The following is a 56,607-nucleotide window of genomic DNA, read 5'->3' on the forward strand; positions in this document are numbered from 1 at the left end:
GGTTCAAGCCGTTCATCGGCAAGGCCTGGGTCGAGAGCGACGGCAACAGCTACAGCGGCGAGAACGGCTACATGGCCGGCTGGGTGCTAGGCTACGACTTCGAGGCCTTCGGCGAGGCCTTCAGTCTGACCAACTGGCACGAGCAGACCTTCGAGCGCGACGACGAGTACCTGCGCAGGAACTACGTCAACGGCCCGGCCAGCGAAGTGGGCACCAACGGCGCCGTGGCGCTGTGGTGGCACCCCATCGAGGAGATCACCACCGGCGTGCAGTACCGCTACGCGAACAACAAGCTGGGCACCGCCGGCGACTATCAGAACGCGATGATCTATACCGTCAAGGTCAACTTCCTGTAACCTCCCGCGCCTCGTGACCCATCGCCGGCCCCGAGGCGCGACCCGCGCGCCTCGGCCATCAACCACAAGGACATCCCCATGACCTTGCTCATGAGCCTGATCGGCATGCTGACGCTGATCGCCATCGCCGTGCTCTTCTCCAGCAATCGCCGCGCGATCCGCCTGCGCACCGTGGGCGGCGCATTCGCCATCCAGGCCGGCATCGGCGCCTTCGTGCTCTACGTCCCGGCCGGTCAGGCGGTGCTCGCCACCGTCTCGGATGCCGTCAGCCAGGTGGTACTCTACGCCAACGACGGCATCGACTTCGTGTTCGGTGGCCTGGCCAACGCCGAGGCCTCCGGCTTCATCTTCGCGGTCAAGGTGCTGCCGGTCATCATCTTCTTCTCCTCGCTGACCGCGGTGCTTTACTACCTGGGCATCATGCAGTGGATCATCCGCCTGCTCGGCGGCGCCCTGCAGAAGGCGCTCGGCACCTCGCGCACCGAATCGCTCTCGGCCACCGCCAATATCTTCGTCGGCCAGACCGAAGCGCCGCTGGTGGTGCGCCCCTTCATCGCCAGGATGACCCAGTCGCAGCTGTTCGCGGTGATGTGCGGCGGCCTGGCCTCGGTGGCCGGCTCGGTGCTGGCCGGCTATGCCGCCCTGGGCATTCCCATGGAATACCTGGTCGCCGCCTCCTTCATGGCCGCCCCCGGCGGGCTGCTGTTCGCCAAGCTGCTGCTGCCCGAGACCGAGACCCCGGAGGACAGCGTCTCCGCCGCCGAGGAACGCCTCGACGAGGAAGAGAACCATCCCACCAACGTGCTGGATGCCGCCGCCTCGGGCGCCAGCTCCGGCCTGATGCTGGCGGCCAACGTCGGCGCCATGCTGCTCGCCTTCATCGGCCTGATCGCACTGGTCAACGGCATCCTGGGCGGCATCGGCGGCTGGTTCGGCATGGAGTCGCTGAGTCTCGAGCTGCTGCTCGGCTGGCTGTTCTCGCCGCTGGCCTTCCTGCTCGGCGTGCCCTGGTCCGAAGCCACCCTGGCCGGCTCCTTCATCGGCCAGAAGCTGGTGGTCAACGAGTTCGTCGCCTACATCAACCTCGCCCCCTACCTGGACGGCGAGCAGATGGTCGCCGCCACCGGCGAGGCGCTCTCCGACCATTCCGCGGCGATCCTGTCCTTCGCCCTGTGTGGCTTCGCCAACCTGTCATCGATCGCCATCCTGCTCGGCGGCCTCGGCAGCATCGCCCCCAGCCGGCGCCACGACATCGCGCGCCTGGGCATCAAGGCCGTCCTGGCGGGTACCCTTTCCAACCTGATGTCCGCTACCCTTGCCGGCTTCTTCATCGCCCTCGGGGCATGAACCGGCGACACCGCGGCCTGTCGGGCGCGGTGTCATTCTTCTCAACAGGCCCCTTTGCTACAGGACCACGACATGACCGATCTGCAACGCGTTGCCCGCCAGGCCCTGCCGCTGCTCGACCTCACCAGCCTCAACGACGACGACACCGATGCCAGCGTCGAAGGCCTGTGCCAGCGCGCCAAGACGCCGATGGGCAACCCGGCGGCGATCTGCATCTACCCGCAGTTCATCGTCCCGGCGCGCCGCGCGCTGACCGCCCACCGCCTGAACGACAGCGTCAAGATCGCCACCGTCACCAACTTCCCCGACGGCGGCGACGACGTCATGCGCGCCGCCCGCGCCACCCGCGAGGCCGTGGCCTCCGGCGCCGACGAGGTCGATGTGGTCTTCCCCTACCGCGCGCTGATGGCCGGCGACGAAGGCGTCTGCCAGGACCTGGTCGAGATGAGCAAGGCCGCCTGCGGCGACGCCACCCTCAAGGTGATCCTCGAGACCGGCGAACTGAAGGACCCGGCACTGATCCGCCGCGCCGCCGAACTGGCCATCGAGGGCGGCGCCGACTTCCTCAAGACTTCCACCGGCAAGGTCGACGTCAACGCCACCCTGGAAGCCGCCGAGATCCTGCTCGAGGCGATCCGCGACAGCGGCCGCGACATCGGCTTCAAGGCCGCCGGCGGCGTGCGCACCACCGAGGATGCCGCGGCCTACCTGGAGCTCGCCGAGCGCATCATGGGCGCCGGCTGGATCTCCCCGGCCCACTTCCGCTTCGGCGCCTCCGGCCTGCTCGACGACCTGCTGATGAACCTCGGCGCCTTCGACGCCCCGGCCGCCGACGGCGACGAGGACGACTACTGATGCTTCCCCAGGAAGCCATCCGCGCCAAGCGCGACGGGCGGCCGCTGCCGCCCGACGCCATCCGCGAGCTGGTTTCCGGCATCGCCGACGGCCGCCTGTCGGATGCCCAGGTCGGCGCCCTGGCCATGGCCATCACTCTGCAGGGCATGGACGACGCCGAGACGGTGGCGCTCACCGAGGCCACCCGCGACTCCGGCGAGGTGCTCGACTGGACCGGGCTCGACCTGCCCGGCCCGGTGCTCGACAAGCACTCCACCGGCGGCGTCGGCGATCTGGTCTCGCTGGTGCTCGGCCCCTGGGTCGCCGCCTGCGGCGGCCACGTGCCGATGATCTCCGGCCGCGGCCTCGGCCACACCGGCGGCACCCTCGACAAGCTCGAGGCCATCCCCGGCTACTCGGTCACCCCGGACACCGCCACCTTCCGCCGCCTGGTGAAGGATGCGGGCGTTGCGATCATCGGCCAGACCGGCAGCCTGGCACCGGCCGACAAGCGCCTCTACGCGGTGCGCGACGTCACCGCCACCGTGGAATCGCTGCCGCTGATCGTGGCCTCGATCCTGGGCAAGAAGCTCGCCTGCGGCCTCGACGCCCTGGTGATGGACGTCAAGGTCGGCAGCGGCGCCTTCATGCCGACGCCGGCCGCCTCCCGCGAGCTGGCCGAAGCCATCGCCACGGTGGCCAGCCGCGCCGGCACGCCGACCACCGCGCTGCTGACCGACATGAGCCAGCCGCTGGCGCCCTGCGCCGGCAACGCCGTGGAGGTGCGCGAGGCGCTGGCGGTGCTGACCGGCGAGCGCCGGGGCGGCCGCCTGCTCGAGGTCACCCGCACCCTGGCCGCAGAGATGCTGCTGGCCGGTGGCCTGGCCGCCGACCGCGACGCGACGCTGGCCCGGCTCGACGAGCGACTGGCCTCCGGCGCCGCCGCCGAGCGCTTCGCGCGCATGGTGGCCGGCCTCGGCGGCCCGAGCGACCTGCTCGATCGCGCCGACGCTCACCTGCCCGCCGCGCCGGTGGTGCGCGAGGTCCGCGCCGCACGCGCGGGCCATCTCGGCGCCATCGACACCCGGGCCGTGGGCATGGCGGTGGTCGAGCTCGGCGGCGGGCGCCGTCATCCGGCGGACGCCATCGACCCGGCCGTCGGCCTGACCGACATCGCCGAACTGGGCGCGGCCGTCGCCGCCGGCCAGCCGCTGGCGCGCATCCACGCCCGCCGCGAGACCGACGCCGAGCGCGCCGAGGCCCGGCTGCACGACGCCCTCACGCTGAGCGACGCGCCCTGCCCCGCGCCACCACTGATTCAGGACACCATCCGTCGGGAGGCCCCATGACCCGCGCCATCGTGCTCGTTCTCGATTCCTTCGGCCTCGGCGCCACACCGGACGCCGAGACCTTCGGCGACGCCGGCGCCGACACCTTGGGCCATATCGCCCGGGAATGCGCCGACGCGACCTCCCGCGGCCCGCTCGCGCTGCCGAACCTCGGCCGGCTGGGGCTGTTCCACGCCCACCGCGAGAGCACCGGCGCCTGGGCCGCCGGCATCACCCCGCCGCAGAGCGTCGACGGCGCCTACGGCGCGGCCAGGGAAATCTCCTCCGGCAAGGACACGCCCTCCGGCCACTGGGAGATCGCCGGCGTGCCGGTGCGCTTCGAGTGGGGCTACTTCAGCGAGCGCGAGCACAGCTTCCCGCCCGAGCTGCTCGAGGCGCTGGTACGCGAGGCCGGCCTGCCCGGCGTGATCGGCGACTGCCACGCCTCCGGCACCGAGATCATCGCCCGGCTCGGCGAGGAGCACGTCGCCAGCGGCAGGCCGATCGTCTACACCTCGGCCGACTCAGTATTCCAGATCGCCGCCCACGAGGACGCCTTCGGCCTCGAGCGCCTCTATGCGCTGTGCGAGATCGCCCGCCGGCTGCTCGAGCCCTACAACATCGGCCGGGTCATCGCGCGCCCCTTCACGGGCGAGAGCGCCGACGACTTCGCCCGCACCGCCAACCGCCGCGACTACAGCGTCGAGCCGCCCGCGCCCACGGTGCTGCAGAAGCTGCACGACGACGGCGGCCAGGTGGTGGCGATCGGCAAGATCGCCGACATCTACGCCCACTGCGGCATCTCGCGCACCATCAAGGCCAGCGGGCACGACGCCCTGTTCGACGCCACCCTGGACGCGATGGCCGAGGCCGGCGACCGCTCGCTGATCATGACCAACTTCGTCGACTTCGACATGGTCTACGGCCACCGCCGCGACGTGGCCGGCTACGCCGCCGCCCTGGAGGCCTTCGACGCCCGCCTGCCCGAGCTGCTGGCGCGCCTCGAGGACGACGACCTGCTGATCCTCACCGCCGACCACGGCTGCGACCCGACCTGGCCCGGCAGCGATCACACCCGCGAGCACATCCCGGTGCTGGCCAGCGGCGCCGGCCTCGCGCCCGGCTCGCTGGGCATCCGCGAGAGCTTTGCCGACATCGGCCAGAGCCTGGCCGCACACCTCGGCCTGGCACCCATGGACGACGGCACGAGCTTTCTTCCGGCTCACTGACGCCCGGACCGACAAGACCAAGGAGACCGAACATGGCCACCCCGCATATCAAGGCCGAACGCGGCGACTTCGCCGATACCGTGCTGATGCCCGGCGACCCGCTGCGCGCCAGGTACATCGCCGAGAACTTCCTCAAGAACGCCCGCCAGGTGAACGACGTGCGCAACATGTACGGCTACACCGGCACCTACAAGGGCCGCGAGATCTCGGTGATGGGCCACGGCATGGGCATCCCCTCGGTGTCGATCTACGCCAAGGAGCTGATCACCGAGTTCGGCGTGAAGAGCCTGATCCGCGTCGGCTCCTGCGGCGCGGTGCGCGACGACGTGAAGGTGCGCGACGTGGTCATCGGCCAGGGCGCCTGCACCGACTCCGGCGTCAACCGCACCCGTTTCCTCGGCAACGACTTCGCCGCCATCGCCGACTTCGAGCTGACCCGCCACGCGGTGGACGCCGCCGCGGCCCAGGGCGTGCCGGTCAAGGTCGGCAACATCTTCTCGGCGGACCTGTTCTACGATCCGCGCCCCGAGATGATCGACCTGATGCGCCGCTACGGCATCGTCGGTGTGGAGATGGAGGCCGCCGGCCTCTACGGCGTGGCCGCCGAGTTCGGCGCCCGGGCCGCCACCATCTGCACGGTGTCCGACCACATCGTGCGCGGCGACTCGCTCTCCAGCGACGAGCGCGCCACCACCTTCGACGAGATGATGACCGTCGCCCTGGAGAGCGTGCTGCGCGACGACGCCGCCCGGGAGGCACAGGCATGAGCGAGGTCCAGCCCGATATCGTCGAGGCGATGATCGGCGTGCGCGACCACGCCTACGCGCCCTACTCGAACCATCCGGTGGGCGCGCTGATCGTCAGCGAGAGCGGCACCCGCTACGTCGGCGCCAACGTCGAGGTCGCCCACTACAAGGGCCTCTGCGCCGAGGCCTCGGCCATCGCCAGCATGGTCAGCGCCGGCGAGCGCGAGCTGCGCGAGGTCTACGTGATCGGCCCCGGCGAGCACCTGTGCACGCCCTGCGGCGACTGCCGCCAGCGCATCCGGGAGTTCGCCACGCCCGAGACCCTGATCCGCGTGGTCGACGCCCAGGGCACGCTGCTGCGCCGCTACACCATGGACCAGCTGCTGCCCGACTCCTTCGGCCCCGAGAACCTGGGCCGCGACTCGGCGATGGACTGAGCCACGCTCTACCGTTGCCGCTCGCCCTCGACGCCCCGCCATCGTGCGGGGCGTTTTGGTAAACTGGGGAGCCGCTAGACCGCGGAAAGGACCGCCCCTATGCACAGCCCCGCCATCGCCATCGCGCGCACGCCGCTGGTCGCCGTCTACGGCACCCTCAAACGCGGCCTGCGCAATCACCACTGGCTGAACGGCGCCGACTTCGTGGGCACGGACGTACTCACCGGCGTCACCCTCTTCGACCTCGGCCCCTACCCCGGCGCCCGGCTCGAACGCTCGATGGGCGTGGAGATCGAGGTGTTCCGCGTCGATACCGCGGGGCTCAAGGAGCTCGACGTGCTCGAGGACTACCGTGTACGACGGCCGGCGAGCGGCACCTACGACCGGGTCGTGCATGCGACCGCCTTCGGCCCGGCCTGGCTGTACCTTTACAATCGCGACGTCGCGGGCTGCCCCGTGATTCGCGAGGGCGGCTGGCAGCCCCGCCAGTCCGTCATCTGACACCCACTTCACACAAGGAACCCGCCATGGGCCGTCTCTTTTCTCTGATCGTGATCGCCGGGCTGGCGTACGGCGGGCTCTACCTCGCCTACGGCATGGCCCTGAAGCAGGACGTGGCGCAGGCACTGGACGACATGGGGCTCACCACCGTGGACGTCGACGGCGTCGGCTTCGACCTGCTGGCCCCGCTCGGCACCGAGGCGAACGTCACCGCCGACGTGCACTACCGCGGCGCGGCCGCCAGCATCGACCTGACGGCGCACGGCCATCCGCTGTTCTCCGAAGAGGTCCGGCTCGAGCTCGGCGGGCTCCAGGCCCTGCGGCTGAGCATCGGCGGCGGGCAGTAACGACCTCGCCAGCGGCCACCGTCAGCGGTTACATTCAGCGTTGACGATATTCTTCTTCTCATCGAGCCCCGGAGTGACCATGTCCCGCGCCATCGATATCCCCGCCGCCGACGGCACCATCGACGCCCATGTCTTCACGCCCGAGAACGCCGACGGCCCGCTGCCGGCCGTGGTGCTGCTTACCGATATCGGCGCCCTGCGCCCCTGCTATCACGAGAAGGCCCAGCGCATCGCCGACGCCGGCTACGCCGTACTGATGCCCAACATCTACTACCGTGACGCGGCCGGCGAGATCGTGCCGGCGGGCCAGTCGTTCCGCGACCCGGACGTGCGGCCCACCCTGGTCGAATACGCCGGCCACCTGACGCCCGACGCCCAGTCCCGCGACTTCGTCGCCTGGCTCGAGGGCATCGACGCCGCGCCGGAATTCGCCGAGGGCAAGGTCGCCGTGGTGGGTTACTGCCTCACCGGCGCCTTCGCACTTCGCATGGCGGCGGAACACCCCGAGCGCATCGCCGCCGCAGCCGGCTTCCACTCCGCCAACCTGGCGCAGGCCGACGACGCGCACAGTCCGGTGAAGGTGGTGAACCACATCGCAGGCCGCGTCTACTTCGGCCACGCCGACCGTGACGAGCTGCTGCCGCCGGAGCAGATCGCCCGCATGGACGAGGCCCTGGCCGCCGCGGGCGTGCACTTCACCACCGAGCTCTACCGGGGCGCTCCCCACGGCTACACCGCCAAGGACGCCACCGGCTCCTACCATGCCGAGGCCGACGAGCTGCACTACAAGCGGCTGCTGACGCTGCTGGAAGAGACGCTGTAAGACGCGTTACGTCCAACGAATAGGGCCCCGGTAACAAAACCGGGGCCGCATGTGTCACCGCTCATCCGTCACGGGCAAGAAGCACGTCGGCGTTCGATCACAAATGCTTGAGCATGTCCGACGTACTCGCGATCTCAGCATATTCGCCATGCAGATTGGCCAGCGACATGGCATGCACCTCTTCCGCCGACCTTGAAATTCCCGAGTAATCTTCCTTAGCAAACGTGAAGGTAGCGTCACTGACCACGCTCACCTCGAACCCGAGGTTGCCTGCCGTGCGCACGGTGGATTCGACCGAGTTGCTGGTGCTCACCCCGACCACCACCAACCGGCGAAGATCGCGCACATGCAGCCACCGCTCGAGACCGCTGTGAATGAAGGCATCGGGCACGTGCTTCTCGACCACATGCTCATCTGCCAGCGGCGCCAGTTCGGGCTGGAATTCGGCCCCGGACTGGCCCGGCCAGAACGGTGACCCCGGCGTTCGCGAGATATGACGAACGTGCACGACCGGCCATCCCTTCTGGCGCCAGGCGGAAAGAAGCGCCTGGATATTCCGCTCGGCCTCTGGATTGTTGCGCTCGCCAGCGGTGGACTCCCCCATTCCACGCTGCATGTCGATAATGATCAGCGCTTCTCGTTGCTCCATCTCGCCCTCCTGCTTTGTCCCCATCACATTGCCCGACGGGGCGAGGCCAAACAACGAGACGGCATCTTCCGCCCGCTCTCGGCACCACGAAACCCGTGAGATGCGCCAGCGTTCATCTGCCCCCAAGCACGGCAACGTGGGGCGGTCGCCTGGCACGATTACTCAGCTTTTCTCGGCGAGATACTTTTGGGCGCACCGCCCGACGAAACTACGCCCGGGATTTGACCCGCCAATCCATTCATCCAACGAGAACAAGTCGAAAAGCCCCACTTTGACCAGAGTCGGCACGGCAGCTTCCAGCTCTTTCTCCACTTCGCCGCGCTCGCAACCATTATACAGGGCGACGTTACGCAGCATCGTTGCCACCGTGCCTGTCTGTACTCTGCTGCCATCCTTGAGCGTCACCGCCGGGAGCTCTTCCCCTGAGGCAACGATCTTTTTATTGATCGCACCGAGCTGCTCGGTATTTTCTGGTGAATGCTCAGACATATCTAACTCCTCAAGAAATTATAAAGTTAACGCAGAGCTTAGCGGCGACCTTGTAATGGAGGCGAAGCCGCAATGAAAAGGGCGTCCGGCGGCCGCAGGCCGCGAACTACAACGCCTGGTTATGTGCTACCCGAAGAAACAGCCATTCTCATCGCCATTCACGATAGCAAAGAATTCCTCGATGGATCGTGACTCAGGTTCTGGCGTGTACAAATGCCACTTCAGATCGCTACGCATCCAGTAGATTTTCCAGCGCTGCGCTTTCTTCACGTAGGTAGCTTTTGCTACCGGTGATTCAATGATTGTGGACGGCTCCCGAAAATGAGGGCGGATCTCGACAATTTGCACGCTTTGGCCAGACACCCGAACGTCTATATCTAACTTGGGTCGGATATCGACTGGCGGCCTCCGATTTTCCAGAAACTCTGAAGCGGCCCGCTCAATTTTCTTCAATTCAAACTCACTGAATGCCATATGGATTCTCTATGGGAATGCCCACATAACGCCCAATTAAGGTGTGAAGCACGCCACCACAAAACCCAAATTTAACGCCGCAATCAATAAACTTGATTCAAAATAAAAATGCCAAGCGTGCTGAATCACTCTTAAATTGTTTGTTATGTTTTAGCAGCCTCGATCTCATTGCCAGCAATAGTACACAAAACCAAACCACTTTCTTTTTCTCTAGAGCTAACAACGAGCTTCCCAAACGAATTCCAAACTGAACTTTTACCACAAGTTTCCCAACCGCCTGTTTCTGATATATGGTTGCTTAGAAGTACAGGGATTTGGTGTTCTAAAGCAATTTCGGATAGGGTTTTAGAATCAGGGGCAAAGCCATTACCAGAAATTAGAGCACTTACAACATAAGCATCTGAACCAAGCTTTTTAACCCGCTGAGAATGTTCCGGTGTTGTGAAGTCGGCACAAATAGCCAGTGCGATTTGATGCCCATTAACAGTGAAAAAGTAATCGGTCGTCCCAAAAGAACAATACTCGTCTTCGCCTTCATGTAGATATTGCTTTGAATAAAATTGGACTGAGCCATCGGGAAAACAAACTACCGCACCTATTGTTGGCTTTGTGGAATTGTTAGCTTTTAGCGGACAACCTGCAATAACTATAATCTCATTTTCAACTGACGCTTGAGATAGTTCTTTAAAACTCAACGGCTCAGGCGAAAAAGCCAGCTCAGCAACCAAGTCTAGCTCATAGCCCGTCAATGACAATTCCGGAAAAACGACAACATCAGCTTTGTAAGAAGATGATTTCTCGATCATTTTAATGTGATTTTCAATATTCCCACATAAATCGCCTCTCACGATCGGGATTTGAGCCAAGCTTATAGTTACATCAGTTTTCAAGTTTCCTCCTTAAAACATAACGCCCTGAATAGGGCTATTTCACAATGATCCGTTCTTCACTTGCATGGGATAAAAATGCAAGCGTAGTGTTGTTTGCGGCGGGCTTGAAGCTTGTACCATATGAGGCTTTCAGCCTAAACAATGAAGCGATGCCGCCGGCAACCGCTCCGACCGGCATGGTGAATGCAGTGGTAAAAAAGTCGAATGCGGCACCACTGGCAACTGCTTGAGCGAATCTCCCACCATCAAGGTTGAACTCTGCTGCAAAATCAAATTTTGATGTTCGTTCCCAGCGCTCATTTGCTACAGCATCAAGGCTTTCGATGCTTTTCTTTAACTCTCGAATGGCGATAGCATGTCCGAGGTCCTGGTCCGGACTTCTAAGCGCTTCCAGATACGCTAGTTCAATCGCTTGGTGCAACTCCCCTAATTCCGCGGCTCGACGCTCCTTGAACTCCAATATATCTGGGATAGGAATATCGCCACTCGGAACTGGTAACAAATTAACCAATTCAAATCGTAGTGAATGTTTCTGCTCAATGTAAGCATTCGGGATGTTCAACCTATTACCGATCTGATGGAGAACCCAGTCGATTGATTTGTCTTCTTCTATAAGCTTCTCTGCCACCATGGATTGGGCCGTGGCGAAAGCATGGCCAACCTCGGCTCCCCCAAAAGCGCCTTGAAACCCAACGCGAGGTCTCTCAATAACACCGCTTTCTATCAATAGTTCTTCATCAGGCAGGCCAATATAGACGAGATTGTTTCCAGGTATTACGACCCTATCCCAATACAAGGCGTAATAGCGTATTTCCTGTGGTGAAAGGGCTCGCTCCATCGTGAAGCCCTCGCCTTGAATGTTAATTATTGCGGGCGCTGCAATCACTCCACGGCTCATTGTCTTCTCCTCAGCATGGGACCCTATAACAGATATTAGGCAGCTGGCTCGTTTATTGACTTGAACGTGCCGGCACGTTCATCCATGTTATACGGCCCACCTGATGCGCCCAACCCACTGATTTTCATGCATATTAATGACAATTAGGCGCGATAACACCGATCATCGTGCCTTCCACCTTTTACGTCCTTTCCTTCAGCCTGCCACTAAATTAGCTGAGGATCTAGCGTGGCATGAGCACCATTGACGGGGGACAGGCGTGGTGGGGAGGGCCGCTGAGCGTATCGAGAAAGGATGCCGCCCTACTCCCCGAAGTGCCGTTGCAGATAGTCGATGATGCGCTGGGCGCCATAGAGCCAGCGCTCCTCGCCGGAGGCCTCACGAATGTAGAGGCACGGCACCTGGAGCTTGCCGCCCTGCTCCTTCAGCGTCTGGCCGTGCTCGGGGTCGAGGCGGGCGTCGCGGGTCTCGATGGAGAGCCCCAGGCGGGTGATCGCGCGGCGCACGCGAATGCACTCGGGCTCGCTCCAGAACTGGTAGAGCGCCAGGGCCTCGCAGGCGGCGTCCACCTCGGCCTGGTGCGCGTCGTTCCGGGCGACCTCGCGGCGGGTGCCGAGCTTGTCGGCCACCCACACCACCGGCGCCAGCAATGTCTGGATCAGTGATCGCATGATGTTCTCCTCCCGGCATCAAGATCGGGCGCAAGCCGCCGATGTCAAAGGGTTGCCTCCCGCGTCGGCGCGCCTGCCGTGGCCGATGCTTCCGGCATTACGCTAGCACATCGCCGCGCCGGGCTTGCCAAGGCCAGGCCCCGGCACGAACATGATCGATGCCTGATCTGCCCACCGACGGGGCCCTTCAACAAGATATCCAACCAGAGTCAGGGAATGACCGCTGCGCGCTTCTCCACCTTCGAACTGCTGCTGCTCCAGAGTCGCGACCAGGCCGACAGCGCCGCGCTGCTGCTGCTGGCCTGGGTGCTGGCCCAGCAGGGGCCGGTCGGGGAAGCCGAGCGCGCCCAGCTGGTCTCGCTGACCGGCGCCTTCCGCCACGGCCACGAGCTGGCCCCGCTGCTGGAAATCGCCGCCAGCCAGGACCTGGGCGCCATCCAGCTCGCCGCCGAGGTGCTGCAGAAGGAGCTGCATGGCGACACCGCCCGCGCCTTCCTGCGCCTGGCGGTCACCCTGGCCGCCGAGCACGGCGAGCCGACCCTGGCCAACCACCATATCCTGCGCTTCCTGGCCGACCTGCTGGGCGTGCCGCCGCTGGAGTTCGCCGAGCTCTATGCCTCCCAGGCCGGCCGGGCGCTGCGCGAGCCGGGCGACCCGAGCCGGCGCGACTACTGGCAGCAGCGCGAACGGGGCACGCGAGACCGTCGTCGTGAAACGGCCGGTGAGGAGAACGACGAGCGCCCCGGACAGGAACAGGCCGCCGAGAGCGAGCGAACCGAGCAGGAAAGCGCTCGCGAAGCGCGGGCCGAGGCGCGCCGCCAGGCCCGCGAGGACAAGGCGGAAGCGCGGCGCCAGCGACAGGAGGAAAAGGCACAGGCCAAGGCCCGGCAGAAAGCCGAACGCGACGCCGAGAAACGCCGCCAGCAGGCTCGGCGCGAGGCCGAGAAGCAGCGCCAACGGGCCGAGCGCGAACAGGCGCGACGACACCGAGAGGAAGAGCGGGAACGCCGCCGCGGCGGCCATCGTGAACGGCAACAGCACTCACGCTCTGGTGACCGGGGCTCTGACCATGGCCACCAGCGTGCCCACGATGACGGCGCGCATCGTGCCCACGAGCGGCCCGCGGCGCCCGACCCGCGCATCCGCAGCGCCCTGACCGTGCTGGGCCTGGAGCCCGGCGCCAGCCGCGGCGAGATCCGCAAGGCCTACCGGCGCCTCGCCCAGGCCCATCATCCGGACCGCTTCCACCAGGAGGGCGACGCCATCGTCGCCAGCGCCTCGCGGCGCTTCCAGCGGATTCGCCGGGCCTATGACTTCCTGATGAAGGTGAGCTGAGATGCGCGACCTCTACCAGCGACTGCACCTCTCCGCCGATGCCGACGAGTCGGCCGTGGCCGAGGCCATCGCGCGCTGCGAGCACAGCGCCCTCAAGGCCGACGCCGCCACCGTGCTGCAGGCCGACTCGCGCCGCGCCGAATACGACGCCCTGCACGACACCCTCTCCGACATCGGCCGGCTGCGCGCGCGGCTGGGCCTGACCCACGCGCCCTACTGGCGCGCCGGGCCGGCGGACGACTTCTCGCTGCCGCCGGGCCCGCCGGGCTCGCGTTTCGAGGAATGGATGCAGCGCCTGAACGTGGCCGCCCGGGCGCATAACCGCCGGCCCAGGCGCCGCGGCACACTGCTCGTGCTGTGGCTGGCGACGCTGGCCGGCGGCGTGGCCCTGGGCCGCTATCTGCTCTGACGCTTTCCGCTGCGATCCCTGCGCCAGCCTGGGCCCTAGCCCGGGTCGGGCGAGCCGCCGCTGGCGCTGGTCTGGCGATGAGGGTCCGCCACGCCGGCCTCGCCGGGCTCGCGCCCGGCGGCATCGTGGTCCTGCCCCCACTCGGCGCTGCCGTCCAGCCGGCCGCCGCCATGGCCTTCCATGCTGACGCTCAGGCGCGGCACGCCCAGATCGACGCCCTGCTCCTCCATGCGACGCTTGAGCAGCAGATTGAAGGCACGCGCCACGTCCCACTGCATCTCCGGCGCGGTGCGGAAACGCATGCGCAGGATCGGGCAGCCGTCCTCGAAGGCATGGATGCCCTGCATCTCCAGCGGCGACCAGATGTAGTGGCGCATCATCGGGTCCTGGCGCAGCGCCTGGGCGGTCTCCTGCATCAGGGTGATGGCGTCGTCGATCTTCATGCTGTAGGGGATACGGATCTTCATCAGCGCGATGCCGAACTGGCGCGACATGTTATGGATCGAGTCGATGCGGCTGAAGGTGATGATATGCACGATGCCGTCCAGGTCGCGCAGCTTCACGGTGCGCAGCGTCAGCCCCTCGACGGTGCCCATGTGGCCGTTGATCTGCACGAAGTCTTCCACCGCCAGCGAATCCTCGATCAGGATGAAGATGCCGGTGATCAGGTCCTGCACCAGGGTCTGGGCGCCGAAGCCGATCGCCAGGCCGATCACACCGGCACCGGCCAGCAGCGGCGTGACGTTCACCCCCAGGTTGGCCAGCCCGACGATGGAGGCGATGATCACGATGGTGGCGAAGATGATGTTGCGGATCATCGGCGTGATGGTCTGGGCCCGGGCCTGGTTGACGCGCCGGCCGCGGGCACGCGCCGAGGAAGCCAGCGCCCGCTGGATGGCGGTGTCGGCGAAGATCCAGGCCAGCCAGGCCAGCAGCACGGTGAAGCCGATACCGAGCAGCGCCTGGCCGATGCGCACGCTGGCCACGCCCTCGCGGCCGATGCCGATCAGCGAGCCGCCCCACACCTGCAGGAAAAGCTCGGCGAAGGCGATCCAGGCCACCACGTGGGCCAGGGTGTAGCCGAAGCGTTCCAGCCGGCGGCGATACTCGCGGCGAAAGCGGCGCTTGGTGCGGCGCTCGGAATGACGGCGGATCAGCCCGGCCACCACCAGGGTCAGCACCAGCAGCGAGGCCGAGACGATGGAGCGCGCCAGGGCGGTGGCCACGTCGCCGCCGGTGACGAAGATCGCCACCAGCGAGCCCCCCACCAGCAGCAGCGCCGGGATGTGCCACAGCCCGCCCACCGCACGCGCCATGTCGGCGGCGTTGCTGCTGTCGCGACGATGCTTGTACGAGCGATTGCGAATCAGGTGCGTGATCGGCCGCTTGAAACGGATCACGAAGCGCCCGCTGAGCAGCGCGGCCAGCACGTTGGCGATCACCGACAGCAGGTTGGCCAGGTCGTCGCCGATCGAGTCGGTGATCCGCGTGGAATTGAGGGCATCGCCCAGGGCGATCAGCGCGCCGATCACGAACAGCGGCCGCAGCGCCCGCTGCTGGAGGATCTGCACGGCGACGAAGCGATGACCGCGGGTGAACACCGAGATCACCGTCTCCACCACCACCGACAGGGTACGCCCGCACAGCGAGATATAGGCCACCACCAGCGCCCCGGTGCGCCCGGGGCTCTCGGGCACCAGCTGGGCCACGCCCAGCGCCAGCACGAAGGCCAGCGCCCAGGGCAACAGGCGGCGCAGGAAGTGAATCGCCAGCAACAGCCCCTTGGGCTCGCGGGGCAGGTCCAGCGGCCAGCCGCGCCGCTGCGCCAGCCGCCGTCCCAGCGCGATCAGGATCACCAGCAGCCCGGCCCAGATGCCGACCAGCACCGTCATCTCGACCACGAAGTTGAGCAGCGTGCCGTCGCCGGTGCGAAGCGTCAGCTCGGTGAAGTCCGTCCAGCCCTCGCGGAACTGCCGCTGCCAGTCGTTGAACGGCGAGCTACCGGACTCGGCCTGCTCGCCAAGCTCGTTGAGGGTATCGGCCAGCGCCCCCAGCAGCCCCTGCTGCCCGGCGATGCCCTCCCCCTGCGTGACCTCGCTGTTGGCGGTGCGCAGCGATTCCAGGCTTTGCAAGAGCTGGTCGCGCCGGTTCTCGTCTTCCAGCGTGGTGATGATGCGGTCGAGCGCCTGCTGCAGGGCCTCGGGATCGGGCGGCTGCTCGCCGCTCTGTTCCTGACCGCCGCCCAGGGAGGAGATGGGCAGCGACTGAGCGGCCGCCATCGGCGACAGAAGCAGCAGCGAGAGCAGTAGCAGGCCCCGCAGGGCGAACGAGAAGTGGCGATGCGCGCGTGGCAACGTGAGTCTCCGTACGTTGGTGACCGCAATATCAGAATCCATGGCAGCGATGTTAGGCTGCCGATACCGTCACACAGGATGCCGTCATGACGCCGCAACCGCCACCCGTACCCGACAATGCCGAAGGAAGGCCCCGCCGGGTCGGAGTCGAGATCGAGTTCGCCGGCCTGCCGCCGCGAGACACCGCCAATCTGGTACAGGAGCTGTTCGGCGGCGAGGTCGAGGTGCTGAGCCCCCATCGCCTGAAGGTCACCGACACCCGCTGGGGCGAGTTTGGCATCGAGCTGGACACCCAGTACGCCCATCCGGACGCCGAGCGGGTCGATCCCGACGCCTGCCAGGACAGCGAATGGGAGCGCATGCGCCAGGAGTTCCACCAGCGCACCCGCGAGCTGATCGGCGACGTGGTCACCGGCCTGGTGCCCACCGAGATCGTCTGCCCGCCGGTGCCCTGGGACGAGCTCGGGGAGCTCGATGCCCTGTTCGAGGCGCTGCGTCAGCGCGGCGCCAAGGGCACCGACGCCAGCCTGCTCTACGGCTTCGGCCTGCACCTCAACCCAGAGGCGCCGAGCCTGGACGTCGAGAGCCTGCTGGCCCACCTGCGCGCCTATCTGCTCAGCGCTCGCTGGCTGCGCGAACAGATCCAGGTCGACATCACCCGGGAGGTGCTGCCCCACGCCAACCCCTTCCCGCGGGCCTACGCGCTCAAGGTGCTCGATCCGGACTACGCGCCGGACCTCGAGACGCTGATCGACGACTATCTCGAGGACAACCCGACCCGCAACCGCGAGCTCGACCTGCTGCCGCTGTTCGCCCACCTGCATCCCGAGCATCCCCACGAGCTGCTCGACGATCACCTGGTCAAGCCGCGGCCGACCTACCACTACCGGCTGCCCAACGCCCAGCTCTCCGAATCCGGCTGGGGTGCCGTCCAGGAGTGGAATCGCTGGCTCGAAGTGGAAGTGCTGGCCGCCTCGCCGGAAACGCTGGCCGAGCGCGGCGCCCAATATCTGGCCCGCCATCGTCCGGTCTGGCCGGTGCGGCTGTGGCAATCGCTGCGCCGGAGGTTAGGGCAGTCATGAGGCAGCACCCGCGCCCGCTGATCGGTATCACGACCTCCGACCGCAAGAGCCGCATCGCCTGGTGGTTCGACTGGTTCGCCGTGTGGCGTCACGGCGGCCGCCCACTGCGGCTGTCGCCCGCGCGCCCGCGGCCCACCGGACTCGACGGCCTGATCATCGGTGGCGGCGATGACATCGAGGCCCACCACTACGGCGGCGAGATCCAGCTCGACGTGCGCGTCGATCCCGAACGCGACCAGCTCGAGATGGCACTGCTCGAGCGCTTCATTCCCGCCGGCACGCCGGTGCTCGGCATCTGCCGCGGCGCCCAGCTGATCAACGTGCACCAGGGCGGCACCCTGGACCCGGACATCTACACCACCAACGAGGGGCTCAAGCGGCGGCGCACCGTGCTGCCGCGCAAGACGGTGGACATCGTCGGCGACAGCCGGCTCTACCGCATCCTGCGCGTGACCTGGTGTCGCATCAACAGCCTGCACCACCAGGCGGTGCAGGAAACCGGCCAGGGCATCGAGATCGTCGCCCGCGACCGCGACGGCCTGGTGCAGGCCATCGAGTCCCGCGAGCACGACTTCCTGATCGGCGTGCAGTGGCACCCGGAGTGGCTGATCTTCAATCGTCCCCAGCAGCGGCTGATCCGCGCCCTGGTGAAGGCCGCCGACCGGGCACGCGACACCTCCCCCTGAACGCCACGAGGCCACCCGAAGGTGGCCTCGCTGACTGACGTGTGTGGTCGGGTGGATCGCGCCTGGCGCCTCAGTCCAGCCTGGCGTCCAGGGTGATCTCGGCATTGAACAGCTTCGACACCGGGCAGCCGGCCTTGGCCTTCTCCGCCGCGTCCTGGAAGGCCGCCTCGTCGGCCCCCGGCACGCTGGCGCGGGTCTCCAGGTGGATGGCGCTGATGCTGAAGCCGCTGTCGTCCGGCGCCAGGGTGACGCTGGCCCGACTGGCAATGCGCTCCGGCGTGTAGCCCGCCTCGCCGAGGATCATCGACAGCGCCATGGAATAACAGCTCGCATGGGCGGCGCCGATCAGCTCCTCGGGGTTGGCGCCGGCCTCGTCCTCGAAGCGCTTGGCGAAGCTGTAAGGCGCCTCGCTCAGCGTGCCGCTCTGGGTGGATACCGTGCCTTTTCCGTCCTTGAGGCCGCCTTGCCAGACGGCGCTGCCGTTCTTCTGGATGCTCATGTCGACTCCTTGCGCTTGAGTGGTCGAATTCTCGCCTCTTCACGATAGACCATGGGGATGATCTCACCGTGGAACAAGGGCGGATTGCGCCACCGGGCCGCCATCTCCAGACTGGAGGCAAGACCTCGACAACAACAGACAGGAAGCGCCATGACACAACCCGCTCGCGTCACCCTGCCGGCCACGGCCCACGAGCCGGCCGTGGCAGTGCCCGCCATCGGCCAGGGTACCTGGTACATGGGCGAAGGCCCCGCTTCCCGCGCCGACGAGATCCGCGCCCTCCAGCTGGGCATGGACCTGGGCATGACGCTGATCGACACCGCCGAGATGTACGCCGACGGCGGCGCCGAGAAGGTCGTCGGCCAGGCGCTCGCCGGGCGCCGCGACGAGGCTTTCCTGGTGTCCAAGGTCTACCCCTGGAACGCCGGCCGCGACTCGGCCATCGCCGCCTGCGAGGCGACCCTCGAGCGCCTGGGCACCGACCACCTGGACCTCTACCTGCTGCACTGGCCGGGCGGCATCCCCCTGGACGAGACCCTGGAAGCCTTCGAACGACTGCGCGAGGCCGGCAAGATCCGCCGCTTCGGCGTCTCCAACTTCGACGTCGACGACATGGAAGGCCTGTATGGACGACCCGGCGGCGACAGCTGCGCGATCAATCAGGTGCTCTACCATCTGGGCTCGCGGGGCATCGAGCACGCCCTGCGCCCCTGGCATCGCCAGCACGGCATGCCGCTGATGGGCTACTGCCCGCTGGCGCGCGCCGGCCGACTGCAGCAGGACCCGCTCACCAACGAGGTGGTCAACACCCTGGCCGCCGAGCAGGGCCTGACGCCTGCCCAGCTGATGCTGGCCTGGGCGATCCGCCCGGTCGACGGGCTGCGCGACCTGATCGCCCTGCCCAAGGCCGTGCACCTCGAGCACGTCCGCGACAACGCCGCCGTGCTCCAGGCCACCCTGGACGATCAGGCCGTGGATCGTCTGGAAGCGGAATTCCCGGCTCCCTTCGCCAAGGAACCGCTGGACGTGGTGTGAGACGCGACTGGAGCGACGGGCGTCGGGGCTAGCCCTGCCCCGATGCCCCGCGCAGCGCCGCCAGCGAGGCGGCCAGCGCCTGGTGCCCCTTGGCCTCCATCAGCGCCGCGTTGCGCTCGGGGATGGCCTCGGGGTCCGGGTAGTGAGCCAGCGCTCGCTCCAGCCCGGCCTCGCGGATCAGGTGCCACATCGGCCAGGGCGAGCGGTTGGTGAAGTTGCGCGGCGAATCCCCGGCCTCGCCCTCGAACTCATAGTCCGGGTGGAAGCTCGCGAGCTGATAAATGCCCTCGTAGCCCTGCTCCTCCAGCAGCGCCTCGGCCATGCCCAGCGCGTCCAGGTAGTCGTCGAAGTCCGCCAGCCCCTCGCTCAGCACCATCAGCGTGGTCTCGGTCTCGGCGTGCTCGTCGAGATGCCAGCACTCCTCCATCAGCTTCATCAGCGCCGCCGCGGGATCGGAGGCGTCCACCTCCACGTAGCGGATGCTGTCGCGGGTGACCTCGCGGCCGGCGAAGGGACACACCTCGAGGCCGACCACGAAGGTCTCGACCCAGGCGCGGGTGGCCTCGAGCGGGGAAGGAACAGAAGCGGTCATGGCGGGCATCTCGATGGTGATGGTGAAAGAAGGGGCGCCATGGTCGGCCGCCCGGCCCTGAATGGCAAGCAAGGTGGAAAAAGATCGGCTCAGCGCCGCTTCTGATCCCGTCTCGACGCCAGCCGATCGGCCAGCCGCGTGGGCTCCGGCAGCTTGGTCCGCCCCAGGCAGGCCAGCGTCCACTCCAGCGCCGTGGCCAGCGACAGCCGATGCCCCGGCGACACGAACACCGGCTTCACGCCCTGCCGCGAGCGCAGCACCGCGCCGATCGTCTCCTCACCGTCGGAGCCTGTGTCGACCAGCGGCGCCCAGTCGCCCCGTTCCGCCCCCGGCTCGCCGTGGCGGCCGCACAGCCGCGTCTTGGCCACGCCGATGGTCGGCAGGTCGAGCCACAGCCCCAGGTGGCTGGCCACCCCCAGCCGGCGCGGATGGGCGATGCCCTGGCCGTCGACCATGACCAGCTGCGGGCGGGTCGCGAGCTTGTCGAAGGCCGCCAGTGCCGCCGGCACCTCGCGAAACGACAGCAACCCCGGCACATAGGGCATGCGCGTCGGCTCGCGGTGCACCGCCTGCTCCACCACCTCGAAGACGCCCCCGCCCGTCGATGGCCAGGCCAGCACCACCACCGCGGCCCGGGTGATCTCGCCTCCCTGCTCGAAACCGATATCCACCCCGGCGATGCGGCGCACCGTGTCCAGCCGATCCTCGCGCTCGACCCGCCCCGCCAGGCGCTTCTGCAGCGCGATGGCCTCGGCGGGGGAAAGGTTCCAATCGTGCAAGGGAACGGACGGCATGCGGGCTCCTGATGTGTCGGCGGCGCTCGGGTTAGACTAGGCCTTTTTGACCGTGTGACGGAACACCGGGGACGCCATGCTGAGACTGATCCACACCGCCGACTGGCACCTGGGCCAGAGCTTCCACGGCCAGGAGCGCCATGAGGAGCACCGCGCTTTCCTGAGATGGCTGCTCGATACCCTGGTCGAACGCGACGCCGACGCCCTGCTGGTGGCCGGCGATATCTTCGACGTGGTCAATCCCTCGCTGCGCGCCCAGGAACTGCTCTTCGACTTCATCGTCGGCGCCCACGAGCGCTTGCCCCGGCTCGACATCGTGCTGATCGCCGGCAACCACGACAGCGGCAACCGCATCGAGCTGCCCGCCCCGCTGATGCAGCGCCTGCGCACCCACGCCCGGGGCCGGGTACGCTGGCTCGACGACGGCCGCCTCGACGCCGAGCGCCTGCTGGTGCCGCTGACCGACGCCGCCGGCGAAACCCGCGCCTGGTGCCTGGCGCTGCCCTTCCTGCGCCCCGCCGAGGTCACCGGCCAGATGACCGCCAACGAGACCGGTAACACAGAGGAAGCGCCCAATGACTACGTCGCCGGCATCAACCGCGTCCATCGTGAACTGATCGACGCCGCCCGCGAGCGCCACGGCGACGGCCAGGCGCTGGTCGCCATGAGCCACGCCCACCTGCACGGCGCCGCCGTCTCCGAGGCCAGCGAGCGGCCGATCGTGATCGGCGGCGAGGAGTCGATCTCCGCCGCCCTGTTCCCCGACGACATCGCCTACGTGGCCCTCGGCCACCTGCACCGCGCCCAGCAGGTCGGCGACGAGCGCATCCGCTACAGCGGCAGCCCCTTGCCGCTGGACTTCAGCGAGCTCAACTACGCCCACCAGGTGGTCGAGGCGATCCTCGACGGCGAGCGGCTGGCCGGGGTCGAATCCCTGCCCGTGCCGCGCCCGGTGGCCATGCACCGGCTCGGCCCCGCGCCGCTCGACGCCGTGCTGGCCGAGCTGGAGGCGCTGGAACTCGATGCCGATCTGCCGAGAGAACGCTGGCCCTGGCTGGAGCTGCGCGTCGAGCTCGAGGCGCCGATGCCCGACCTGCGCGCCCGGGTCGACGCCGCCCTCGAGGGCAAGCCACTGCGCCTGCTGCGCCTCGAGCGGCGCCTGCCGCAAGTCGCGGCCGAGCACGCTCCCGAGCGCGTCGATCTCGAGACGCTCGGCCCCCGCCGGCTGTTCGAGCGCACCTGGCAGGGCCGTTGGGGCAAGCCGCCGGACGACGACATCCTGGCCGACTTCGACCGCCTGCGTCAGGACGTGCTGGACGCCGGCGAGGAGGACTCCGCATGAAGATCCTCGCCCTGCGCCTGGCCAACCTGGCCTCGATTCCCGGGCCGCTCGAGCTCGATTTCACCGAGCCGCCGCTCAGCGATGCCGGGCTGTTCGCCATCACCGGCCCCACCGGCGCCGGCAAGAGCACCCTGCTCGATGCCCTGTGCCTGGCACTCTACGGCGGCACGCCCCGGCTGCGCCAGGCCCCCGGCCGCGAGGCGCCGCTGCCCGACGTCGGCGACGCCACCCTCAACACCGCCGACCCGCGCACCCTGCTGCGTCGGGGCACGGCCAGCGGCTACGCCGAGGTCGATTTTCTCGGCCGCGACGGCCGCCGCTACCAGGCCCGCTGGGCCGTGCGCCGCGCCCGCGAGAAGGCCAGCGGCCGCCTGCAGGCGGTCGACCAGTCGCTGCGCGACCTCGACGACGAGCGACTGCTCACCAACCAGAAACGCGAGTTCGACCGCCTGCTGCCGGAGTGCCTGGGCCTGACCTTCGAGCAGTTCACCCGCGCCGTGCTGCTGGCACAGAGCGAGTTCGCCGCCTTCCTCAAGGCCGACGACAACGAGCGCAGCGACCTGCTGGAGCGGCTGACCGGCACCACCGAATACTCCGCCATCTCCATCGCCGCCTATCGCCGCGCCAGCGAGGCCAGGAAGGCAGTGGACAGGATCGAGGCCCGGCTCACCGACGACCTGCCCGCCGAGCCCGAGGCCCGCGCCGAGCTCGAACGCGCCGCCGAGACCACCCAGCGAGCGCTCACCGACCTGCAGGCGCACTCGGCATCGCTTCAGGCCAGGCAGCACTGGCATGAAAAAGATGATCAACTGAAAGCCACCTTCCAGCGCGGTCAGAGCGACCTGGACACGGCCGAGGACGCCTGGAGTTCACTCGCCCCCGCCCGGCGGGATCAGGCCTGGCGACGGGTGATCCTGCCCCGGCGCCACAAACTGACGCGCCAGGCCGCGCTGCCCGGCGAACTCGAGGCCCTGGCGGCGACGCACGCCGAGACGCAGCGAGCGCTTACCGACGCCGAGAGCGCCGAGCAGAGCGCCCGCGAGACCAGCGAGGCCGCCGAACGCTCGCTGGCGGCAGCCTCCGGGGCACGCCAGCAGGCCGAGCCCGCCCTGCGCGAGGTCCGCGAACGGGCCCAGCGCCTCGCGACCCAGGACCAGCAGCTGGCAGAGCTCGAGCACACTCACCAGGAGCGCCGCCGACGCACCGACGCCCTCGCCGAGCAGCGACGCCAGGCCGACGCGGCCCATGGCCAGCGGCGCGAACAGCGCGACCGCTGGCACGCCGCCCTCGAACGCCTGATCGGCGACCATGACGATCTGGACGCTGCCCGTCAGGCCGCCCAGCGGGCCCACGACGCAGCCGCCCAGCGCCGGCTCGAACTGGGTGAGCTGCACGGCCGCTGGCAGGAAGCCTGCCGCGCCGAGCAGGCCCATCAGGCGCTGAAGACACGCCTGGCGGAGAGCGAACAACGCCTCGAGGCGCTGCTCGGCCGGGGCCAGGCCGCCCGCCAGCGCCTCGACGACGCCAAACGCCATCTCAGGAGCGTTCAGGCGTTCGTCGAGCGCAACCGCGCCGTGCGCAGCGAGAGCGTCATCCGCCTGCGCGAGGGCCTCGCGGACGGCGAGCCCTGCCCGGTCTGTGGCGGCCTCGAGCATCCCTGGCGTCACCGGCCACCCGCCTCGCCGGAGGCGGCCCAGCTCGCCGCCCAGCAGGCAGAAGAGGATCGCCAGCTGGCACAGGCGCAGGATCAGCGCGATCGGGCCTACCAGCAGCGCCATGACATCGAAGGCGAATACCGCGCCCTGAAGGCTTCGGTGGCCCAGCAGCGCGAGGACCTCGGCACCGCCGATCGGCAGCGCGCCGAGGCGCAGCGGACGCTGGACGCGCATCCGCTGCAGCCGGAGCTGGCCACCATCGCCGCCGAGGAGCGCGAGGCCTGGCTGGACCATCAGCGGCAGGCCAGCGAGGCACGGAAATCCGAGCATCGGCGCGTCCTCGACGAGCTGTCCCGGGCCGAGACCGAGCTCGCGCCGCTGAACCAGGCGCTGCATCAGGACGAGATCGAGCTCGCCCGGCTCGGCTCCCAGCAGAACGAGCTCGAGCAGGAACTCGACGGGCTGGCCGAACGGCTGCCGCCGCTTCGCCAGGCCCGCGAGGCCCTGGCCGCCGACCTGCGCGACCGCCTCGGCGAGCACGCCTCGCCGGACGCCTGGCAGCAGCACCTCGACGCCCGTCAGCAGGCCGCCGCCAGCGCGCGCGACGCGGCCCTGGCTCGCCATCATGAGGCGCAGACTCGCCACCAACGCCTCGCCCAGCAGGCGGCCCACGAGGCCGAACGGCTCGAGACACTGCGCCGGGAGCGCGATACCCTCGCCGCCGAGCTGGCCGAATGGCGACGGGCTCATCCCGAGCTGGACGACGCTACCCTCGCCCGGCTGCTGGCCCAGTCCGACGACGAGGCCGAGCGCCAGCGTCGGCAGCTGGAAGACGCCGACCAGGCCCGCCAGCAGGCCGCCGCCGCTCTCAAGGAACGCCGCCAGGCGCTGATCGATCATCGTCGCGAGCAGGGCCTGGTCGACGCCAACGATGAGGCGGCACTGCTGGAAGCGAGTGCCGAGGCCGAGATCGCCCGTCGCCGCGAGGCACTCGCCGAAGAGCGCGAGAGCCTCACCCCGCGGCTGGAAAGCGCCCAACAGCAGCGCGACGAGGCCACTCACGCCCTGCACGACGACGACCGGCGGCGCCAGCGCCAGCAGGAGGCCCAGGCCGAGCTCGAGGCGGCGCGGGCCGAGCATCGCCGCTGGGGCCGGATCAGCGAGCTGATCGGCTCCGCCGACGGCAAGGCGTTCCGGCGCATCGCCCAGGCCTACAACCTGGAACAGCTGCTGGAGCACGCCAACGCGCACCTCGGCGGGCTGTCGCGGCGCTACCGGCTGGTGCGCGGCGGCAGCGAGCTCGGGCTGCTGGTGGTCGACCACGACATGGGCGACGAGCGCCGCTCGGTGCACTCGCTGTCCGGTGGCGAGACCTTCCTGGTCTCGCTGGCCCTGGCGCTGGGGCTGGCCTCCATGGCCTCCGGCGAGCTGGTCATCGAGTCGCTGTTCATCGACGAAGGCTTCGGCAGCCTCGATCCGCAGTCGCTGGCGCTGGCCATGGAGGCCCTCGACGGCCTGCAGGCGCTGGGCCGCCGCGTCGGGGTGATCTCCCACGTCCAGGAGATGCACGAGCGCATCCCGGTGCAGATCCGCGTCGAACCGCTGGGCAACGGCACCAGCCAGGCACGGCTGGTCAGCGGGTGAGACCGAACGCCATTGTCGCGACATTACCTGCACGCTATCCTGTACAGGACAATATCCTGTACAGGAGAGTACTCATGGAAGCCATCAGCTATACGGCGGCGCGCAGTCACCTGGCGAAGACCATGCAGCAAGTGTGCGACGATCACATGCCCATCACCATCACCCGCAGCAAGGCGCCGTCGGTGGTGATGATATCGCTGGAAGACTACGAGGCTCTGCAGGAGACCGCCTACCTGCTGCGCTCGCCGAAGAACGCCCGCCGCCTGCTCGAATCCATCGCCCAGTTGGAGGAAGGCGACGGGCAGGAGCGGGAGCTCATCGAGGAATGAAGCTCACCTTCTCCGAGCATGCCTGGGAGGAATACCTCTACTGGCAGAAGACCGACAAGAAGGTGCTACGCCGGATCAACCAGCTGATCAAGGAGATCCAGCGCACGCCCTTCGAGGGCATCGGCAAGCCGGAGCCCCTGAAGCATGGCCTCGCGGGTTACTGGTCGCGACGCATCAACGATGAACATCGCCTCGTCTACAAGGTGACGGAAGATGCCTTGCTGATTGCTCAGCTGCGTTATCACTACTAGTCCATATCGGACACACGGAAAGGAAGATGAGATGCCAAAACGCCGCGACTCGACGCGCAGCCTGCTGATCACCGGCTGTTCCAGCGGGATCGGCCATGCCGCGGCCCACGCCATGGCCAAGCGCGGCTGGCGGGTCTTCGCTACCGCACGAGCCGAGGCGGATGTTGCTCAGCTCGAGGCGGAAGGCCTGGAAGCGCTGCGGCTGGACCTGGCCGACAGCGCCTCGATCGCGGCCGCGGTGGAAACGGTGCGCGAGCGCACCGGCGGGCGGCTGACGGCGCTGTTCAACAACGGTGCCTACGGCCAGCCCGGCGCGGTGGAGGACCTGAGCCGGGACGTGCTGCGCGAACAGCTCGAGACCAACCTGCTCGGCACCCACGAGCTCACCATCAAGGTGCTGCCGATGATGCGCGCCCAGGGCCACGGGCGCATCGTGCACAACAGCTCGGTGCTGGGCTTCGCCGCCCTGCCCTATCGCGGCGCCTACGTGTGCTCCAAGTTCGCCCTCGAAGGCCTGAGCGATACCCTGCGTCAGGAGCTCACCGGCAGCGGCATCCACGTCAGCCTGATCCAGCCCGGTCCCATCACCAGCCGCTTTCGCGAGAACGCCTATCGCGCCTATCGGGCCAACATCGACGCCGCCCACAGCGCCCACGCCGACACCTACGTGAAGGTCGAGGCACGCCTTGCCAGCGAGGACGGAAAGGGCGCCTTCACCCTCGGCCCCGAGGCGGTCGTCGACAAGCTGATCCACGCCCTCGAGCACCGTCGCCCCAGGCCCCGCTACGCCGTGACCGTCCCCACCCACCTGTTCGCCGCGCTCAAGCGGATGCTGAGCACGCGCGGCATGGACCGGGTGCTGCTGCGCGCGACGAAGAGCGAGCGGGAGTAAGAAGGCGGCTTGCCGCCCTAGACTCCTGGCATCACCGCCGTACACACGTTCGCCAGGTTCTTCACGACGCCTGATAGGGTGTTATCTCATTGCTATCCTCGGTCATCAGCCTGACCAGCTTGGGATGCACGAAGAGCTTTTCGCGCCCGGCGCGAATTTCCTCGAGCACGCCGATCTCACACAGCTGCTGCAGGTAACTCGATGCCGTCTGTCGCCTGGCGATGTCGCGCTCCACCAGGTTATTGATGCGACAGTAGGGCTGCTCGAAGATCACCTGCACAAGCTCGTGGCTGTAGACCCGGGGCAGCGCTTTCTGGATGTAGGCCGTGGTTTCCTCGATCAAGGCACGGGTCGCCGCAATCTTGTCGGTGGTCCAACGAGCCGTGTATTCCACGGCCTTGAGCATGTACAGCAGCCACTCCTGCCACTGCCCTTCACGCGTCACCGCCAGCAGCAGGTGATAGTAGTCGGACTTGTGGAGCATGATGTAGCGACTGAGGTAGAGAATCGGCAGCGACAGCAACCGTTGCTCGATCAGGTAAAGGATGTTCAGCACCCTGCCGGCACGTCCGTTGCCGTCGGTGAAGGGATGAATCGCCTCGAACTGGTAGTGCGCCACGGCCATCTTGATCAGCGGGTCGACGTCATCGTCTGCATGCAGATAGCGTTCCCAGTTGCCCAGCAGCTCTCGCAGGGTGCTCTCTCCCATCGGCGGGGTATAGATCACCTCGCCGGAGACCTGGTGGGCCAGGGTGGTGCCCGGCACCCGGCGAATCTCCATGTCGACGCCCTTGATGGTGCTGCAGATCTCCACCGCGGTGTTGGTGCAGAGCGGCCGCCGGGCCAATTCACGATAGCCCCGGCTCAGCGCGGTACGATATCGCAGCGCCTCCTTGGTGGCCGGGTCGGCATGGGTGTCTTCCTGGGCGAACTGGAAGAGCCGATCGGCGGTGGTCACGATATTCTCGATCTCGGAGCTGTCGCGGGCTTCCAGCAGGGGCAGCAAGTTGATCAGCAGCCCCTGATTTGGCAGCAGTTCCCCTGCCTGTTTGAGCTCCGCCAGCGCCGCACGGGCCGGAATACAGGCCTTCAGCACCGCCGGCGTCTCGAGTTCTGCGGCCGGAGGCAGCGGCGGCAAGTCATTGTGAGGTTGGTCGGGGCACCAGTTCATGTTCATTTTTCCCTGAAAGATCGACACGTCGCCAGCTTATGTCGATGGCATCGACATATCCAGGCAACGTGTCGATAAAAGTGGGATATTTAAACATGTCATGGAGACATGTTGATGCCATCGACAAATTCCCAAAACGTGTCGAAAGGACATCGTTTCTTGAACATGTCACGCCGGCGTATCGATCTACGGCTCGGGAAAAGCCTCTTTCAACCACTTGATGAAGTTGCGCTTGGGCTTGAACTCGGTTCGCAGCTGGATCAACGCGTCCTGGAACGTCTCGCGCTGTGATGCGGAGTCGAGCCGGCCATCCAGCTCCTGCAACAGGGCGATACCATCCCGGTAGGCCTGGTTGTTGGTCTTTTGCACCTCGTGGCGAACCAGGCGCAGGTACAGCGGCAGGCTCTCGTCGAGCTCCTTCGTTGCCTGTGCCAGCTGGTGCAGCAGCGCGGGCATGACCGCCCGCTCGGCACAAAGCGCCCGGGCCTCATCCAGGCGCCCTTCGAACAGATAGACTTCCAGCAGGCTGTCGACCATCCGCGGGCCCCAGCCGAAAGGACGTTGAGACTCCTCGTCGAGCCCCTCCACCAGCCAGTCGTGGGCACACCGGCGGTAATCGGTCGCCAGCTGCCGATCGTCGGCCAGGGTCACCAGCCGACGATAATCCTCCAGCTGCCGCGTATGCCGATAGATGTCCCATAGCAGCGCCGCGGCGGCCTCCCCCTCTCCACGCTGCAGGTACAGGCGCACCTCAAGCCGCTGACGTTCCACCTGCTGGTGGGGATTCTGCTGGGAAGTCGCCCGCTTCGCCCGTGCCAGCCAGGTCTCCAGCTGATCCCAGGCCTCATGGGCAATGCATGCTTTCGCGGCGTCCAGGCAGTCCTTCTCATCGCTAGCAGTTTTCTCGTACAACGCCAGCATGGCCGGCAGGTCGCCGTCGGCCTCGGCAAGCTTGAGCAAGGGGGCGCGCAGGCGAATATAGCGATACTTCACCATCCATCCGGACTCTTTCGGCAAGGCCGGCAGATCGTCCCAGGCCCGCTGCAGGCAGGCGTGATAGGCCGCCATACCCGCCTCGCCCAGCGCCTCGGCGTAGGCATCGGGAATCGGCGGATAGCTGTCCTCGCTGCCGCCGAAGGCCTTGTCGTAGAGGTACGCGGCCAGCTGCCCGGGCGACCAGTCGAGGCGCCGGACGGTCCTGACATGCAGGTCATGCAGGATATGCTCACAGTGGAAGCGAAAGCCGCCCGAGTCGTCTACGGTTTCCAGCGCCCGGGCCATGCGCGACAGCGCGTAGTCCACCAGCGTCAGGCACTGATCCGCCGGCAGTTGTGGCGCCTGTTCGGCGAGCTGTTCGACGACAGCCTCCGCCCGGGCAAAATAGGCATTCACCTGCTCGTAACGGTACAGGTCACGGTTGACGGGAAATGCCGCCGTGATGCGTTTCTTCAACGTCTTGATATCCAGCACGCCGAGCACCGCATCGGCCCGCAGCGACCACTGCTGGCGCAATATCGGGTCATGCTCGATCAACGACAGCAGCGCCTCCACCAGTGACGGCTTGTCCATCTGCTCCAGATAGTCCCGGATTCGCTCCGTCGCATCGCCTTCCGTCAGCCGCGCCTGCTCGGCTTCATTCGCCCGGTACGACAGCGCTACTGCCACGCAATGCTTGCAGAAGTCGATGCCCTGGGACGCCGGGCAGTCGCAGCTGCCATCCAGGCCCTGGGCACTCAACTCCAGCACCACGCGATAGCGCTCGCCGCCCTCCACGTCGGCGGTGATAGTGGTGCCACTTTGGTGCCAGCCGACCACCATGCCCTCGTGGTAATACGCTACGCCACGGCCGAAGGCGGCCTCGCCGGCGAGCCGGATCAATTGCCGATCGGAAAGGAGTGCCGAATCAACCCGCGTTGTTGACATCGATGAACGCCCTGCTGAACTGCCCGATAATTCGTGCCATCGATGCTAAGCCATGCCGCTTCGGGTAGCCATCGTCCTGGCGGCTGCCATGACCGCCGCGACAGGCATGGCTCCGACGCAATCATCGAGCTCGGAGCGTCGTCCGAAGCGAGCGGGAGTGAACGGCACCAGCATGGTGCAAATTCTCTAGCCGCCCCCTTTTATCGCCCCAAAATAGACCATCATGCTGGCAACGAGCTCAAAACCCACATGATCTGTCCATTTCATCCGGAATGGCATATGATTCTCCCGGCAGCGGATGTACCCGATCCGCCGTTTCTTCGGCGGCCCTTACCCGGGCCAACGAGTTCATCAGGAGAACCACCATGTCCTCTGATCCCGTCACTCTGATGGTGGCGCGCCGCGTGGCCAGTGGCCGCTATCGCGACTTCATGCGCTGGCTCGAGGAGGGCCGCGAGCTGGCCTCCGACTTCGGCGGCTACCTCGGTTCCGGCGTGCTGGCACCGCCGCCCGGCGACGACGAGTACCAGATCATCTTCCGCTTCCGCGACGCCGAGACCCTGGCGATCTGGGAGCATTCCGCCTCGCGCCGGGCCTGGCTGGCCCGTGGCCAGGGGCTCTTCGACGCGCCCCACGAGCACCGCGCCACCGGCCTGGACCGCTGGTTCCAGCAAACCGGCAGCCCCGCGCCGCCGCGCTGGAAACAGGCCATCGCCATCTGGCTGGCGTTCTTTCCGGTCTCGCTGGCCTTCCAGATCCTGTTCGGCGACGCCCTGGCCACGCTGCCGCTGGTGCCGAAGGTGCTGGCCAGCACCCTGATGCTGACCCCGGTGATGGTGTTCCTGTTCATCCCGCTGTCGACGCGGCTGCTGGGCCCCTGGCTGCGCGGCGAGCCGCTGCGTGTGCCCCGGCTGCGCCGCCGCTCGACCTGAACGACGCAGCGCCTCTTTCCTGCCTTCACTCATGCCGCCGGGCCCATCCCTCCGGGCCGGGCGGCATGATAGGCTAGGCGGCGACGTCACCCTGCTTCGGAGCCGACCATGACCGCCGCCCAGTTCCTCGAGAGACTGGTGGGCTTTCCCACCGTGTCCCGCGACTCCAACCTGGACCTGATCGCCTTCATCGAGGCCTGGCTCAACGACCACGGCGTCGAGCACTGGCGCGTCGACAGCGACGACGGCACCAAGGCCAATCTGCTGGCCCGCATCGGCCCGGCGGTCGAGGGCGGCGTGGTGCTCTCCGGCCATACCGACGTGGTGCCGGTGGACGGCCAGCCCTGGTCGACCGATCCCTTCACCCTGACCGACAAGGGCGACGGCCGCCTCTACGGCCGCGGCACCTGCGACATGAAGGCCTTCATCGCCTGCGCCCTGGCCGAGGTGCCGCGCTGGGTCGAGCTCGAGCTGGATGCTCCCATCTATCTGGCCTTCTCCTACGACGAGGAGATCGGCTGCGTCGGCGCCCCGAGGATGATCGAGCGGCTGATGGCCGATCATCCGCGCCCGGCGGCGGTGTTCGTCGGCGAGCCGACGCTGATGGAGCCGGTGGTCGCCCACAAGGGCGCCACCAACCTGCGCACCACCGTGACCGGACGCGCCTCGCACTCCAGCCAGGTCAACCAGGGCGTCTCGGCGATCCACGTCGCCGCCCGGCTGGTGACCTACATCGAGGACGTGATGAGTGAGCTGCGCGCCGAGGGTCGCGTCGACGAGGCCTTCAACGTGGTCCACTCCAGCCTGCACGTGGGCAAGATCCAGGGCGGCACCGCCATCAACATCATGGCCCGGGAGTGCAGCTTCGAGTGGGAGATCCGCCACCTGCCGTCGGACCGCTTCGAGGACCTGTTCGGCCGCATCGAGGCCTGTGCCGAGCGGCTGCAGGCCGAGATGCGCGAGCGCGCCCCGGACGCCGGCATCCACACCGAGCGGCTCAACGTCACGGTGCCGGCGCTGGCCGACGACAACAACGCCGAGGTGCTCTCCCTGTGCCGGGACCTGGTCGGCGAAGCGCCCGCCGGGGCCGTGGCCTACGCCACCGAGGCCGGCCAGTTCCAGCGCGCCGGCCTGCCCACGGTGATCTGCGGCCCGGGCAGCATCAGCCAGGCCCACCAGCCCGACGAGTACCTGGAGATCGCGCAGCTGGAGGCCGGCTCGGCCTTCATGCGCGCCCTGGGCGAGCGACTCGAGAAGAAGGAAGCCTGAACATGCCGCGACTGCTGATCGTCAAGACCGGCGACGCCTTCGACGACGTGGTCCGCGACCATGGCGACTTCGAGGCGCTGTTCCGGGACCGGCTGGCCCCGGCCTGCGGCGAGTTCACCCTCGAGGTGTACGACGCCCGCCATGACGGCACGCCGCCGACGCTGATCGCGAACGACGCCCTGGTGATCACCGGCTCCCACGCCATGGTCAGCGACGCCGAGCCCTGGAGCGAGGCGCTCAAGCCCTGGCTGCGCGAGGCCCGCGAGCTCGGCGTCGCCATGTTCGGCGTCTGCTACGGCCACCAGCTGATGGCCGCGGCCTTCGGCGGCGACAGCGGCTATCATCCCGCGGGCCGCGAGACCGGCACCCATCAGGTGCGACTGACCGAGGCCGGCCGGCGCGACGGCCTGCTGGGCGCCCTGCCCGAGGCCTTTCCCGCCCAGCTGACCCACGCCCAGTCGGTACTCCAGGCACCGCCGGGCGCCGAGGTGCTGGCCGTGAACGACCACGATCCCTTCCAGGCGCTGCGCTACGGGGCGAACCAGTGGAGCGTGCAGTTCCATCCCGAGTTCACCCCGGCGGTGATGCGTGCCTATCTCCGCCACCAGTACGCCGGGCTGGCCGAACAGGGGCGCGATCCCGAGTCGCTGCTGGCGGCGGTGTCGCCGACCCCCGAGGCCACCTCGCTGCTGGCCCGCTTCTGCACGCGGCTGTCGAATCTCGACGGGCCGGCCTGACACCAAGGTCATATTGACGAAATGTGCAACATAAAACACGATATGTTGAAACTTCAGCGGACGCGGGACTCGTGAAAGACAAGCAGCGCAAGACAGCCTCCCGGCCCAGCGTGGCCGACTTCCTGGCCGAGGCCATCTTCTCCGGTCGCTACCAGCCGGGGGACTTCGTGCCCAAGGAGGTCGATCTCTGCGAGCAGTTCGCCATCAACCGCTCGGCGGTGCGCAGCGACCTGCGCCAGCTGGTGGACGTGGGTATCATCGAACGCATCTCGGGCCACGGCTCCAAGGTGCGCGAATACGCCGAGTGGAACATCCTCGACCCCCAGGTCACCGACTGGATGACCCGCTACGCCGCCCCCAATCCGCGCGTCCAGCAGGAGATCCTGTCGTTCCGCCTCGACGTCGAGCCGTACGTGGCGATGACCGCCGCCAAGCGCGCCACCGCCCGCGACCTGGTCGCCATCGAGGAGGCCCTCGATGGCATGGGTCAGAACCTGCACGGTCCCGACGGCCAGGATGGCCGCCTGCACAGCGACTACGACGTCGCCTTCCACGTCGCCATCTTCAAGGCCACCCACAACATCGTCTGGGCCCAGCTCTCGCACATCCTGCGACCCTCGATCTACATGCTGATCGAGACGTCCAACGTCAGCGCCAGCGATCCCGAAGAGAGCCTGGAGCGCCATCGCCGGCTGATGGAATGCATCCGCGCCCGCCGCCCCGAGGACGCCTTCCTTGCCGCCCAGGCGGTACTCGCCGGCACCGCCGAGGCGCTCGGCATCGAGCCCGGCGACAGCGCCCTGGGCCGCCAGCTGACCCTCGGCCGGGACACCCCATGACGACGACGGCCGGCGCCCTCCCGAGCGCCGGCCGTCGTACCTTCCTTCTTTCTGCTTCCCTCTTCCTTCTTCTTTTGTCAGTGATTGTCCCGCGGCGGGCTGAGCCGGGCCACGTCGCGATACTTCGTCGCCGGCGCCAGGGTCATGCCGCGGTCCAGCGGCTCGACCATCGAGCGCTGAATCTCCTGCCAGGGCGTCTGATGCCCCGGGTAGCGATAGCCGCCGTCGGCCTCCAGGCGTTCGCGGCGCGCGGCCAGCTCGGCGTCGTCGACCCTCAGCGTCACCTCGCAGCGGCCCAGGTCCACGCGCAGCCGGTCGCCGCTCTCGAGCAGCGCCAGCGGCCCGCCGGTGGCGGCCTCCGGCGAGGCGTTGAGGATCGACGGCGAACCCGAGGTGCCGGACTGGCGGCCGTCGCCCAGGCACGGCAGGGATTCGATCCCCGCACGAATGAGGGCTTCGGGCGGCTGCATGTTGACCACCTCGGCGCCGCCGGGATGGCCCACCGGGCCGGCGCCACGCATCACCAGGATGGTGCGCGCGTCGATCTCCAGCGCGGGGTCGTCGATGCGGGCGTGATAGTCCTCGGAGCCGTCGAACACCACCACCCTGCCCTCGAAGGCGTTGGGGTCCTCGGGGTCGCTGAGGAAGCGCTCACGGAAGTCCGCGGCGATCACGCTGGTCTTCATCAGCGCCGAATCGAACAGGTTGCCCTTGAGGTTGAGGAAGCCGGCGTACTCGACCAGCGGGTTGGCGTAGCGGCGGATCACCTCGTCGTCGGTGGTCTCGCGGCCGGCCAGGTTCTCGGCCAGGGTGCGGCCGTTGACGGTCGCCACCTCGCCGTGGAGTCGCCCGGCCTCGAGCAGCTCAAACATCACCGCCGGCACGCCGCCGGCGCGATGGAACTCCTCGCCGAGATAGGCCCCGGCCGGCATCACGTTGGCCAGCAGCGGCACCTCGTGGCCCAGCCGCTGCCAGTCGTCGTTGTCGAACGCGACGCCGGCATGGCGGGCGATGGCGTTGATGTGGATCGGCGCGTTGGACGAGCCGCCCAGCGCCGAGCAGGTGACCACGGCGTTCTCGAACGCCTCGCGGGTCAGGATGTCGCTTGGCCGCAGGTCGTCCCACACCATGTCGACGATGCGCTCGCCGGTCTGGTAGGCCACCGCGCCGCGCTCCTTGTAGGGCCCGGGGATCATCGCCGAGCCGGGCAGGCTCATGCCCAGCGCCTCGGCCAGCGAGTTCATGGTCGAGGCGGTGCCCATGGTGTTGCAGTGGCCCACCGAGGGCGCCGAATCGGCGATCCGCGAGAGGAACTCGGGATAGTCGATGTCGCCGGCGGCCAGGCGCTTGCGCATCTCCCACACCACGGTGCCGGAGCCGACGCGCTCGGCGCCGCGCCAGCCGTTGAGCATCGGCCCGCCGGACAGCACGATGGCCGGGATGTTGACCGTGGCCGCGGCCATCAGACTGGCCGGCGTGGTCTTGTCGCAGCCGGTGGTCAGCACCACGCCGTCCAGCGGATAGCCGTGCAGCACCTCGACCAGGCCCAGGTAGGCCAGGTTGCGATCCAGCGCCGCGGTGGGGCGGCGCACGTTCTCGTGGATCGGATGCAGCGGGAACTCGAAGGGCACCCCACCGGCGGCGCGAATGCCGTCCTTGACCCGTTTCACCAGCTCGATGTGGTGGCGGTTGCAGGGCGTGAGGTCCGATCCCGACTGGCAGATGCCGATGATCGGCCGGCCGCTGGTCAGCTCCTCCAGGGTGATGCCCTGGTTCATGTAGCGCTCCAGGCACAGCGCGGTGGTGCCGGGATGGTGCGGGTTGTCGAACCAGTCGCGCGAGCGCAGCTGGTCGGGCGTCATGCGGGGTCGCTGGGTCGTCATGGCCGCTTCACCCTTCAGTGCGAGTGGCGCGGCACATCGGCGCCCCGCGAACCGACCAGGAAGTCGAAGTCGCAGCCCTCGTCGGCCTGCAGCACGTGCTCGATGTAGAGCTGGCGGTAGCCGCCGCTGCGGGCGATCTCCCTGGATGCCGCGGTGGGATCGCTCTCGGCCAGGCGCGCCTCGAGTTCGGCCTCGTCGACCTCCAGATGCAGCCGGCCGCTATCGCAGTCGAGCTCGATCCAGTCGCCGTTGCGCACCGCGGCCAGCGGGCCGCCGGCGGCCGCTTCCGGGGCCACGTGCAGCACCACGGTGCCGTAGGCGGTGCCGCTCATGCGGGCATCCGAGATGCGCACCATGTCGGTGATGCCCTGCTCCAGCAGCTTGGACGGCAGGCCCATGTTGCCGACCTCGGCCATGCCGTGATAACCGCGCGGCCCGCAGTTCTTCATCACCAGGATGCTGTCGGCATCGACGTCCAGGTCCGGGTCGTTGATGCGCGCCTTGTAGTCGTCGAAGTTCTCGAACACCACCGCGCGGCCGCGATGCTGCATCAGCTCGGGGCTCGCCGCCGAGGGCTTGAGCACCGCGCCGCCCGGGGCCAGGTTGCCACGCAGCACGCACATGCCGCCGTCCTCGCGCAACGGGTTGTCCAGCGGGCGAATCACCTCGTCGTTGTACTGCGGCGCGTCCTGCACGTTCTCCCACAGGGTCTTGCCGTTGACGGTCAGGGCGTCCTTGTGGGGCAGCCGGTCGGCCTCGCCGAGACGCCTGAGCACCGCGGGCAGGCCGCCGGCGTAGTAGAACTCTTCCATCAGGAAGCGCCCGGAGGGCTGCAGGTCGACGATGGTCGGGGTGCCGCGGCCGATGCGCGTCCAGTCATCCATCTCCAGATCGACGCCCATGCGCCCGGCGATGGCCTTGAGGTGAATCACGGCGTTGGTGGAGCCGCCGATGGCCGCGTTGGTGCGGATGGCGTTCTCGAAGGCGTCCTTGGTCAGTACCTTCGACAGCTTCAGGTCCTCGTCGACCATCTCGACGATGCGATTGCCGGAGAGATGCGCCAGCACGTAGCGGCGCGAATCCACCGCCGGGATCGCCGCGTTGTGCGGCAGCGAGGTGCCGAGCGACTCCGCCATGCAGGCCATGGTGGAAGCGGTGCCCATGGTGTTGCAGGTGCCCGCCGAGCGCGACATGCCGGCCTCGGCGGCCATGAAGTCGTGAATCGAGATCTTGCCCGCCTTGACCTCCTCGGAGAGCTTCCACACCACGGTGCCGGAGCCGATGTCCTGGCCCTCGTGCTTGCCGTTGAGCATCGGCCCGCCGGTCACCACGATGGTCGGCAGGTCACAGCTGGCCGCGCCCATCAGCAGCGCCGGGGTGGTCTTGTCGCAGCCGACCAGCAGCACCACGGCGTCCATCGGGTTGCCGCGGATGGCCTCCTCGACGTCCATGCTCGCCAGGTTACGGGTGAACATCGCCGTGGGGCGCAGGTTGGACTCGCCGTTGGAGAACACCGGGAATTCCACCGGGTAGCCACCGGCCTCGAGGATGCCCTTCTTGACGTGTTCGGCGATCTTGCGGAAGTGGGCGTTGCAGGGCGTCAGCTCCGACCAGGTGTTGCAGATGCCGATGATCGGCTTGCCCTGGAACTCGTGGTCGGGAATACCCTGATTCTTCATCCAGCTGCGGTACATGAAGCCGTTCTTGTCGGCGCTGCCGAACCATTCGGCGCTGCGCAGCCGGCGCTTGTTATCGGTCATGGAAGCCTCTCCTCGTCGCGTCTCGCGGCCTGTTCTCGTGTCGAGCGCTGCTCCGAGGCATGTCCCTCGGATGGCGCGGCCATGGCATGACGGTAGCCGCCTGGCGGCTCATAGTCGACACATACGAAAGTATATGTTGAACAAATTAAGACTATGTACAACATTTGTCGTCGCGACGGCACGCCACACATAGCGCCGCGACACAACAACAGCTTCGATGGAGAGTTCCGATGCCTAACCTCAAGACGTCCGGCCTGCTGCTCACGGGCACCGCGCTGATGCTCGGCCTGTCCTCCGCCCAGGCGGCGGAGTACGAGTGGAAGTTCCAGGCCTCCGAGACCGCCGGCGAGCCCAGCTTCCAGATCAAGCAGGAATGGGCCGAGCGAATCGAGACCATGACCGATGGCCGCGTGAGCATCGAGGTGCTGCCGATCAACGCCGTGGTCGGCCCCACCGAGACCCTGCAGGCGGTCTCCTCGGGCATCCTCCAGGGCCACATGACCGATCCCAGCTACTTCTCCGGCCAGGATCCGGCCTTCGGCATGATCGGCAACCTGGTCGGCGCCTGGAGCAACCCCTACGACTTCCTGGAGTTCATGAAACAGGGCGGCGGCGAGGCGCTCTACAACGAGCTGGCCGAGCCCTATGGCACTCACCTGATCGGTGCGGCCACCTTCCCGCTGGAGTCGATTCCCTCCACCGTCGAGGTCGATTCCATCGACGACTTCCAGGGCCTCAAGATCCGCGCTCCCCAGGGCATGGTCTACAACATCTTCGAGCGCATCGGCGCCACCCCGGTCAACCTGCCGGGCTCCGAGGTCTACACCGGCCTGGAGAAGGGCGTGATCGACGCCGCCGACTCCACGGTGCTGTCCAACAACGACGCCATGGGCATCCACGCCTTCGCGCCCTATCCGCTGTATCCGGGCTTCCACTCCATGCCGATGATCGCCGTGTCGATCAACAAGGACATCTGGGACGGCCTGCCCGAGGACATTCAGACCACCCTCGAGACCGCCTTCGACGGCATGGCCTATGACCTGATCGCGCGGCTCAAGGCGCAGGACATCGAGACCCTGCAGGCGCTCAACGAGGATCCGGACGTGCATCCGATCGACCTGTCCGCCGAGGAGCGCAAGGCGTTCCGCCAGGCCGCCAAGGAAGAATGGAGCGAGTGGGCCGGCCGCAACGAGATGACCCAGAAGATCTACGACCAGGCCACCGCCTTCCTCGAGGCCCGCGGCCAGCTGTAATCCCCGCTCACGAGCCACACCGGACGGCGGCGCCTCGACGCCGCCGTCTTCCACGACGTTCATGACGGCGCCCCGTGCGCCCCCGGAGGAGTCATGTCTTCCCCCCTTCCCGACGATCCCGCCGCGACCGAAGGCGACACCGCGCCCCCGGTTCGCGGCGCCTTCGACCGCGGCGTGGTCATGGCCGCCCGCGCCGCCGCCTGGCTGGTGTTCATCGCCATGGCGATCAGCGTCTACGAAGTCATCATGCGCTACGGCTTCGGCTCCCCCACCTCCTGGGTCCACGAGAGCGTGGTGATGCTGGTCGCCGTCGGCTTCGCGCTCGGCGGCCCCGCGGCACTGGCCAGCGATCGTCATATCCGCGTCAAGGTGCTCTACGATGCCGCCGGACCGCGCCTCAAGCTGTGGCTCGATCGCTTCAACGACCTGGTGACCTTCGGCTTCTGTCTGGCCATGAGCTACGCCGCCTTCACCATGTTCTGGTCCGCCTCGCACAACCCGCTGGGCGAGTGGCAGCTGGAGCGTTCCGGCACCTCCTGGAACCCGCCGTTCCCGGCGCTGGTGAAGGGCGTGATCCTGCTGGCGCTGGCCATCATGTGCATCCAGGCCCTGCTGCACGTGGTGCAGTCGCTGCGCGGCAAGCCCGCCCCCACCCCGGATGACACGGAGGGCGCTGCCTGATGGATATCGCAACCGGAACCATGCTGATGGTGGGGCTGATCTTCGCCCTGCTGGTCACCGGCCTGCCGCTGGCCTTCATCACCGGCCTGGTGGCACTGGCCTTCACCTTCGGCTGGTTCGGGCCCAACGCCCTGCCGCTGGTCACCAGCCGGGTCTACGGCTTCGTCACCGAATACTCCCTGGTGGCGGTGCCGATGTTCGTGCTGATGGCCTCGCTACTGGACCGATCGGGGATCGCCAAGGACCTGTTCAACGCCATGCGCGTGTTCGCCGGTCGCCTGCCCGGCGGCGTGGCGGTACAGACCGTCGTGGTGGCCTTCTTCCTGGCCGCGCTGTCAGGGATCATCGGCGGCGAGATCGTGCTGCTGGGCATCCTGGCGCTGCCGCAGATGCTGCGCCTGGGCTACGACAAGCACCTCTCCATCGGCGTGGTCTGCGCCGGCGGTGCGCTCGGCACCATGATGCCGCCGTCCATCGTGCTGATCATCTACGGCCTGATCGCCTCCCAGTCGATCGCCGACCTGTTCACCGCGGCCATCACCCCGGCGGTGATCCTGATGGCCAGCTACATCGGCTACGTGCTGGTGCGCTGCCTGAAGAATCCCGCGATGGGGCCGCCGATGACCGACGCCGACCGCGAGGAAGGCTTCGCCAACCGCTGGCAGGCGCTGCGCGCCATCATCGTGCCGGCGCTGATCGCCGGCCTGGTGCTGGGCTCGATCTANCGTCTACAACCTGATGGGCGGCAACCGCTTCATCTCGGGCATGATCATGGGCCTCGACGTGGCGCCGATCGTGATCATCCTGGTGATGATGGCGATCCTGCTGGTGCTGGGCATGTTCCTCGACTGGATCGGCGTGGCCATGCTGACGCTGCCGATCTTCGTGCCCATCGTCGAGCAGCTGGGCTACAGCCCGATCTGGTTCGGTATCCTGTTCGCGGTGAACATGCAGGTGTCGTTCCTGTCGCCGCCGTTCGGTCCGGCCGCCTTCTACCTCAAGGGCGTGGCGCCGCCCGAGGTCAGCCTGAAGGACATCTTCGTCGCGGTGCTGCCCTTCATCGCCCTACAGCTGTGCGTGCTGTTCGCGCTGCTGTTCTGGCCGAACCTCGCCATGTGGCTGGTGTAACGACACCGGCAGGGCGGCGAGGCCCGTCGCCCTGCCCCACCGGACAGGCCCGGTGATGACCGCCAACCGCTCGTCCGCCCATGCCAAGGAGCCTTCCATGACACTGACGCCCGAGCCCCTCGTCGAGCAGCGCGCCGATCCCTGGATCCTCGCGCACGCCGGCCACTACTACTTCATCGCCTCGGTGCCCGACTACGACCGCCTGGAGATTCGTCGCGCCGACGACATCGCCGGGCTGGCCAAGGCGCCGGCCACCACGGTATGGCGCAAGCCCGACACGGGGCCGCTGTGCGCGCTGATCTGGGCCCCCGAGCTGCATCGCGTCGACGGCGTGTGGGTGATCTACTTCGCCGCCGCGCCGTCCCGCGAGATCGTCGATGGCCTCTTCCAGCACCGGATGTACGCCATCACCTGCGCGGCGGACGATCCGCTGGCCGGCGACTGGAGCGAGCCTGTGCAGATGGAGACGCCGCTGGACAGCTTCTGCCTGGACGCCACGACCTTCCAGCTACGCGGGCGCGACTACTACGTCTGGGCCCAGAAGGACCCGGCCATTCCCGGCAACTCGAACCTCTACATCGCCGAACTGGCGGGCCCGACCCGGCTGGCCGGGACGCCGACCAGGCTGAGCGTGCCGGAATACGACTGGGAGACACGCGGCTTCCTGGTCAACGAGGGCCCGGCGGTGCTGCAGCGCCACGGCCGGCTGCTGCTGACCTACTCGGCCAGCGCCACCGACGAGAACTACTGCGTGGGGCTCCTGTGGGCCGATGCCGACAGCGACCCGCTGGACGCCGCGAGCTGGTCGAAGTCACCGACGCCGATCCTGGTCAGCGATCCGGCCCACGAGATCTTCGGCCCCGGCCACAACGGCTTCACGGTCGACGAGGACGGCAACGACCTGCTCGTCTATCACGCCCGGACCTACACCGACATCCAGGGCGATCCCCTGTGGGACCCCAACCGCCATACCTACGTCAAGCCGATCCGCTGGGACGAGCAAGGCTTCCCGGACTTCGGCCGCGCCGGCGAGGACACCCTGCCGCCGGCCCGGTGAGAAACGGCCAGCCACCATCATCACGACACAATAGAATCAACATATAAAATTATATGTTGCACATACACCGGGAGCCGGGGCTATGATGGGGCCACTTCGGTGCTTCGCCGCCCCGACCCGACAGCCGAGGACACACGCCATGCGCATCATCCAGTGCCTTCATGACGGCGCCGCCCGCGCCGCCCTGGTCGAAGACGACAACAGGGTCCGCCTGACCGAGGCCGACACCTACACCCTGGCCCGGCGCGCCATCGCCGCCGGCCGCCCGCTGGCCGAGGTCGTCGAGGCGGCGCTGACCGAGACGCGCCTCGACTACGGCCAGCTGATCGACGAGCGCCGCCTGCTTCCGCCGCTGACCCATGACGATCCGGCCCATTGCCTGGTCACCGGCACCGGCCTGACCCACCTGGGCAGCGCCGACACCCGCGCCTCCATGCACGCCAAGGCCCAGGCCGACGAGTCCGAGCTGACCGACTCCATGCGCATGTTCAAGCTCGGCGTGGAGGGCGGCAAGCCCGCCACCGGCGAGACCGGCGCCCAGCCGGAGTGGTTCTACAAGGGCGACGGCGACTGCGTGGTGGCCCCCGAGGCGCCGATGCCGGTGCCGGCCTTCGCCGAGGACGCCGGCGAGGAGCCGGAACTCGCCGGGCTCTACGTGATCGGCGACGATGGCCAGCCCTGGCGCGTCGGCTACGCCATCGGCAACGAGTTCTCCGACCACGTCACCGAGCGCTTCAACTACCTGTGGCTGGCCCATTCCAAGCTGCGCCACTGCAGCTTCGGCCCGGAGCTGTTGATCGGCGAGCTGCCCGACCACCTCGAGGGCACGAGCCGCATCGTGCGCGACGGCGAGACCCTGTGGGAGAAGCCCTTCCTCACCGGCGAGGCCAACATGGCCCACACCGTCGCCAACCTCGAGCATCACCACTTCAAGTACCCGGGCTTCCGACGCCCCGGCGACATCCACGTGCACTTCTTCGGCACCGCGACGCTGAGCTTCGCCGACGGCGTCCAGACCCGCGACGGCGACCGCTTCGAGATCGATCTGCCGGCCTTCGGCCGCACGCTGCGCAACCCGCTGGCGTTCGAGGACGTCGCCGCCGACACCCCCGTTCATTCCCTGTGACCCCAGGAGGTTCCATGACACTGGAAGGCAAGCAACTGATCGGCCAGCAGGCCGTGCTCAGCGACGGCAAGGCGATCCAGGCCGTCGATCCCGCCACCGGCGAGACCCTGTCCCCGGTCTATCCCGGGGGTGGCCAGGCCGAGGTCGAGCGCGCCTGCGAGCTGGCCTGGGCCGCCTTCGATGCCTACCGCGAGACCGGCCTCGAGGCCCGCGCCGCGTTCCTCGAGACCGTGGCCGACGAGATCGAGGCCATCGGCGATGAGCTGATCACTCGCGCCATGGCCGAGTCCGGCCTGCCGCGGGCCCGCCTGGAAGGCGAGCGCGGCCGCACCTGCGGCCAGCTGCGCCTGTTCGCCAAGGTCGTGCGCGCCGGCGAGTGGCTCGACGTGCGCCTCGATCCGGCGCTGCCGGAGCGTCAGCCGATGCCTCGCGTCGACCTGCGCCAGCGTCATATCGCCCTGGGCCCGGTGGCCGTGTTCGGCGCCTCCAACTTCCCGCTGGCGTTCTCCGTGGCCGGCGGCGACACCGCCTCGGCGCTGGCCGCCGGCTGCCCGGTGGTGGTCAAGGCCCACTCCGCCCACCCCGGCACCTCCGAGCTGGTCGGCCGCGCCGTGCAGCGCGCCGTGGCCAAATGCGAGCTGCCCGAGGGCGTGTTCTCGCTGCTCTACGGCTCCGGCCGCGAGGTCGGCCAGGCGCTGGTGCGCGACGCACGCATCAAGGCCGTGGGCTTCACCGGCTCCCGCGGCGGCGGCACCGCGCTGATGCAGGCCGCCCAGGAGCGTCCCGAGCCGATCCCGGTCTACGCCGAGATGAGCTCCATCAACCCGGTGTTCCTGCTGCCGGAAGCGCTCCAGGCGCGCGGCCAGGTGCTCGGCGAGGCGTTCGTCGGCTCGCTGAACATGGGCGCCGGCCAGTTCTGCACCAATCCCGGCCTGGTGATCGCCGTCAAGGGCGAGGCGCTGGATGCCTTCGTGGCGTCGGCCGCCGAGGCGGTGAAGGGCTCCGCGGCCCAGACCATGCTGACCCCGGGCATCCATGACGCCTACGTGCAGGGCGTCGACGGCCTGGTCGCCAGCAGCAAGGCTCGCGAGATCGCCCGCGGCGCCACCGGCGAAGGCCCCAACGCCTGCCAGACCGGGCTGTTCGTGGCCTCCGCCGAGGACTTCATGAACGACGAGGCGCTGCAGGCCGAGGTCTTCGGCGCCACCTCGCTGGTGGTCGAGTGCGCCGACCTGGACGAGGTCAAGCGCGTGGCCGAGCACCTGGAAGGCCAGCTCACCGCCACCCTGCAGATGGACGACGCCGATCTGGACGCGGCCCGTGCGCTGCTGCCGACCCTGGAGCGTCGCGCCGGCCGGGTGATGGCCAACGGCTGGCCGACCGGCGTCGAGGTGTGCCACGCCATGGTCCACGGCGGCCCGTACCCGGCCACCTCCGACGCGCGCACCACCTCGGTGGGCAGCGCGGCGATCCATCGCTTCCTGCGCCCGGTGTGCTACCAGAACCTGCCCCAGGGCCTGCTGCCCGAGGCCCTGCGCGACGGCAACCCGGCCGGCGTCAGCCGCCTGGTCGACGGCCAGCGCGAGGCCTGAGGAGACGTCCATGTCCGATAGCATGACCTTCGCCCTGCCCGAGGATGCCGACCAGGCCCTGCTGGTCGGCCGGGTCTGGCGCGATGCGCCCCACCAGGGCCCGGCCCTGGTGGTGGTCCGCGACGGCCGGGTGGTCGACATCTCGGCGAGCGTCGCCTGCATGGCCGACCTGCTCGAGCGCGACGACGCGGCCGAGCTGGTGGCCACGGCCGAGGGCGAGGGCCTCGGCCCGGTCGGCGCGCTGCTGGAGCGTTCGCTGGCAAAGACGCCCGAGGCGCCCTACCTGCTCGCGCCCTGCGACGTCCAGGCGATCAAGGCCTGCGGCGTGACCTTCGCAGTCAGCCTGATGGAGCGGGTGATCGAGGAGCAGGCCGGCGGCGATCCGGCCCGGGCCGGCGAGCTGCGCGAGGAGCTGAAGCAGGTGATCGGCGGCGATCTGTCGAAGATCGTGCCCGGCTCCGAGGCGGCCATGGCGCTCAAGGCCGAACTCCAGGCCCGCGGCGCCTGGTCCCAGTACATGGAGGTCGGCATCGGGCCGGACGCCGAGGTCTTCACCAAGGCGCAGCCGCTGTCGGCGGTAGGCTTTGGCCGCGGCGTGGGGCTGCATCCGGCCTCCGAGTGGAACAACCCGGAACCGGAGATCGTGCTGGCGGTGGACGCCGCCGGCCGGCCCCGCGGCGCCTCGCTCGGCAATGACGTCAACCTGCGCGACGTCGAGGGCCGCAGCGCCCTGCTGCTGGGCAAGGCCAAGGACAACAACGCGTCCTGCGCCATCGGTCCGTTCATCCGCCTGTTCGACGAGCGCTTCACCCTGGACACGGTGCGCCGGGCCCGGGTGTCGCTGCGCATCGAGGGCGCCGACGACGGCTTCGTGCTGGAAGACGGCAGCGACATGGCCGAGATCAGTCGCGACCCGCTGGACCTGGTGCGCCAGACCCTCGGCGCGCATCACCAGTATCCGGACGGCTTCGTGCTGTTCCTCGGCACCATGTTCTCGCCGATCCAGGATCGCGACGGCGCAGGCCAGGGCTTCACCCACCACCTGGGCGACACGGTGACCATCGCCACGCCCTCGCTGGGCGCGCTGGTCAACCGCGTCGACCGCTCGGACCGGCTGCCGCCCTGGACCTACGGCATCCGCCAGTGGATGGCGGATCAGGCCAGACGGAGATAGAGAGGTATTCTCCGGGGACACGCGGGTCCCCGGCCTCTCTCACCACATGAAAAGGGGCGGCCCATCCGGGCCGCCCCTTTCTTCTTTCCTCTCGTCGTTTCCTGACCTTTGACTATCCGCTCTCGCGCCACGCCTCTGATTCGCGATCGGCCTCCACCCGAAACGGCGTGGGCGCCAGGCCCCGCACGCCGGGGCGGACCCGGAACAGTCCGCCGGCCAGGCCCTCGGCGTCGCGCGCCTCCGCCGCAGTGGTGATGTAGAGCGTGTCGAGATCCGGCCCGCCGAAGGCGCAGGAGGTGACCCGCGAGGCCGGCAGCGGCAGCGTCTCGTCGAGGCGGCCGTCGGGGGCGAAGCGGCTGACGCGCCCGCCCTCCCAGTGGGCCACCCAGAGCCCGCCGTCGGCGTCGCAGGCCATGCCGTCGGGGAAGCCCTGGGTCTCGCCGAAGCGGATATGCTCGCGCTTTTTCGCGAGGCTGCCGTCGGGCGCCAGATCGAAGGCGTGGATCACCCGCCGCGGGGTGTCGCTGTGATAGAGGGTGCGGCCGTTAGGCGAGATCGCCGGGCCGTTGGCGACCCGGTAGCCCGTATCGAGCCGCCGCAGCGTCCGGCCCTCCAGGCGATAGAGCGCACCGCTGGAACGCTCGGCGGCGTCGTCCATGGAGCCGAACCACAGCCGCCCTTCCCGATCGACCTTGGCGTCGTTGAAGCGATTGCCGGCGGGTTCGTCGTCGGGGGTCGGCCAGTCGGCGACGATGCGCGGCCCGCCCGCCTCCAGGCGCAGGTGGACCAGCCGCGAGCGCAGCCCGGCGATGAAGCCGTCGCCGTCGTCGCGGGGCGCCAGCCAGCAGCAGGCCTCGTCCAGCGGCCAGTCGCGGGTCTCGCCGCGGGCCAAATCGAAGGCGTGCAGGCGAGCGCCGAGGATGTCGACGAACAGCAGCCGGCCGGCGTCGCCGCGCTCGGGGCACCACAGCGGCCCCTCGCCGAGCCTGGCGCGACCGGCCCAGACGCATTCCAGTGTCGAGGCATCGACCATGGGGTTCTCCGTGCTCGAGAGTCAGCGAAGCGCGGCCCCGCCGGACGGCGGGGCCGCGGCGGGTCAGGCGCGCTGTCGGCGGGTCTGCTTCCAGCGGTCGAACATCACCGCCAGCAGCAGGATGGCGCCGCGCACCAGGTACTGATAGAAGGTCGGCACGTTGAGCAGGCCCATGGCGTTCTGCACGCAGCCCATGATCATCACGCCCACCAGCACCCCGGTGATCGAGGCGATGCCGCCGGACAGCGCCACGCCGCCCAGCACGCAGGCCGAGATCACGGCGAGCTCCAGCCCCTGGGAGGTGTTGGGATCGCCGAGGCCCATGCGCGAGGTCAACAGCACCCCGGCGATGCCGGCGACCACGCCCTGCAGGCCGAACACGATGATCTTCAACCGCCGCACGTTGACCCCGGCCAGGGCCGCGGCCTCGGCGTTGCCGCCGGTGGCCAGCACGTTGCGGCCGAAGGCGGTCATGTTGAGCAGCACGCCGAAGATCACGAAGCAGGCGATCATGGTCCACACCGGCAGGGTCAGCCCCAGGAAGGAGGCGCTGCCCAGCTCGAAGAAGGCCGGCACGGTGATCATCACCGCGTCGCCGCCGGAGGTGATGTAGGCCAGGCCACGCACGAACTCCATGGCCGCCAGGGTGGCGATCAGCGAGTTGATGCCGAAGCGCGCCACCACGAAGCCGTTGAAGGCCCCCACCGCGCCGCCGGCGACCACGCCGCCCAGCACGCCGATGATCACGCTGCCCGAGGCCGAGGTGGCCACGGCGGCGACCACCCCGGCGAAGGCCACGATGGAGGCCACCGAGAGGTCGACCTCGCCCAGCGCCAGCACCAGCATCATGGTGGTGGCGATGGTGCCGATCAGCGTCACCGAGAGCAGCAGGCCGACCATGTTGCGGCCGGTGAGGAAGTCGGGGATGAACACCGACAGCGCCACGAACAGCACGGCGAAGATGGCGATCAGTCCCGAGGTGTCGAGCAGGGTGCGCAGCGGCTTGGTCAGCCCCTGGCGGCCCTGGGGACGCGCCGGGGCGTCGCCCTCGCCCTGCGCGATCTTTTGCGTCGTCATAGCGGTTTCTCTCGTGTCTTGTCGTTCAGAAGTCATTGCAGGCATCAGGCCGGCAACGCCAGGCCCAGCAGGCGCTCCGGCGTGGCCTCGTCGCGTGCCACCACGTCGACCAGGGCGCCGTCGCGCATCACCCCGATGCGGTCGCAGATCGAGCTGACCTCGGCCAGGTCGCTGGAGATCACCACCACACTCTTGCCCTGGTCGGCCAGGTCATAGAGCAGGGTGTAGATGTCGCGCCGGGCGCCGACGTCGATGCCGCGGGTCGGCTCGTCCATCACGAACAGCTCGATCTCCTCGGACAGCCAGCGGGCCAGGATCACCTTCTGCTGGTTGCCGCCGGACAGCGTGCTGATACGGGTGCGCGGCCCCGGGGTCTTGATGCTCAGCCGGTCGATGTACTCGCGGGTATTGGCCAGCTCCCGCGACGGCTGGCGGAACAGTCCCCAGCGCTTGTAGAAGCGCCGACAGCTGACGTTGAGGTTGTCGGTGACGCTGGCGATGGGAAAGATGCCCTGGGACTTGCGATCCTCCGGGCACATGGCGATGCCGGCGCGGATCGCCTCGCCGGGAGTGCGAAAATGCCTGGGCTGGCCTGCGAAGCGCACCTCGCCGGACTTCTGGCGCTCGACGCCGCACACCAGCCGCATCAGCTCGCTGCGCCCGGCGCCGACCAGGCCGAACAGGCCGAACACCTCGCCGCGACGGACGCTGAAGCTGACCGGCTCGCTCAGCCCCTTGCCGTCGATGGCGTCGATGGCCATCAGCTCCTCGCCGGCCTCCCGGGCGCGGTAGCCATAGACGTCGTCGATGTCACGGCCGACCATCTCGCTGACCAGGGTGTCGTGGTCGAGTGCCTCGAGGCTGTCGTGGGTGCGGATATGCTGACCGTCGCGGAATACCGTGACGGCATCGCACATCTCGAACACCTCCTCCATGCGGTGGGTCACGTAGAGCACCACCCGGCCCTCGTCGCGCAGCCGCTGGACGATACGCTTGAGCTGGCGGGTCTCCTGCACCGACAGCGAACTGGTCGGCTCGTCGAAGGCGATCACCTTGGCGTCGCGCAGCAGGGCGCGACCGATCTCGATCATCTGCTGCTGGCCGATGGACAGGTCGCGGACCTTGGTCGACGGGTGGATCTCGTCCTCGCCGAGATCGCGCAGGATGCGCAGCGCCTCGTCGCGCATCCGGCGGCGGTCGACGAAGCCGCGCCGGGCCGGCAGCTGGCCGAGCAGCAGGTTCTCGGCCACCGACAGGTTCGGCGACAGCGTCAGCTCCTGATAGATGATGGCGATGCCCTGGCGCAGGGCCTGACGGGCATTGGCGAAGACGTGACGTTCGCCGCCCAGCCACAGGGCGCCCTCGGTGACGCGATTGACGCCACTGAGCACCTTGAGCAGGGTCGACTTGCCGGCGCCGTTCTCGCCCATCAGGGCGTGCACCTGGCCGGCGTGGGCGGCGAAGCTCACCCCGTCCAGCGCACGCACGCCGGGGAACTCGACGCTGATGCCATCGAAGCGCAGATACGGGTCTGTCATGGCAGCGGACTCCTGCACGATGAACGATCCCGGGCCTTCACGGCCCGGGCCGGCGGATTCAGAGGCCGAGCTCATCGCGCACGTCCTGCCAGTTGTCACGGGTCATCAGGGTGCCGGAGGTCACGGTGTTGGCCTGGGGCTTCTCGTCCTCGGTGATCCAGGCATAGAGGTTCTCCGCGGTCTGACGGCCGTGCATGGTGGAGCTCACCGCCACGGTGCCGTGGAAGCCGGTGGGCGTCTCGCGCGAGAACTCGGCGAAGGCCGCGCCGGAGCCGTTGATGCCCACGCCGATCACGTCCTCGGCGCCCAGGCCGTACTGCTCGCTGGCGCGCACGCCGCCCAGCACGCTCTCCTCGTTGAGGGCGTAGATCACCCAGTGCTCGAAGTCGCCGCGCTTGGCGAACACCGGCGAGGCCGCCGAGAAGGCGCTGCTGGTGTCGGTGTTCTGCTGGGGGGCGTCGAAGATGTTGTCCTCGTTGAAGCCCGACTCGAGCAGCGCATCGGTGGCACCGTCGGTGCGCTCCTTGGCGGTAGGCAGCTCGTAGTTGGTGATGCGCAGCGCGGCGACCTCCTCCGGGTCCCAGCCGCGCGCCTCCATCTCGGCGGCGATGGCATCGCCCACCTGCTGGCCGATCTTGTAGCCGGACATGCCCAGGTGCGGCACGCCCTCCATGGGCTCGCCGTCGGGGCCGACGAAGCGGTCGTCCACGGTGACCACCTTCATGCCGTACTGCTCGGCACGGTTCATGATCGCCGGTCCCAGGCGCACGTCCGGCGGGCAGATCACGAAGCCCTGGGCGCCCTGGGAGTTGAGGTTGTCGATGGCGCTGAGCACCTGCTGGCCGTCCTCGCCGGCCAGGCGCACCACCTCGAAGCCCTGCTCCTCGCCGACGGCGGTGGCGGCCTGCTGCTCGTTGATGAACCAGGCCTGTTCGGGCTTCTTGACGATGAAGCCCATGGTGACGTCGTCCTGGGCCTGGGCACCGGTGAAACCTGCCATGGCGATGGCGCCGCCGAGGGCCAGACGTGCGAATCGAGACGTGAGAGTCATGCCGTGCTCCTTTCGCCCCTGCCGGGGTCATTGTTGTTGGAAGTGGCTGTCGCTGGAGAGCGTTGTCGTGGGATATCGAGTCGGTCGAAAGACGCTGTTCACCCTAGCCAGCGCCCGGCATAACCTTCTAATACGCAAACGCCGTACGATTGATATGCGCTTTGCTATCACGACGAGAAGAAGCACCCTTGCAGGCCGACCGACCGCCGTCGTCGCACAACGGCCACCACGACTAAAGTTGCTGTCGCGCCGCCGTGCCGGGGCCTTGGACGAAAAACGCCGCCCCATCGAGGGCGGCGTCACAGGTCTTGCTCAGCGCTCATCTCAGCCGTCGTCGGCGTCGGTCGAGAAGCGATAGACCGTCAAGGAGCGATAGGTCTCGCCGGGCTCGAGGATCGTCGAGGGGAAACCCGGCTGATTGGGCGAGTCGGGAAAGTGCTGGGTCTCCAGCGCGAAGCCGGAACGCTTGCCGTAGGGCTCGCCGCCCTTGCCGGTTACGCTGCCGTCGAGGAAATTTCCCGAATAGAACTGCAGGCCGGGCTCGGTAGTGGCGATCTCGAGCACGCGGCCGCTGCCGGGATCGACGACCCGGGCCGCGCGCCGCGGTGCCTCCAGCGGAGCGCTGTCCATGGCCAGCACGAAGTTGTGATCGTAGCCGCCGCCGCGTTCGAGCTGGCGATGGTCGTCACCGATGCGCGCGCCGATCGGCGTCGGCCCGCGGAAGTCGAAGGGCGTGTCCGCCACGTCGCGGATCTCGCCGGTGGGGATCAGCGTCGCGTCGACCGGGGTGAAGGCATCGCCGTGGATCGTCAGCTCGTGATCGAGAATGCTGGGATCGCCCTCGCCGGCGAGATTGAAGTAGCTGTGCTGTGTCAGATTGACCGGCGTCGGCCGGTCGGTCTCGGCGCGATAGCGGACCTCCAGGGCGTTGGCGTCGGTCAGGGTATAGCTGACCGTCGCCTCGAGCCGCCCGGGGTAGCCCTCCTCGCCGTCCTCGCTGACAGTGCGCAGGATCACGCCCTCGCCGTCTTCGCCGCTGAACGGTTCGGCGTCCCACAGCCGGCGATCGAAGCCCTGCCGGCCGCCGTGCAGGTGATTGTCCCCATCGTTGGTGGCCAGCTGGTGAGTCACCCCGTTCAGGGTGAATCGCCCCTGGTCGATGCGGTTGCCATAGCGGCCGATCAGCGCGCCGAAATAGGGGTTCAACTGCCGATAGGCGTCGGACAGGTAGCCATCCAGGCGATCGAAGCCGAGCACGATGTCCTCGACCTTGCCTTCCCGATCCGGCGCCCGCAGTGACACGATGATGCCGCCGTAGTTCATGACCTCGACCGTCAGACCGCGGTCGTTGGAGAGGCGATACAGGGTGACCTCTCGGCCGTCGGGCAAGGCGCCGAACGACGAGGCCTCGACGCCCTTTTTCTGCTGATGATCCGGCATGTTCTCCCCACTTCGTTGAGATGATTCGTCGGCCATGGCGGCACCATGACCGATCATGAGCAAGCCGGCGGCCCCGACGAAGGCCCGGCATCGTGTCGCGTCGAACATAGCGGAAAGTCCCCTTTATCAGGATCGGCACATTGCGGTAGAACGGGTCTCGACCGCAGCGGGGAGGCGCAGGAGGCGCTCCTCGATGCCACCCTAGGCAAGGCCGACCGACAAGGACCAATAATGTTCGCCATGACGGTTGATACACAAAGCGTTATCGCACCATGAAGGCCACGCATCCCCCCGAGGCCCTGCCACCGGACTGGTTTCTGAGGGCTCGACTAAAGTTCCGCCACCTGCAGCTGTTCGTCGCCCTCGACGAGCAGCGCAACCTGCATCGCGCCGCCGAGAGCCTCGGCATGAGCCAGCCGGCGGCCTCCAAGCTGCTCGGCGATCTGGAGACGCAGCTCGGCGTGGCGCTGTTCGAACGTCATCCTCGCGGGCTCGCGCCCAACTGGTACGGCGAATGCCTGATCCGCCATGCCCGCGGCATCGTCTCCCAGCTGCAGCACGCCGGCGAGGAACTCAACGCCCTGGAGGCGGGCAATGCCGGGGTGGTCTCCGTCGGCACGGTAATGGCGCCGGCGGTGACGCTGCTGACCAGCGCCATCGAGCGGGTGCATCGCGACCTGCCCGGCCTCAAGATTGGCGTCGACGTGGGGGTCAGCCGGGACCTGATCCCCCGGCTGCTGGAGGGCGAGCTCGACTTCGCCATCACTCGCGTCCCCGCCGGCTTCCCGGCCGAGCGCTTCGTGTTCGAGGAGATCGGCGAGGAGGCGCTGTGCTTCGTGTGCCGCGAGGGCCATCCGCTGAGCGGACAGTCCGCGCTGTCGCTGGAGGCGATGGCCGCCTATCCCTGGGCGCTGCAACCCCCGGGGGCGCTGATGCGCCAGCGGGTCGACGGCCTCTTCCTGCAGCACGGGGTCGCACCGCCGCGCCAGATCGTCGACACCCCCGATGTGCTGGTGGCCCTGGCGCTGGTCGACAAGTCGGACACCCTCACCGTGACCACCCGCGAGGCCGCCGACCTGCTGTGCGCGCCGCAGCGCTTCCGTCGGCTGCCCTTCGAGGAGGCGCTGAGCGTGCAGCCCTACGGCCTGGTAAGCCTGCGCGACCGGCGCCTGTCTCCCGGTGCCGCGACCCTGATGAGCACCCTGCGCGAGCTGGTGGCCCATCAACGCTCACTCCAGACCGAACCTCAGCCCTCGAACGCTTCGACGCTCTCCCTGCGCCCGTAGAGGAAGGCATCGGCCACCTGCCGCAGCGGCGCAACGTCCACCTCGGAGCGACCGGCGGCGGCCAGCTCGGCGAAGCGCGCGTAGAGCCCGGCGTATTCCTGGCCGACCATGGCGGCCAGCCGCGATGGCTCGTCGTTGCCGTCGCCGGTGGGCGCATCCACCACCACCTCGTCGTCGATCAGCAGGCGATTGCCGCCGTGAGTCAGGCGCAGGCGGCCGGCGTCGGTCTCGACGCGCACCTCCCAGATCACCTCGCCGGTCTGGCGGAAATCGAAGTCGGCGGCGATCGGCGCCTCGTCGGCATCCATGAAGGCCAACCGGGCGGCGATGGGCGTCTGGCAGTTGGCCGGCACCTCGAGGGTCGCCTGGCGCAGGAAGAACGGCCGCGGCAGCACCCGGGTGGCCACCGAGAGAGCGTTGATGCCGGGGTCGAAGACGCCCATGCCGCCAGGCGCCCACAGCCAGCTCTGGCCGGGATGCCAGACGCGCACGTCCTCCTTCCACTCGATCGCGACGCGCTCGATGCGGCGCTCGGCCAGCCATTCGCGCGCCGCGGCCACGCCGCCGGCCTGCTGGGAGTGCCAGGCGGCGAACAGCGTGCCCGGGCAACGCTCGGCCAGCTCGACCAGCGCCGCGACCTCGCTGAGCGTGGCCCCAGGCGGCTTCTCCAGCAGCACGTGCTTGCCGGCCTCCAGCGCCAGGCGCGCCTGGGCGTAGCGCAGGTGGGTCGGGGTGCAGATCGCCACGGCGTCGAGGCCGGGCTCGGCGGCGAGCATCGCCTCGAGAGAGGCATGGTGCGGCAGGCCATCGATGCCGGCCGCGGGGTCGGCGCCGGCCACCAGGCGCAGGTTCGGGTTGGCCTGGATGGCCGGCAGGTGCTGGTCCCGGGCGATCTTGCCGAGACCCACGAGACCGATGGAAAGCGAAGACATGGCGGTTCCTGACGGATGGCTGATGGTGAGCGGACCATATCAGAGCAAATGTCGAACATATAGTTCGAGGGCTCGTCGACCCGCCGCGGCCTCTCGCCCGGCCGCCGTTCCGCCACGTGGCTGGGCCGGGATCAACGCGGCCCGGCGCCCTCTCCCTGCCCCTCGACGAGCGAGCCCACGGAGGGCTCGACAGCGGCCTCCTCGAGGAGCTCCCGCGAATCCGGCGCCCCGGCGGCCACCTTCTCGCGCTGGCGACGCAGATCCCGCAGGGTGCTGATCAGCATCGCCGCCACGATCACACCCCCACCGATGAAGGCCGCCACGGTGGGCACCTCACCGACCCAGACCCACACCAGCAGGGTGCCGACCAGGGTCTCGAGCAGCATCACCAGGCTGACCTCGGCGCCCGGCAGGTAGCGCGGCCCGGTCTGGATGCCGAAGTAGGCGACCGTCAGCAGCACGCCCATCGCCAGCAGGTACTGCATGTCCACCGCCGACGGCAGCTGCACGCCCCCCAGTAGCGCGCCAGGCAGCATCATGGCCAGGCAGCCCAGGGGCAGGATCACCGTGGTATCGACCCCGCGTCGGGACTGGCTCTTCTGAGCGCTGGCCACGGTGGTGTTGATGGCGATGCACAGCGGCACGATCAGCGCCACGGCCAGGCCCAGGGGGCTGCCGACGCCGATCTCCCCGCTGGCCATCAGGCAGGCACCGGCCACGCAGACCACGATCACCACCCAGGTCTGGCGGCGCAGCCGCTCGCCGAAGACCCACCAGCCGATCAGCGCGGCCACCAGCGGCGCCAGGTTCATCATTACCAGCACGTTGCCGGCGGAGGTGAGACGGTTGGCGATCACGAAGGCCCAAGCACTGCCGGCGAAGGCCAGTGGGCACCACCAGGCCGCCGGGCCGCAGGCCTTCACCGCCGCCGGCAGCTCACGACCGTAGCGCCACCAGGCGAGGCCCAGCAGGGTGAGGCCGAGCAGCAGCCCGCGCCAGAACATGAAAGTGGCGATGTCCACCGTGGTGGCCTTGACCAGCAGGGCATCCGGCGACAGGAACAGCACCCCCATCATGGTGATCAGATAGCCCCGCAGGCGAAACGGCAAACGTGACCACATCGTCGCTCTCCCCCTCGGCAAGCATGCCGGCAATACGGTGATGAATCGGTGGTGACAAACGACGAGCAGGCCGGGGTTTCCCCCGGCCTGCTCGGCTTGACGGTGCGTGCGGCGCTCGCTCCTGCGTCAGGAGCGAGGCCTCACGCTAGCGAGATCGCCTCAAGCGCGTTCGCGACGCGGCACCGGACCGTCATCGTCGCGGCGGCGGCGCGGCGCACGCTCGGCAGGCGCGCGGTCTTCGCTGATTTCCAGCGGACGACCCGCGACCCGGGCGCGCCCCATCTTGTCGAGGATGCTCGACGGCAGGTTGTTCGGCAACTCGACGACGGAAAATGCATTGCGGATGTCGATCCGGCCAATGCGGTTACCCTCGATGCCGCCTTCGTTGGCCAGGGCGCCGACCAGCTGGCCGGGCTTGACGCCGTCCTTGTGACCCACGGACACGCGGTAGCGGGTCATGCCTTCGCGCGGCGCACGATCACGGGGACCGCTCTCGCGGCGGGCCGGCTTGCCGTCGCGGCGCTCGTTGCGCTCCTTGCGCGGCGCCTGGAGGCGGCCGATCGGCGCCTCGTCGGCGCGCGCCAGGGCGGAGAAGGCGCAGGCCAGGTCGACCGGATCGTAGCCTTCACCGATCAGCTGCTCGATCAGCGCACGCTGCTCCTCGGCGCCCTTGGTGACGGCGGCGACGGCGCGCTGGTGGAAGACCTGATCACGATGGGCGCGAATGGCGGCCTCGTCGGGCAGGTCCATCTCGCTCATCTTCTGGCCGGTGGCCTGCTCCAGCCAGCCGACCTTGCGGCCTTCGCGGTTGCCGGCGAAGGTGATCGCCACGCCGTTGCGGCCGGCACGGCCGGTACGGCCGATGCGGTGGGTGTAGGCCTCGGCATCCTGGGGCAGGTCATAGTTGATGACATGGGTGATGCGCGGCACGTCGAGACCGCGGGCGGCCACGTCGGTGGCGATCAGCACGTCGACCTTGCCGCGCTTGAGGCGGGTGATGGTGCGCTCGCGCAGGCTCTGGTCCAGGTCACCGGACAGGCTGGCCACGTTGACGCCACGGGCGGAGAGCTGCTCCATCAGGGTGGTGCAGGCGGCCCGGGTACGCACGAAGACGATGGCGGCATCGACCGGCTCGACCTCGAGGATGCGCGCCAGCGCTTCCTGCTTGGCACCGCCATCGATGCGCACGCGACGCTGCTCGATGTTCTCGCCGGTGGTGGTGCGGGACTCGATGGCAACCTTGACCGGCTCGACCAGGTAGCGGTTGACGATGCGCTCGATCTCGGTCGGCAGGGTCGCGGAGAAGAACACGCGCTGGGCGTCCTGCGGGGTGTCGGCGACCACGCGCTTGACGTCGTCGATGAAGCCCATGCGCAGCATCTCGTCGGCTTCGTCCAGCACCAAGGCGGAGAGGCCGTCGAGCTTCAGGCTGCCGCGGTCCAGGTGATCGATGATGCGGCCGGGGGTGCCGACCACGACCTGAGCGCCACGACGCAGGGCCTGCATCTGGTCGCGATATTCCATGCCGCCGCACAGGGTGGCGACTTCCAGGCCCTTGAGGTTCTGGCCATACTTGGTGAAGGAGACGGCCACCTGCTGGGCCAGCTCACGGGTCGGCGCCATCACCAGCACCTGGGGCGCGCGCTTGTCGAGATCGAGGCGCGAGAGCAGCGGCAGGGCGAAGGC

Annotated in this window: 53 protein-coding genes and 1 pseudogene (2 of these 54 only partly in view); 32 read left to right on the forward strand and 22 right to left on the reverse strand. The window is 68.2% G+C overall.

From position 1 onward, the window contains the following. The 10 genes from UN84_RS12320 to UN84_RS12365 all read left to right on the forward strand — a co-directional run. On the forward strand, positions 1-356 hold the final stretch of the coding sequence (locus UN84_RS12320; RefSeq protein WP_046079928.1) for an outer membrane protein OmpK. The gene continues 472 nt to the left of window position 1, outside the view; only the last 356 of its 828 coding nucleotides appear in the window; its start codon lies beyond the left edge, outside the window; the stop codon is at positions 354-356. A gap of 78 nt (positions 357-434) precedes the next feature. After that, positions 435-1,703, forward strand: coding sequence for a NupC/NupG family nucleoside CNT transporter (locus UN84_RS12325; protein WP_035599452.1), 1,269 nt, complete (start codon positions 435-437; stop codon positions 1,701-1,703). A 72-nt stretch (positions 1,704-1,775) separates the two neighbouring features. Then, positions 1,776-2,558, forward strand: a complete 783-nt coding sequence (gene deoC, locus UN84_RS12330; protein ID WP_046079927.1) for a deoxyribose-phosphate aldolase — start codon at positions 1,776-1,778, stop codon at positions 2,556-2,558. Beyond that, positions 2,558-3,886: a thymidine phosphorylase gene (gene deoA, locus UN84_RS12335; RefSeq protein ID WP_046079926.1), complete on the forward strand. Its 1,329-nt coding sequence runs from the start codon at positions 2,558-2,560 to the stop codon at positions 3,884-3,886. Before deoC ends, deoA begins: the two co-directional genes overlap by 1 nt. Next, a complete protein-coding gene (locus tag UN84_RS12340) occupies positions 3,883-5,094 on the forward strand; it encodes a phosphopentomutase (protein WP_046079925.1) in 1,212 nt (403 codons plus the stop codon). The genes deoA and UN84_RS12340 overlap by 4 nt, the downstream gene beginning before the upstream one ends. A gap of 32 nt (positions 5,095-5,126) precedes the next feature. Beyond that, positions 5,127-5,861: a purine-nucleoside phosphorylase gene (gene deoD, locus UN84_RS12345; RefSeq protein ID WP_046079924.1), complete on the forward strand. Its 735-nt coding sequence runs from the start codon at positions 5,127-5,129 to the stop codon at positions 5,859-5,861. Then, positions 5,858-6,277, forward strand: coding sequence for a cytidine deaminase (gene cdd, locus UN84_RS12350; protein WP_046079923.1), 420 nt, complete (start codon positions 5,858-5,860; stop codon positions 6,275-6,277). Before deoD ends, cdd begins: the two co-directional genes overlap by 4 nt. A 99-nt stretch (positions 6,278-6,376) precedes the next feature. Beyond that, positions 6,377-6,778 carry a gamma-glutamylcyclotransferase family protein gene (locus UN84_RS12355; protein WP_046079922.1) on the forward strand — a complete coding sequence of 134 codons (402 nt, stop codon included), beginning with the start codon at positions 6,377-6,379 and terminating at the stop codon, positions 6,776-6,778. A 26-nt stretch (positions 6,779-6,804) separates the two neighbouring features. Further along, a complete protein-coding gene (locus UN84_RS12360; protein WP_046079921.1) occupies positions 6,805-7,125 on the forward strand; it encodes a hypothetical protein in 321 nt (106 codons plus the stop codon). 79 nt (positions 7,126-7,204) lie between these two features. Continuing rightward, positions 7,205-7,948, forward strand: a complete 744-nt coding sequence (locus UN84_RS12365) for a dienelactone hydrolase family protein (protein ID WP_046079920.1) — start codon at positions 7,205-7,207, stop codon at positions 7,946-7,948. Between the two features lie 97 nt (positions 7,949-8,045). Here UN84_RS12365 and UN84_RS12370 read toward each other — a convergent pair whose 3' ends face one another. The 6 genes from UN84_RS12370 to UN84_RS12395 all read right to left on the reverse strand — a co-directional run bounded on the left by UN84_RS12370 (position 8,046) and on the right by UN84_RS12395 (position 12,019). After that, positions 8,046-8,597, reverse strand: coding sequence for a cysteine hydrolase family protein (locus UN84_RS12370; RefSeq protein WP_046079919.1), 552 nt, complete (start codon positions 8,595-8,597; stop codon positions 8,046-8,048). Between the two features lie 162 nt (positions 8,598-8,759). Further along, on the reverse strand, positions 8,760-9,086 hold the full coding sequence (locus UN84_RS12375; protein WP_046079918.1) for a DUF7709 family protein: 327 nt from the start codon (positions 9,084-9,086) through the stop codon (positions 8,760-8,762). Positions 9,087-9,212: 126 nt separating this feature from the next. Beyond that, positions 9,213-9,560 (reverse strand): DUF3024 domain-containing protein, encoded by a 348-nt coding sequence (locus UN84_RS12380; RefSeq protein ID WP_082090938.1) that lies wholly within the window; start codon positions 9,558-9,560, stop codon positions 9,213-9,215. A gap of 143 nt (positions 9,561-9,703) precedes the next feature. Then, positions 9,704-10,450: a carbon-nitrogen hydrolase family protein gene (locus UN84_RS12385; protein WP_173835005.1), complete on the reverse strand. Its 747-nt coding sequence runs from the start codon at positions 10,448-10,450 to the stop codon at positions 9,704-9,706. 34 nt (positions 10,451-10,484) lie between these two features. Continuing rightward, positions 10,485-11,348, reverse strand: coding sequence for a DUF6236 family protein (locus tag UN84_RS12390; protein ID WP_082090936.1), 864 nt, complete (start codon positions 11,346-11,348; stop codon positions 10,485-10,487). A 302-nt stretch (positions 11,349-11,650) separates the two neighbouring features. Further along, positions 11,651-12,019 carry a glutaredoxin family protein gene (locus UN84_RS12395; RefSeq protein ID WP_046079917.1) on the reverse strand — a complete coding sequence of 123 codons (369 nt, stop codon included), beginning with the start codon at positions 12,017-12,019 and terminating at the stop codon, positions 11,651-11,653. Positions 12,020-12,235: 216 nt separating this feature from the next. On the opposite strand from UN84_RS12395, the gene UN84_RS12400 reads away from it, so the two are divergent. Next, positions 12,236-13,354: a DnaJ domain-containing protein gene (locus tag UN84_RS12400; protein ID WP_046079916.1), complete on the forward strand. Its 1,119-nt coding sequence runs from the start codon at positions 12,236-12,238 to the stop codon at positions 13,352-13,354. A 1-nt stretch (position 13,355) separates the two neighbouring features. After that, the gene (locus tag UN84_RS12405) at positions 13,356-13,763 is read left to right on the forward strand and encodes a hypothetical protein (protein WP_046079915.1); all 408 of its coding nucleotides are present in this window, start codon (positions 13,356-13,358) and stop codon (positions 13,761-13,763) included. Positions 13,764-13,798: 35 nt separating this feature from the next. Here the strand turns inward: UN84_RS12405 and UN84_RS12410 are convergent, their stop codons facing one another. After that, complete coding sequence (locus UN84_RS12410) at positions 13,799-16,117, reverse strand: mechanosensitive ion channel family protein (RefSeq protein ID WP_046079914.1); 2,319 nt, start codon at positions 16,115-16,117, stop codon at positions 13,799-13,801. Between the two features lie 86 nt (positions 16,118-16,203). Here UN84_RS12410 and UN84_RS12415 point away from each other — a divergent pair, with 86 nt between their 5' ends. Together UN84_RS12415 and UN84_RS12420 are read left to right on the forward strand one after the other, a co-directional pair. Continuing rightward, positions 16,204-17,199: an amidoligase family protein gene (locus tag UN84_RS12415; protein ID WP_046079913.1), complete on the forward strand. Its 996-nt coding sequence runs from the start codon at positions 16,204-16,206 to the stop codon at positions 17,197-17,199. Next, entirely contained in the window at positions 17,196-17,885 is a 690-nt protein-coding gene (locus tag UN84_RS12420; protein ID WP_046079912.1) for a gamma-glutamyl-gamma-aminobutyrate hydrolase family protein, read from the forward strand. Before UN84_RS12415 ends, UN84_RS12420 begins: the two co-directional genes overlap by 4 nt. Before the next feature lie 70 nt (positions 17,886-17,955). Here the strand turns inward: UN84_RS12420 and UN84_RS12425 are convergent, their stop codons facing one another. Then, positions 17,956-18,384 (reverse strand): OsmC family protein, encoded by a 429-nt coding sequence (locus UN84_RS12425; RefSeq protein ID WP_046079911.1) that lies wholly within the window; start codon positions 18,382-18,384, stop codon positions 17,956-17,958. Positions 18,385-18,534: 150 nt separating this feature from the next. Between UN84_RS12425 and UN84_RS12430 the strand changes: the two genes are divergently transcribed. Beyond that, complete coding sequence (locus tag UN84_RS12430; RefSeq protein WP_046079910.1) at positions 18,535-19,419, forward strand: aldo/keto reductase; 885 nt, start codon at positions 18,535-18,537, stop codon at positions 19,417-19,419. Positions 19,420-19,447: 28 nt separating this feature from the next. Here the strand turns inward: UN84_RS12430 and UN84_RS12435 are convergent, their stop codons facing one another. Together UN84_RS12435 and nfi are read right to left on the reverse strand one after the other, a co-directional pair. Continuing rightward, positions 19,448-20,011, reverse strand: a complete 564-nt coding sequence (locus UN84_RS12435) for a DUF1415 domain-containing protein (RefSeq protein ID WP_046080481.1) — start codon at positions 20,009-20,011, stop codon at positions 19,448-19,450. Positions 20,012-20,100: 89 nt separating this feature from the next. Beyond that, positions 20,101-20,805: a deoxyribonuclease V gene (gene nfi / locus UN84_RS12440; protein WP_046079909.1), complete on the reverse strand. Its 705-nt coding sequence runs from the start codon at positions 20,803-20,805 to the stop codon at positions 20,101-20,103. A gap of 76 nt (positions 20,806-20,881) precedes the next feature. Between nfi and UN84_RS12445 the strand changes: the two genes are divergently transcribed. The 5 genes from UN84_RS12445 to UN84_RS12465 all read left to right on the forward strand — a co-directional run bounded on the left by UN84_RS12445 (position 20,882) and on the right by UN84_RS12465 (position 26,918). Then, complete coding sequence (locus UN84_RS12445; protein WP_046079908.1) at positions 20,882-22,147, forward strand: exonuclease SbcCD subunit D; 1,266 nt, start codon at positions 20,882-20,884, stop codon at positions 22,145-22,147. Beyond that, positions 22,144-25,446 carry an AAA family ATPase gene (locus tag UN84_RS12450; protein WP_173835006.1) on the forward strand — a complete coding sequence of 1,101 codons (3,303 nt, stop codon included), beginning with the start codon at positions 22,144-22,146 and terminating at the stop codon, positions 25,444-25,446. Before UN84_RS12445 ends, UN84_RS12450 begins: the two co-directional genes overlap by 4 nt. A gap of 74 nt (positions 25,447-25,520) precedes the next feature. Continuing rightward, entirely contained in the window at positions 25,521-25,775 is a 255-nt protein-coding gene (locus UN84_RS12455; RefSeq protein WP_035594107.1) for a type II toxin-antitoxin system Phd/YefM family antitoxin, read from the forward strand. Continuing rightward, entirely contained in the window at positions 25,772-26,026 is a 255-nt protein-coding gene (locus UN84_RS12460) for a Txe/YoeB family addiction module toxin (protein ID WP_046079907.1), read from the forward strand. Before UN84_RS12455 ends, UN84_RS12460 begins: the two co-directional genes overlap by 4 nt. A gap of 31 nt (positions 26,027-26,057) precedes the next feature. After that, entirely contained in the window at positions 26,058-26,918 is an 861-nt protein-coding gene (locus UN84_RS12465; protein WP_046079906.1) for an SDR family oxidoreductase, read from the forward strand. Between the two features lie 61 nt (positions 26,919-26,979). Here UN84_RS12465 and fic read toward each other — a convergent pair whose 3' ends face one another. Further along, complete coding sequence (gene fic, locus UN84_RS12470; RefSeq protein ID WP_046079905.1) at positions 26,980-28,089, reverse strand: protein adenylyltransferase Fic; 1,110 nt, start codon at positions 28,087-28,089, stop codon at positions 26,980-26,982. Positions 28,090-28,275: 186 nt separating this feature from the next. Next, positions 28,276-29,967: an SWIM zinc finger family protein gene (locus UN84_RS12475; RefSeq protein WP_046079904.1), complete on the reverse strand. Its 1,692-nt coding sequence runs from the start codon at positions 29,965-29,967 to the stop codon at positions 28,276-28,278. A gap of 410 nt (positions 29,968-30,377) precedes the next feature. Here UN84_RS12475 and UN84_RS12480 point away from each other — a divergent pair, with 410 nt between their 5' ends. The 4 genes from UN84_RS12480 (at position 30,378) to UN84_RS12495 (ending at position 33,789) form a co-directional block, all read left to right on the forward strand. Further along, complete coding sequence (locus UN84_RS12480; protein ID WP_173835007.1) at positions 30,378-30,944, forward strand: antibiotic biosynthesis monooxygenase; 567 nt, start codon at positions 30,378-30,380, stop codon at positions 30,942-30,944. Positions 30,945-31,052: 108 nt separating this feature from the next. Then, entirely contained in the window at positions 31,053-32,213 is a 1,161-nt protein-coding gene (gene argE / locus UN84_RS12485; protein ID WP_046079903.1) for an acetylornithine deacetylase, read from the forward strand. Between the two features lie 2 nt (positions 32,214-32,215). Continuing rightward, positions 32,216-32,950 carry a glutamine amidotransferase gene (locus UN84_RS12490; protein ID WP_046079902.1) on the forward strand — a complete coding sequence of 245 codons (735 nt, stop codon included), beginning with the start codon at positions 32,216-32,218 and terminating at the stop codon, positions 32,948-32,950. Positions 32,951-33,021: 71 nt separating this feature from the next. Then, positions 33,022-33,789: a FadR/GntR family transcriptional regulator gene (locus tag UN84_RS12495; RefSeq protein ID WP_035594095.1), complete on the forward strand. Its 768-nt coding sequence runs from the start codon at positions 33,022-33,024 to the stop codon at positions 33,787-33,789. A gap of 77 nt (positions 33,790-33,866) precedes the next feature. Here UN84_RS12495 and UN84_RS12500 read toward each other — a convergent pair whose 3' ends face one another. Continuing rightward, positions 33,867-35,672, reverse strand: coding sequence for an IlvD/Edd family dehydratase (locus UN84_RS12500; protein ID WP_046079901.1), 1,806 nt, complete (start codon positions 35,670-35,672; stop codon positions 33,867-33,869). A 14-nt stretch (positions 35,673-35,686) separates the two neighbouring features. Continuing rightward, complete coding sequence (locus UN84_RS12505) at positions 35,687-37,432, reverse strand: IlvD/Edd family dehydratase (protein ID WP_046079900.1); 1,746 nt, start codon at positions 37,430-37,432, stop codon at positions 35,687-35,689. Positions 37,433-37,662: 230 nt separating this feature from the next. Between UN84_RS12505 and UN84_RS12510 the strand changes: the two genes are divergently transcribed. The 7 genes and pseudogenes from UN84_RS12510 to UN84_RS12540 all read left to right on the forward strand — a co-directional run bounded on the left by UN84_RS12510 (position 37,663) and on the right by UN84_RS12540 (position 45,443). Beyond that, positions 37,663-38,685 (forward strand): TRAP transporter substrate-binding protein, encoded by a 1,023-nt coding sequence (locus tag UN84_RS12510; RefSeq protein ID WP_046079899.1) that lies wholly within the window; start codon positions 37,663-37,665, stop codon positions 38,683-38,685. A gap of 93 nt (positions 38,686-38,778) precedes the next feature. Continuing rightward, positions 38,779-39,366 carry a TRAP transporter small permease subunit gene (locus UN84_RS12515; protein ID WP_046079898.1) on the forward strand — a complete coding sequence of 196 codons (588 nt, stop codon included), beginning with the start codon at positions 38,779-38,781 and terminating at the stop codon, positions 39,364-39,366. After that, a pseudogene (locus UN84_RS12520) lies at positions 39,366-40,494 on the forward strand (TRAP transporter large permease). Before UN84_RS12515 ends, UN84_RS12520 begins: the two are co-directional and overlap by 1 nt. A 97-nt stretch (positions 40,495-40,591) precedes the next feature. Further along, positions 40,592-41,551 carry a glycoside hydrolase family 43 protein gene (locus UN84_RS12525; RefSeq protein WP_046079896.1) on the forward strand — a complete coding sequence of 320 codons (960 nt, stop codon included), beginning with the start codon at positions 40,592-40,594 and terminating at the stop codon, positions 41,549-41,551. A 139-nt stretch (positions 41,552-41,690) separates the two neighbouring features. Beyond that, positions 41,691-42,677 (forward strand): AraD1 family protein, encoded by a 987-nt coding sequence (gene araD1 / locus UN84_RS12530; RefSeq protein WP_146910395.1) that lies wholly within the window; start codon positions 41,691-41,693, stop codon positions 42,675-42,677. 14 nt (positions 42,678-42,691) lie between these two features. Further along, positions 42,692-44,269 (forward strand): aldehyde dehydrogenase (NADP(+)), encoded by a 1,578-nt coding sequence (locus tag UN84_RS12535; RefSeq protein ID WP_173835008.1) that lies wholly within the window; start codon positions 42,692-42,694, stop codon positions 44,267-44,269. Positions 44,270-44,279: 10 nt separating this feature from the next. Further along, positions 44,280-45,443: a fumarylacetoacetate hydrolase family protein gene (locus UN84_RS12540; protein ID WP_052719410.1), complete on the forward strand. Its 1,164-nt coding sequence runs from the start codon at positions 44,280-44,282 to the stop codon at positions 45,441-45,443. Between the two features lie 112 nt (positions 45,444-45,555). Here UN84_RS12540 and UN84_RS12545 read toward each other — a convergent pair whose 3' ends face one another. From UN84_RS12545 to UN84_RS12565, 5 genes are all read right to left on the reverse strand, one after another. Beyond that, positions 45,556-46,476, reverse strand: coding sequence for an SMP-30/gluconolactonase/LRE family protein (locus UN84_RS12545; protein WP_046079039.1), 921 nt, complete (start codon positions 46,474-46,476; stop codon positions 45,556-45,558). Positions 46,477-46,539: 63 nt separating this feature from the next. Beyond that, positions 46,540-47,553 (reverse strand): L-arabinose ABC transporter permease AraH, encoded by a 1,014-nt coding sequence (gene araH / locus UN84_RS12550; protein ID WP_035592935.1) that lies wholly within the window; start codon positions 47,551-47,553, stop codon positions 46,540-46,542. A 44-nt stretch (positions 47,554-47,597) separates the two neighbouring features. Beyond that, positions 47,598-49,091: an L-arabinose ABC transporter ATP-binding protein AraG gene (gene araG, locus UN84_RS12555; protein WP_046079040.1), complete on the reverse strand. Its 1,494-nt coding sequence runs from the start codon at positions 49,089-49,091 to the stop codon at positions 47,598-47,600. Positions 49,092-49,149: 58 nt separating this feature from the next. After that, positions 49,150-50,142, reverse strand: coding sequence for an arabinose ABC transporter substrate-binding protein (locus tag UN84_RS12560; protein ID WP_046079041.1), 993 nt, complete (start codon positions 50,140-50,142; stop codon positions 49,150-49,152). 324 nt (positions 50,143-50,466) lie between these two features. After that, positions 50,467-51,582: an aldose epimerase family protein gene (locus UN84_RS12565; RefSeq protein ID WP_235207407.1), complete on the reverse strand. Its 1,116-nt coding sequence runs from the start codon at positions 51,580-51,582 to the stop codon at positions 50,467-50,469. 272 nt (positions 51,583-51,854) lie between these two features. Here UN84_RS12565 and UN84_RS12570 point away from each other — a divergent pair, with 272 nt between their 5' ends. Then, a complete protein-coding gene (locus UN84_RS12570) occupies positions 51,855-52,868 on the forward strand; it encodes a LysR substrate-binding domain-containing protein (protein ID WP_046079043.1) in 1,014 nt (337 codons plus the stop codon). Here the strand turns inward: UN84_RS12570 and UN84_RS12575 are convergent. The 3 genes from UN84_RS12575 to UN84_RS12585 form a co-directional block, all read right to left on the reverse strand. Next, positions 52,829-53,800, reverse strand: a complete 972-nt coding sequence (locus UN84_RS12575) for a Gfo/Idh/MocA family protein (RefSeq protein ID WP_046079044.1) — start codon at positions 53,798-53,800, stop codon at positions 52,829-52,831. The genes UN84_RS12570 and UN84_RS12575 overlap by 40 nt on opposite strands. 131 nt (positions 53,801-53,931) lie before the next feature. Then, positions 53,932-54,921 carry a DMT family transporter gene (locus UN84_RS12580; protein ID WP_046079045.1) on the reverse strand — a complete coding sequence of 330 codons (990 nt, stop codon included), beginning with the start codon at positions 54,919-54,921 and terminating at the stop codon, positions 53,932-53,934. A gap of 159 nt (positions 54,922-55,080) precedes the next feature. Further along, positions 55,081-56,607, reverse strand: the 3' portion of a protein-coding gene (locus tag UN84_RS12585) for a DEAD/DEAH box helicase (protein WP_035592930.1). 183 nt of this gene lie beyond the right edge of the window; 1,527 of the gene's 1,710 nt are visible here — the last part of the coding sequence; the start codon falls outside the window, past its right edge; it ends in the stop codon at positions 55,081-55,083.

This window comes from Halomonas sp. HG01 (genome assembly GCF_000968715.2).
In the GTDB taxonomy this organism is placed as follows: Bacteria; Pseudomonadota; Gammaproteobacteria; order Pseudomonadales; family Halomonadaceae; genus Halomonas; species Halomonas halophila.

Bases quoted from the DNA above. Each gene is read 5' to 3' on its own strand.
- UN84_RS12535 (WP_173835008.1), top strand. From the start codon at position 42,692: ATGACACTGGAAGGCAAGCAACTGATCGGCCAGCAGGCCGTGCTCAGC.
- UN84_RS12425 (WP_046079911.1), bottom strand. From the start codon at position 18,384: ATGAGCATCCAGAAGAACGGCAGCGCCGTCTGGCAAGGCGGCCTCAAG.
- UN84_RS12455 (WP_035594107.1), top strand. From the start codon at position 25,521: ATGGAAGCCATCAGCTATACGGCGGCGCGCAGTCACCTGGCGAAGACC.
- UN84_RS12570 (WP_046079043.1), top strand. From the start codon at position 51,855: ATGAAGGCCACGCATCCCCCCGAGGCCCTGCCACCGGACTGGTTTCTG.
- UN84_RS12435 (WP_046080481.1), bottom strand. From the start codon at position 20,011: ATGACCGCTTCTGTTCCTTCCCCGCTCGAGGCCACCCGCGCCTGGGTC.
- UN84_RS12325 (WP_035599452.1), top strand. From the start codon at position 435: ATGACCTTGCTCATGAGCCTGATCGGCATGCTGACGCTGATCGCCATC.
- UN84_RS12575 (WP_046079044.1), bottom strand. From the start codon at position 53,800: ATGTCTTCGCTTTCCATCGGTCTCGTGGGTCTCGGCAAGATCGCCCGG.
- UN84_RS12415 (WP_046079913.1), top strand. From the start codon at position 16,204: ATGACGCCGCAACCGCCACCCGTACCCGACAATGCCGAAGGAAGGCCC.
- UN84_RS12515 (WP_046079898.1), top strand. From the start codon at position 38,779: ATGTCTTCCCCCCTTCCCGACGATCCCGCCGCGACCGAAGGCGACACC.
- UN84_RS12560 (WP_046079041.1), bottom strand. From the start codon at position 50,142: ATGACTCTCACGTCTCGATTCGCACGTCTGGCCCTCGGCGGCGCCATC.
- nfi (WP_046079909.1), bottom strand. From the start codon at position 20,805: ATGCCGTCCGTTCCCTTGCACGATTGGAACCTTTCCCCCGCCGAGGCC.
- UN84_RS12565 (WP_235207407.1), bottom strand. From the start codon at position 51,582: ATGCCGGATCATCAGCAGAAAAAGGGCGTCGAGGCCTCGTCGTTCGGC.
- UN84_RS12390 (WP_082090936.1), bottom strand. From the start codon at position 11,348: ATGAGCCGTGGAGTGATTGCAGCGCCCGCAATAATTAACATTCAAGGC.
- UN84_RS12450 (WP_173835006.1), top strand. From the start codon at position 22,144: ATGAAGATCCTCGCCCTGCGCCTGGCCAACCTGGCCTCGATTCCCGGG.
- araH (WP_035592935.1), bottom strand. From the start codon at position 47,553: ATGACGACGCAAAAGATCGCGCAGGGCGAGGGCGACGCCCCGGCGCGT.
- UN84_RS12505 (WP_046079900.1), bottom strand. From the start codon at position 37,432: ATGACCGATAACAAGCGCCGGCTGCGCAGCGCCGAATGGTTCGGCAGC.
- UN84_RS12445 (WP_046079908.1), top strand. From the start codon at position 20,882: ATGCTGAGACTGATCCACACCGCCGACTGGCACCTGGGCCAGAGCTTC.
- UN84_RS12510 (WP_046079899.1), top strand. From the start codon at position 37,663: ATGCCTAACCTCAAGACGTCCGGCCTGCTGCTCACGGGCACCGCGCTG.
- UN84_RS12480 (WP_173835007.1), top strand. From the start codon at position 30,378: ATGTCCTCTGATCCCGTCACTCTGATGGTGGCGCGCCGCGTGGCCAGT.
- UN84_RS12395 (WP_046079917.1), bottom strand. From the start codon at position 12,019: ATGCGATCACTGATCCAGACATTGCTGGCGCCGGTGGTGTGGGTGGCC.
- UN84_RS12405 (WP_046079915.1), top strand. From the start codon at position 13,356: ATGCGCGACCTCTACCAGCGACTGCACCTCTCCGCCGATGCCGACGAG.
- fic (WP_046079905.1), bottom strand. From the start codon at position 28,089: ATGAACTGGTGCCCCGACCAACCTCACAATGACTTGCCGCCGCTGCCT.
- UN84_RS12340 (WP_046079925.1), top strand. From the start codon at position 3,883: ATGACCCGCGCCATCGTGCTCGTTCTCGATTCCTTCGGCCTCGGCGCC.
- UN84_RS12525 (WP_046079896.1), top strand. From the start codon at position 40,592: ATGACACTGACGCCCGAGCCCCTCGTCGAGCAGCGCGCCGATCCCTGG.
- UN84_RS12400 (WP_046079916.1), top strand. From the start codon at position 12,236: ATGACCGCTGCGCGCTTCTCCACCTTCGAACTGCTGCTGCTCCAGAGT.
- UN84_RS12375 (WP_046079918.1), bottom strand. From the start codon at position 9,086: ATGTCTGAGCATTCACCAGAAAATACCGAGCAGCTCGGTGCGATCAAT.
- deoD (WP_046079924.1), top strand. From the start codon at position 5,127: ATGGCCACCCCGCATATCAAGGCCGAACGCGGCGACTTCGCCGATACC.
- UN84_RS12430 (WP_046079910.1), top strand. From the start codon at position 18,535: ATGACACAACCCGCTCGCGTCACCCTGCCGGCCACGGCCCACGAGCCG.
- UN84_RS12465 (WP_046079906.1), top strand. From the start codon at position 26,058: ATGCCAAAACGCCGCGACTCGACGCGCAGCCTGCTGATCACCGGCTGT.
- UN84_RS12580 (WP_046079045.1), bottom strand. From the start codon at position 54,921: ATGTGGTCACGTTTGCCGTTTCGCCTGCGGGGCTATCTGATCACCATG.
- UN84_RS12545 (WP_046079039.1), bottom strand. From the start codon at position 46,476: ATGGTCGATGCCTCGACACTGGAATGCGTCTGGGCCGGTCGCGCCAGG.
- UN84_RS12540 (WP_052719410.1), top strand. From the start codon at position 44,280: ATGTCCGATAGCATGACCTTCGCCCTGCCCGAGGATGCCGACCAGGCC.
- UN84_RS12490 (WP_046079902.1), top strand. From the start codon at position 32,216: ATGCCGCGACTGCTGATCGTCAAGACCGGCGACGCCTTCGACGACGTG.
- araG (WP_046079040.1), bottom strand. From the start codon at position 49,091: ATGACAGACCCGTATCTGCGCTTCGATGGCATCAGCGTCGAGTTCCCC.
- deoC (WP_046079927.1), top strand. From the start codon at position 1,776: ATGACCGATCTGCAACGCGTTGCCCGCCAGGCCCTGCCGCTGCTCGAC.
- UN84_RS12380 (WP_082090938.1), bottom strand. From the start codon at position 9,560: ATGGCATTCAGTGAGTTTGAATTGAAGAAAATTGAGCGGGCCGCTTCA.
- UN84_RS12370 (WP_046079919.1), bottom strand. From the start codon at position 8,597: ATGGAGCAACGAGAAGCGCTGATCATTATCGACATGCAGCGTGGAATG.
- cdd (WP_046079923.1), top strand. From the start codon at position 5,858: ATGAGCGAGGTCCAGCCCGATATCGTCGAGGCGATGATCGGCGTGCGC.
- UN84_RS12355 (WP_046079922.1), top strand. From the start codon at position 6,377: ATGCACAGCCCCGCCATCGCCATCGCGCGCACGCCGCTGGTCGCCGTC.
- argE (WP_046079903.1), top strand. From the start codon at position 31,053: ATGACCGCCGCCCAGTTCCTCGAGAGACTGGTGGGCTTTCCCACCGTG.
- UN84_RS12420 (WP_046079912.1), top strand. From the start codon at position 17,196: ATGAGGCAGCACCCGCGCCCGCTGATCGGTATCACGACCTCCGACCGC.
- UN84_RS12360 (WP_046079921.1), top strand. From the start codon at position 6,805: ATGGGCCGTCTCTTTTCTCTGATCGTGATCGCCGGGCTGGCGTACGGC.
- UN84_RS12460 (WP_046079907.1), top strand. From the start codon at position 25,772: ATGAAGCTCACCTTCTCCGAGCATGCCTGGGAGGAATACCTCTACTGG.
- deoA (WP_046079926.1), top strand. From the start codon at position 2,558: ATGCTTCCCCAGGAAGCCATCCGCGCCAAGCGCGACGGGCGGCCGCTG.
- UN84_RS12500 (WP_046079901.1), bottom strand. From the start codon at position 35,672: ATGACGACCCAGCGACCCCGCATGACGCCCGACCAGCTGCGCTCGCGC.
- UN84_RS12365 (WP_046079920.1), top strand. From the start codon at position 7,205: ATGTCCCGCGCCATCGATATCCCCGCCGCCGACGGCACCATCGACGCC.
- araD1 (WP_146910395.1), top strand. From the start codon at position 41,691: ATGCGCATCATCCAGTGCCTTCATGACGGCGCCGCCCGCGCCGCCCTG.